Below are 57671 nucleotides of genomic sequence, written 5' to 3'. Positions count from 1 at the left end.
GTGCATCTACCTCATAGCTATCTAAGGCATATTGGCTGTAGGCGGTAGTAAATATCACCAAAGTTTGTTCGGGCAAGGTTCTAGCGAACTCCAAGCCGTTTACCCCTGGCATCTCTATATCCAAAAAGAGCAAATGTACTTCATTTTTCTTCAGAAAGTCCGCGATGCCTACCGTATTTTTAAACGAACCCAAGAGCTTTAGGTGACTATACTGCCTAATAAGGCGCTCCATACCAATGCGTGCCAAAGGTTCATCATCTACTATCAAACAATTCATAATTGCAAAGCTAAAGTTACTATATATTCTTGTGGCAAACGCTCTTGCGACAAGCTAAAACGCTCGCCATAGAGCAATTCCAACCGCCGGTTGAGGTTAGGTAAACCTATTCCGCTACATTTGTGTTTACGATGAGGCTCTAAAGGTACTGAATTGCGCACTGAAAAGTGTAGAAGTCCTTCTTTTTCCTCACATTCCATATAAATATAAGTAGGGGAGAGGCTGTCAACACTGTGTTTTACGGCATTTTCAGCTAAGATAAGCAGAATGTTAGGGGGGATTTGTATGCCTTGTACGTTCTTTTCGCTGTAATTAATCTCGTAAGTAAAATCATCACGACGCATAGCTTCTAATGAAAGGTAGTCAGTTAGGAATCGCAGTTCCGACGAAAGAAAAACCCGCTCCTCGTGCGACTGATAGAGCAAATGTCGCAAGAAATCGGATAGTTTTGTGATGGTATAAGAGGCTTTCTCAGGGTCGATATACAACAAGGTGTTGATGCTGTTGAGCATATTAAACAAAAAGTGTGGTTGTATTTGGCTTCTTAGGGCTTGCAGTTCACTCTCGGCGGCTTGTCGCTCTAATTCCTGCATCTTTTCGTTGTTTTTTATCCACGATTGAAATATTTTTAAGAAAGTAGAGGTCATTATAAAGGGCAACAAGCTCAACAGTGAAAAGATAAATAGGGTAGGGATAGGCAAAGCCATCGCCTTTTTAAGGTCTTCACTAATGATGTACTCTCTCCATATTACGCTGTTTAGGTAGTAGGTAAGCACCTGAAAAACAAAGAGTACGCCCACAAGACTGATAACATAGTTAATGAGCTTGCCTCTAAATAAAAACTGCGGAATGAGTACATACAGGTTTAGGTAAAAAGCGATGGTGATAACTAACCATCTTTCTATCCAGTCCAGATGGTCAAAAATACCCTTATAGGCGCCCCATTCTTTGGTCGTCAGGAAGAACAGAAGCAACAAGCCACAAGCAGTTATATGCCGATAAATGCGGTATCTATCAGCTATAAAAAACTGCAAAAAGAAATTGTTCTTCAAAAATATGTATGGATTCTCAGTACTCATTGTCAATTACTTAATCGTGATTCCCGCTGCAAAATACAACGCAGGCAAAAACACACTCGAGCGCGCACTACCGTCTTCATTTTTAGCTTCACTGGCAAACATTGCACTGAGGGTACGTTCTCTATAACGCCCCGAACGGATAAAACTACCGCCAAAAGTCACCGGAATGCTTATATGCTTACCCAGTTTAAACTCAGGTTCTAATCCTACAAAAAAAGTTTGCGAAGAGAACATTTCTTTTTGTCCGTTGCGTCTTAGGTATGCCGAATAACCTCCTATATTAGCTACTAATTTCAAGCTGAGGTTTTCGCTATAATCATAACCAAAAGCTACTTTTGTACCGTCAAGTAGATTGATATCTATAGTGAATTTATCAGAAAAACCTCCTTTGTATTTCAAATAAAGGGCAGGAAACACCATAGGATAACCAAAACTGTTATTAAGAGCTACGCCACCTCCTATTTCAAGGTTAGGTCTCCAATGCCATATAAACACCAAAGCCCCATTAGCCAAAACATTTTCGTCTATGCGGATAGCCGACAGTCTATTTTCAGGGGTATAGCTTCCTATACCCAGAGCCATCAACATAGACCAACGCTCTTTCAACGGACGTAAGTGAAGCACGGTTGCTCCCAAGTTCATCACTTGCGAAGGCAGTTCTTTCCCTATAGGAAAATTATGATTGTCCATCTTTACAAAAGTACCGCTAAGAGCCACGCCCCAAATGGTAGCACGCTTATAAGGGTCATCTTCAGCGGACGCTTGCATCGATAGGGGCACCATTGCACCTGCCGAATAAATCATAGCCGAACCATTGCCCGTATTAGTATCAGCTACTGCATCGTAGAATTCAGAGTTGCCGATGTATTCTGTTTTTACGCTAATTTGCGCAAAAGAATTCACACCCAAAAGCAAGATTATAAAAGTAAATATTTCTTTCACTATAATAAAGATTTAAGTATTACAGTGGCAAAAGTACAGAAAAACGAATTGTCAGAAGAAAAAGAGTTGTTTTTCTATACCAAAAGCAGAATTTACTATACTAATTGTTTATAAAAAAGGCTGCTTTTTAGCAGCCCTTTATCTTATTGATCTAATGCAACAGCTGCTGCAAACAGACCGAGTACTACTATTAGCAGTATTAATCCTATAAGCGAAATTACAAGTCCTGCAATAGCTAAACCTTTTGGTTTTCTCGTTACCCCTATTCCCGAGAAGATAAGTCCTAGTAACCAGAGTATCCATCCTAATACAGGTATCCAAAATAAGAAAATGGTAACTAAGGCTATGATAAACCCTGCGGTACCCATAGCGTTAGAAGCAGCAGGTGCTTGCTGAATAACAAAGGTAGGTTGTACTTCTTTTTGTGCAGATTGCTGTACAGGTTCTTGTACGTTTTCTGTATTTTCCATAAAAACTAAATAAATATTAATTACTCCCTACTCTATTACAGGCTTTTCGGGCACTGCCTTTTATATTTTTAAAGAGTCGCAAAAATATAAATATTTTTTTAAACAACCAAAAAAATAACAATTATCGTTTTTTCAGTACCTCTATTAGCACCGCCATAATGATGAGCACCACTCCCACCAATAGATTCACCGTTAAAGATTCCTGCCTAAAAACCCAAATACTGATAGCCACTGCCACTATAGGCTCTACTACTCCTACTATGGCAGTAGGGGTCGAACCTATCATCTGTATAGCGTAGATGAGCGTGATGAGCGATAGCAGGGTCGTTACTATCCCAAAACCTACCAATAAGGCTCCCATTTTCACCTCAGGTAGGAGCAAGGTATTGCCAGTAATCGGTATTTTTATCAAGAAGTAAAGAGCCGAAAATAGGGTAGAGTAGAGCGATACTTTTATCCCCGAAGCCGATATTTTCGATTTGTTTACAATAATCATATACAGGGCGTACGACAGGGCTCCTAAAAGCGAAACAAACACCCCCATATAGTTGATAGTAAGGTTATTAACATCTTTTACACTTAACAAGAAAATACCTACTAATACTATCAGAAGAGCTACAATAGTAGGCAGAGTCAGCTTTTCTTTATAGAAGAAAGCCAATGCCAGTGCTACTATAAGCGGATACATAAAAAAGATGGTCGAAGCAATAGCAGGCGAAAGAAGATCGTAGGCTAAGAAAAGAAACTCAGCCGAGAGTGCGTACAACAGTCCTAATACAGCAAAGATAGCTATTTCGCGCGGCGCAATGCGCAAAGGCTCACGCTTGTACAGCAAGTAGCCCGCTATAAAAACAGCCGTGATGATAAACCGGTAAAAGAGAGCGGCATCTACTGAAAATCCCTCCTGCTTGATAGGTATCATAAAGAGCGGAATCATTCCGTAGGTCACAGCCGATATAAGCGCTGCCAAATAACCTTTTACTGTATCTCTCATATTTTTAAAAGAAAAGAGTTAGCACGTAGGGGTAGTAGATGATGCAGAGTACTATGGTAGCAGGAATTACGGCAAAAGCCACGCTTCCTGCCGCTATATCTTTGATAATTCCTATGGTTTTATGGTGTTCAGGGTGTACAAAGTCGCATATTTTCTCTATCGCAGTGTTCAATCCCTCTACCGAGAGCACTATTCCTATGCATAATAGCTGAATGATCCATTCGTTAGTAGTGATTTGAAAATAAAACCCTAAAATCACCCAAGCCAAAGAGGTTAGTATGTGTACTATTACAGGAGGTTCGTTTTTCACTAAGTAGTATACGCCTTGAAATACATATTGTAGGCTTTTGAGTCGGTTTTTTATAAATTCCATCTTTTTATTGCTTTAGTCGCATTCCAATAACGCCAAATATGGCCTCACGGATAATGCTTTTATTCATTTTAGATTTTCCTCTAATTCGGTCTGTGAATATAATAGGTACTTCAGTTATCTTAAATTTCTTCAGATAAGCACGGTATTTCATCTCTATCTGAAAGGCATACCCTACAAATCGTATGCTGCTAAGGTTAATAGCTTCTAGTACTTGTCGTTTATAACATACGAAACCTGCGGTAGGGTCTTTTATTTTCATTCCAGTAATAATTCGTACATAGATAGAGGCCCCGTAAGAGAGCAGTATGCGCGGCAGAGGCCAATTCACTACATTCACGCCTTTCACATACCGCGACCCGATAGCTACATCACTGCCGTTGCTGCAAGCCTCGTATAGGCGCAGTAGGTCATCAGGATTGTGCGAGAAGTCAGCATCCATTTCAAAAATATAGTCATAGTGGTGAGCTAATGCCCATTCAAAGCCGTGTATATAAGCTGTCCCTAAGCCTTTTTTCTCAGTGCGAACCTCCAAAAACAGTCGTGTAGGAAACTCCGTTTGTAGGGCTTTCACCTTAGCCGCCGTCCCGTCAGGCGAGTTGTCATCTACAATAAGGATATGAAACCTTTCATCGCGACTAAATACCGCTCTAATGATGGCTTCTATATTCTCTATTTCATTATATGTAGGAATTATTATTAACAAAATTCAACTTAAAGTTTTTACCACTCCGCATACACAAAAACTTTGCCAAAAGTTTAAATAGCGTATTCTGCTATGACTTTTGGCAAAGTTTTCAGAATTCATAATTCATAATTCATAATTCTTAATTACATATCACCCATTTCTTTGCTTAGTTCAGCATTCATAGCGCGATATACACCCGTTTCAAGTTTCTCACGTATTGCTGAGAAAGCATCTAAGGTGCGCAATATATCTTCTTTGCTGTGCGAAGCCGTAGGGATAATGCGAAGCAGTATCATTCCTTTTGGTATCACTGGGTACACTACTATCGATAAGAAAATACCATAATGCTCGCGTAGGTCATTTACCATAGCCATCGCTTCTGGTATGCTACCGTGTAAGAATACAGGCGTTACACAAGTGTTAGTATTACCAATGTTGAAGCCGCGTTCTTTTAGTCCGTTTTGTAGCATATTCACGTTGTCCCATAGTTTTTGCTGTAGTTCAGGCATAGTTTCCATCATCTCCAAGCGTTTTAGGGCACCTTTTACGTAAATCATCGGTAGCGACTTAGCAAACATTTGCGAGCGTAGGTTGTATTTTAGATAATCTACCACTTTAGCATTTCCTGCTACGAAAGCGCCTATTCCTGCCATCGATTTAGCAAAAGTAGAGAAATACACATCTATTTCGTCTTGTATGCCTTGGTGTACCCCCGTACCTTCACCTCTAGGACCTAAAGTACCAAAACCGTGAGCGTCATCTACCAATAAGCGGAACGGATATTTCTTCTTAAGCGCAACTATTTCTTTTAGCTTGCCTTGCTCGCCTCGCATACCGAAAACACCTTCCGAAATTACCAAGATACCGCCACCAGTAGTTTCTGCCAATTTAGCCGCACGCTCAAGGTTCTTCTCAAAGCTCTCCATATCGTTGTGCTGATAGGTGTAGCGTTTCCCGAAGTGTAGGCGTACCCCGTCAATAATACAAGCGTGCGCATCAACGTCATACACTATCACATCGTTTTTAGTCACTAAAGCATCGATGATAGACACCATTCCTTGGTAACCGAAGTTTAGCAAATAAGCAGCTTCTTTGTGTACGAACTTAGCCAAGCGTTTTTCAAGTTCTTCGTGCATAGTCGTATGCCCGCTCATCATACGTGCCCCCATAGGGTAAGCAGCTCCGTATTCAGCAGCTGCTTCAGCATCTACTTTGCGTACTTCAGGGTGATTAGCAAGCCCTAAATAATCGTTGATACTCCAGTTGAGTATCTCCTTTCCTTGAAATTTCATATGAGGGCCTAATTCTCCTTCCAATTTAGGAAATACGTAATACCCTTCTGCGTGCTCTGACCAGCGTCCTATACTACCTTTATTTGCATAAATATGCTCAAATAAGTCTTTCATTCTTCTTTATTTATATGTTAAATATTAAACGTTTTCTTCATCCACTCATCGCTGTATATCTTGTTCATATAGCGTGAACCGTGGTCGGCAAAAAGCACTACTACTATACTGCTTTCGTCAAATCTTCCCATCTCAGCGTATTGTTTTACAGCTTGCATAGCAGCCCCGCTAGTGTAGCCCATAAAGAGCCCTTCAGTGCGTGCCAATTCTCTGGCAGTTATAGCAGCATCTTTGTCGGTTACCTTTACAAACTCGTCTATTACATCAAAGTCAGTAGCCGTAGGGATAAGATTTTTGCCCATACCCTCTATTTTGTACGGATAAATCTCAGCAGGGTCAAACTCGCGAGTGTCGTGATATTTTTTTATAGCCGACCCGTAGGCATCAACCCCTAGTACTTGTACTTTAGGATTTTGTTCTTTCAGATAACGAGCAATACCCGAAATAGTACCACCCGTACCGCTACATACCACCACGTGAGTAATTTCGCCTTGTGTTTGTTCCCATATCTCACGTCCAGTAGATTGGTAGTGAGCTTCAGGGTTCAACGGATTAAAATACTGATTGATATAAATTGAATTAGGAGTCTCTTGGTGTATGCGTTTAGCCACTTCGTAGTAAGAACGAGGGTCATCAGGGGCTACATTTGCCGGACATAGATGCACTTCAGCACCTAAGGCTTGCAGCATTTCCACCTTATCGTGCGATGACTTATCGCTAATCGCTATAATGCATTTATAGCCGCGCAGGGCACTAATCATCGCTAAGCTATAACCTGTATTGCCAGAGCTGGTTTCTACTATAGTGCTACCTGGTTTCAGCAAACCTTTGCGTTCAGCGTCTTCTATTACGTATTTAGCCACTCTATCTTTAGCCGAGTGCCCTGCATTAAAGGCTTCCAACTTCCCGAAGAAACGCCCTTTCAGTCCTTTAGTAATCTTTTTTAGTTCCAATAGTGGAGTGTTTCCAATCAAATCGAGCAAACTGTCATACACCCCTAATGAGTTATCTATTTTCATTACTTTTTTGTTTTAAGGTGATACTAAATTTAGTAAGAACCTATTCTAACTTTGAAGTCGCAAAGATACGAATAATTTACCAATTAGCAAAATTAGTAAATCAGTAAATCAGAAAAAAAAATCTTTTATACTTTCCCTTTACAAACGATATACACACCCTTTAGGAAGAGCGAAGAATGACCGAACAATCACCGAAGTATAAACATCTAATTACCGTCCCAAACCCAGAAAAATATTCTACCCACAGCTTATCCCTCCCAGCCTTCTCAATCCTCCCAGCTTTCACATTCTTCCCAGCCCTCTCAGCTTTCTCAGCTTTCCCAGCCCTCCCAGCCCTCTCAGCTTTCTCAGCTTTCCAAACTTTCCTAGTCCTCCCAGCCTTCTCAATCCTCCCAGCCCTCCCAGCTTTCACATTCTTCCCAGCCCTCTCAGCTTTCCCAGCCCTCCCAGCCTTCACAGCTCTCCCATTTTATTGCCCCAGCGGCTCCACCTAATTTGCTAATTAGCAAATTATTTGTATCTTTGCCTTTGTATAATATCCATAGGTTATGAATATCCCTGATTTTCAAAAACTAATGCATCCTTTCCTCGAGGTAATCAAGGACGGGCGCGTCTATTCCACCGAGCAAATCGTGGAGATGCTTCGTGTGCATTTTAGTCTTACTATGGATGATATGAAGGTGAAGGTACCCAATGGCAATCAATCTCTTTTTCGCAACCGCATCGATTGGACTTCTAACCACTTATATCGGGCGGGTTTGGTAGCCAGCTTTTTTAAGGGCTACTACCAGATTACCAAGGCTGGCGAACAGGTGCTTACTCAGGTCAGTGTCAAATCTATAGACACTGCCTATCTCCGCAAGTTCGACCAATTTCAGGCGTGGGAAACTATGTTCGATGAGTGTATGGCTCTCCCTGAAAATACTCGTACTGTAGAAGTTGAAATGCAAAACGAGACTCCCGAGGTCATTATAGGCAAAGCTACAGTAGTGCTTTATCAATCATTGAAGTTTGAGTTGTTAAGTGTTATAAAGAGTCGCCCTATTTCTTTTTTCGAGTATTTTATAGTAGAGTTACTCAAGAAAATAGGGTATAAAGGGGTAGATTCTTCTAATTTTGATGTTATAGGGAAGCAAGAAAAAGAAGGAATAGAGGGGGTGATGTATCAAGATGAATTAGGGATTGAGAAGGTATATATGCAAGCTAAGAAGTGGGAAATGCAAGTTACTTCTAAAGACATACGCAATTTTATAGGGGCGTTGAGTTTAAAGGGCACAAATAAAGGGGTTTTTATTACCACTTCTACTTTTTCTCCTGAAGCCAAAGCAGAAGCGGTACAAAACCCCTCTCATAAAATTGTCCTCGTTGATTACGACCGACTAATGCACCTTGCTATTAAGCATAATGTAGCTATACAAACTAAGCGTACTGTCGAAATAAAAGGAATAGATGAAAATTTCTAACTACTGATTAACTTTTTGCTTTCTCAATCCTCTTGCAATCATTATAGCTCCCCCTATAATCACTGCGCCCCAAATAGCTAATAGCACATATCCTACAAGAGCTATTTTGCTGCCTATACTTACTACTTCAGGCTCAAAAGCAAAACGTATCTGGTGGTTACCAGCAGGTACTGATAAGGCTCTCAAAGCATAATCCACCTGATAGATAGGTACTTCCTTGCCATCAATAGTAGCTTTCCAACCGTGTGGGTAGTACATTTCTGAGAAAACAGCCAATCCTGCATTAGAGTTTTTGCTTTCGTACTCTAAAGCATCAGGTTTATAGCTCTTAAGACTTATAATAGCAGTGCTATCTACTGTATATTGCTGTGGAAGGGGAGTTTTAAGGTCTTTAAGGGTTGCTAATGCCTCCTGCTGAGGATTAAAGTCTTCTAAGCGCTGCATCACTTCATTATCACTATTCTCAATGCTAAGTTTACTTACGAACCATGCATTGCCTAATGCCTTATCATTGTGCATAGCTTGTTGTCCTCCCTGCTGATTTCTTAGTATAAGGTATTTTACGTTTAGCATATTCAGCACATTCATATTTCCTTTAGCTATTTGGTAGTCAAAAAGCTCTTGTATACGCCTAGGCTTAGCTGCGTGATATCCTCCTATCGAATGATGAAAATAAGAGGTTCTTGCTCCATTGATACCTATTTCAGGTTCATATACTCTATAATAACTATTATCTTTTAGTATTTGTTGGTCAGAAGGAGTGATTTCAAAAGGATTATTAACCATATAGCGGTCAGCAAAGCTATCTTTATTCACATAACGACGTGCTACACCTCCTAAATCGAAGAAAATAAGTACTAATATAGCTACCTGCATACCCCATTGAGGTATTTTTTTATATTGATATAGCATCAAAGCCAATGCAGTAAGCAGTACTAAGATAATACTTCTTAACACATCTGCACTATATATTGATTTTCTATCTTCTACAATCATTTGTACTACATCATCTCCGTAATACTGTGCATAAAGACTATCTGAGGTGCCAGCAAAGCTGAAGAAACCTTTACCTAATAACAGTAAAACAAGTATCCCTAAAGTGATATATAAAGTGCGAAGTACAGCTTTTTTGCAAACCTCCTCAGTGCTTTGGGTATAATGATAGAGTCCGAGTATTGCTAAAGCAGGAACGCATAACTCTAATAATACTTGTATAGAAGATACAGCTCTAAATTTGTTATACATCGGCACGTAATCAATCATAAAATCAGTGACGAATGAAAGGTTTTTACCCCACGAAAGTACTAAAGCTATGATAGTTCCGGCCAATAACCAAACTTTTAAATGTCCTTTTACGGTGAAAAGAGCCAATACAAAGAAGAAAAATATTACTATTCCTATATAAGCAGGGGCAGCTACTATGGGTTGGTCTCCCCAATAAGTGGGTAGGCTATTTGAAAAGCCAAGTGCTTGTTGCTGTGGAACTCCTTTTTGTACCAAATACTCATAAGTTTTTGAGTTTTCGCCTAATGCTTCGTGGTTTGACCCACCGAAAAGGCGTGGCACTATCAAGTTCATTGATTCTGCTATTCCATAGCTATATTCGGTGATATAATTTTTTGATAATCCCTCAGCCGCTTTTTTTATATTTCCTTCAGTATCTATTGTTAAGGTTGATTTGCTGCGCGTACTCCAGTCTGCGTACTCTTTGGTAGTGAGTAGCAAGGTAGTGTTACAAAGTATACTAATAACTAAAGCTAAAAAAAGTACCCCTATTGACTTGCAAAAATCCTTTATATCCTTCTCTTTGATAGCTTTATAAAGATATATAATTCCAAGCAGCAATACTAAAATAAGTAGATAATAAGTCATCTGAAAGTGGTTTGCTGCTATTTCTAATGAAAGAGCTATAGCGGTAAGCAGTCCTCCCCAAAGGTATTTTCGCTGAAAAACCAATAGTATACCCGCTAATACAGGGGCAAAATAAGCAATAGCATGCGCTTTTGCATTATGTCCCACCCCCAATATAATAATAAGGTAGGTAGAGAGACCAAAAGCAATAGCCCCTAATACAGCGGTTCGCATATCTACTTTTAATACTAATAGTAGAATGTAAAATCCTATAAAATAGAGGAATAAATAATCTGCTGGGCGTGGTAGGAAACGCAAGGTTTGGTCTAATTTCTTTACCAAATCATATGGGTAGTGAGCTCCTAACTGATAGGTAGGCATACCTCCAAAGGCACTATTCGTCCAATACGATTCTTTATTTTCAGTTTCTCTGTAGTCATTGCGTTCCTTAGCCATACCTGAATATTGCACTATGTCACTTTGTAAGATTGCTTTTCCTTGTAACACAGGGTAAAAAAATGCTAAGGATATTAGGGCAAATAACCCTATTACTATAAAATGAGGTATTATCTTTTTCATTTCAAAAATAAAACTTATAACTCTTCGTACTCTATATAATCCCCTACCTGTTTAGTAGCTTGTGGATTTTTTGATGTACTGTTATTATTTATAACAGTCTCTCTAACATTTTGCTTATTACCAGTCCCTTGATATGTATTTTGTTGGTATTGCTGCTGAGCTCTTTGAAATTCTTTCTGCATACGTTCTCCTACCTTATTTAAGAAGAAATGCATAAAGTAAGGGGCTACTATTCTGAAGAGTATTCTAAGCCCTAAGATTATTAGGATTATAATTAAGAGGGTTTGTACGAAACCTGTAAAAGATGCTTCTGCTATCATTGCTGTGTGATTTTTTGCAAAGATACAAAATAAATATGAAACAACAAAAAAAGCTGCCCTTTATAAGGACAGCCTTTTTATTTTTTATAATTCAATCATTATTTTAAGCTGAAAGTAGCTCTACGTGCTATCTGACGAGCTCTAGAAGAACTTTTATCAACTGAAGTATCTTCTCCTTTACCTTCTGTGCTGATACGTGATGCACTAACACCAGCTTTCACTAGGATGTCTTTTACAGCATTAGCACGTTTTTGTGATAAACTACTGTTGTAGTTTGTACCACCTAACTCATCAGCATAACCTGAAATAAGAACATTAGCACCAGAATTTTCTTTCAAATACTTAACAACTATGTCAATAGCCCAAGTAGAAGAAACTTGTGGAACTGAAGAGTTAAAGTCAAAGTAAGCACTGATGTAACCTTTCTTAATAAGATCTGATACTACATCACCGCTGAAATCGCTACTATTTGCAGCAGAACCACCTTTAGCTTGGTAGTTGTTGTTCAAGTAGTTTTCAATTTCATCTGGGATACCATTTCCATTAGCATCATTCATCTTATCTTGTTTGTTAGCTACCTTACCTTTCAAATCAGATACATTATCTTCAAGGGCAGCTATGCGTTTAGCAACATCTTCATTGTCTTTAGCTGAGTTAGTAGCCCAATCAGCATGTTTGTCTTCTTTACCAAGAGCAATATTCAAACCTATAGACGTAGTGAAATGAGCTCCTTGGAAGCCACGACGAGTTGCTCTAGAATTAGTGTCATAAGTAAGGTTTTGTCTTGCATTTAGGTATAATGAAGCATCTAATAGAAGAGCAATTCTGTTAGATAGCCTTACTTGAGGAGTTACACCACCAGTAAGGAAAAGCATTTGGTCTTTTCCAGTGAAGCTATCACTTCTTAGTTGTGAGTAACCACCCCCTGCGTGTACTAATACACCCAAGTCGCTTGTCCAATCTTCAAAACCTAATACACGAGCAAGGTTTGCATAACCTTGTAAGTTAACATTCCAAATTCTAGAGTCAAATTTAGGGGTGTCTTTCTTTTCGCTAAAGCTGTCGTAACCACCGCCTAAACGGATACCAAATTTGTTGTTAAACATATAACGTACACCCAAGTTTGCACCCCATAAGCTAGGTGTGCTTGTAGTGTAGCCACTTGTTAGTGGAGTTATGGGCTTATTTACCCCTCCATTTAAATCTACAGACCATTTATTATAACCGGCTGTTTCCTGTGCTTGAACTCCAATGAAAGCCAATGAAGCCAATACTAAAATACTTTTTTTCATTCCTTATTTAATTAAATAAATTATACAATAAAACGGGGCAAAGATAAGATTATTTTTTGTACCAAAAATAGTTTTAACAAAAGTTTAACGTTTTTCTTTGTGCTTTAAAAGCATTCTTTCTAATGGTGTAATTGCACTATCTATACCCTCTTCAAAGGTTTTAAATTGTTTCTTCACTACCAAACTTTCTCCTGGTATGTGTACTTTTACTTCTACTATTTTGTTTTCTTTTGCAGTTGTATTATCTAATTTTAAATGAACATCTGCCTCTATAATTCGGTCGTAAAAATTATCAAGCTTATCAAGCTTCTTTTGAATAAAATCTACTAATTTTTGGTCAACTGTAAAGTCAACAGGATGTACATGTACTTTCATAATGTTTAATAATTTAAGGTTTAACAATCTAATTATTTTTCTGTTTCTTCCTCATTCTCACTATTATTAGCGCGTGGATGGGCTTTCTTATACTGCCGTTTTAGCTCTACTAGGCTGGTATTCGTATATACTTGTGTAGAGGCTAAGCTAGAGTGTCCTAAAAGCTCTTTCACTGTATTTAGGTCTGCCCCATTGTCTAATAAGTGACTCGCAAATGAGTGTCTTAATATGTGCGGACTTACGTCTTTTTTGCTGGTTACCGCACTAAAGTATGAATTTATAATTCTATATACCAATGTAGGATAGATTTTTTTACCATTTTTTACTAAGAATAAAAAGTCTTCACTCTTTTTGTTAGCTATTTCTTCTCTTAATCTCAGATATTCCTTAAGGGTTGCTTCTAATTCTGGTATTACTGGTATATAGCGTTCTTTATCACCTTTACCGGATATTTTTATTTGCTTTTGCTCTAAATCTAAGTCTTGCAGTTTAAGTCCGGTAAGTTCTGAGCGGCGCATTCCGGTAGCGTATAGAGTTTCTATTATAGCTCTGTCACGCACTTCATCGAATGAACTCTTACTTGAGAAATAAGATAATACTTTTTCTATTTCTGCTTCCGAGAAAGGCAGTTTATTCTTTTTTTCTGTTTTTAGTAAGAATATTCCTCTCTCAAATGGACTCGTTTCTATCTGTTTTGTCTTCTTTAAAAAAGTATAATAGGTTTTTAATGCTGATAATTTCCTGTTTATGCTTCTGAAAGACATTGATTGGTTAGATAGACTGATAATCCATTTCTTGATGTCTTCTTGGTCTGCTCTTTCCAAAGGGCAATCTTCCTCCTCTTTCTCGCATTCACTTTTGATGAATCTTTCAAAAGCTCTAAGATCGTGTTTGTACGCTTCGACCGTGTGGATAGAATATTTCATTTCTATCGACAAATAAATGATAAAGGCATTGATTGACATGGTCTTTAAATTTAGTTGATTAAAAAATGGGTTTATAGAGTTTAAAAAGCTCTCACTTTTTCTCATAGCAAAATAAAGAAAAATAAATGAATTAAACTGTTAATAAAAAGTTAAAGTTTTATCCATTTTTGTTAAAACATCTCCTTACTATAAGTAAATCAGAGAGTTATGCCTTTATTTTACTTCCGCTCCGTTAGCTATTTCTCCGCCATCAGGAGCTATAAAGCGATATTTGCCTTCAGCATTTTCTACCATTAGTATCATTCCTTGGCTTTCAACACCGCGCAACTTACGTGGTGCAAGGTTAGCCAATACGGTTACTCGCTTGCCTATAATCTCTTCAGGATTAAAGCTTTGTGCTATTCCTGATACTATGGTGCGTTGGTCTATGCCGGTATCTACTTTTAGAATGAGTAGCTTATCTGCCTTAGGCATCTTTTCAGCTGATAAAATAGTGCCAATACGAATATCCATTTTAGCAAAATCATCGTAACTGATAAGTTCTTTTTGTGGAGCCACTGTTACTTCGGCAGCTGCTTGGGCTTCTTGTTGGTTAGCTTGCTTGGTCTTTTCTAATCTTTCTAACTGTTTAGCAATTGCAGCGTCTTCTATTTTTTCAAATAATAGGGTTGCCACACCTATCTTATGTCCTGTAGGTAGCAATGCCGTAGGATTTTGTTTTACTTGCTCCCAAGCGGTAGTGCCGAGTTGTAATATGTTTTTTAGCTTTTCTGAGGTAAACGGCAAGAAAGGTTCGCTAGTGATAGCCAAAGCAGTCGCTACTTGTAGAGCTACGTACATTACGGTTTTCACGCGTTCGGCATCGGTCTTAATGAGTTTCCAAGGCTCTTCATCGGCAAGATATTTATTGCCGAGTCGTGCGATGTTCATCAGCTCTTGTTGTGCCTCTCTAAAACGATAGCGCTCTAATGATTGCTCTATTTTTTTGGTGAGCTCACTAAGCTGTTGTAGCGTTTCGCTGTCTGTTGCATTCAGCACTCCTGCGGCAGGCACCTTGCCTTCGTAGTATTTTTGTGTTAGTACGGCTACCCTGTTGATAAAGTTGCCAAAGATAGCCACTAATTCATTGTTATTACGTGCTTGGAAATCCTTCCAAGTGAAGTCGTTATCTTTAGTTTCTGGGGCATTAGCTGTTAGAGCATAGCGCAAAACATCTTGTTGGTTAGGAAAGTCTTGCAGGTATTCGTGTAGCCATACAGCCCAGTTTTTAGAGGTTGATAGCTTGTTGCCCTCTAAGTTTAAAAACTCATTAGCAGGCACGTTGGTAGGCAGTATATAGCTGCCTTCAGCCTTTAGCATAGCAGGGAAAATGATACAGTGGAATACTATGTTGTCTTTCCCTATAAAATGCACTAATTCAGTATCTTTATCTTGCCAAAAAGGTCGCCAGTCTTTGCCCTCGCGCTCTGCCCATTCTTTGGTAGATGATATATAGCCGATAGGGGCATCAAACCAAACGTATAGTACCTTGCCTTCAGCCCCCTCTACTGGTACGGGGATTCCCCAATCGAGGTCGCGGGTAACAGCACGTGGTTTAAGCTCATCGTCTAACCAACTTTTTACTTGTCCGTATACATTGGGCTTCCAGTCGTTTTTATGACCTTCTAATATCCATTTTTCTAAAAACTCTTGGTATCTGTTTAGAGGCAAAAACCAGTGTTTGGTAGCTTTGAGGGTAGGTTTGCTGCCGGTGATAGATGATTTTGGGTCTATTAGGTCGGTAGCGTTTAGCGAACTACCACAGCGCTCGCATTGGTCGCCATAGGCTTCAGGGTTGCCACATTTGGGGCAAGTGCCTATTACGAAGCGGTCTGCTAAAAACTGATGCGCCTCTTCATCGTATAATTGCTCTGATATTTCTTCTATAAAATCACCTTGCTCATATAACTTTCTGAAGAAATCAGAGGCAGTTTGATGGTGAATAGGCAGTGAAGTGCGCGAATAATTATCGAATGAGATACCAAAATCAGCAAATGATTGCTTGATAATAGCGTGATATTTATCAATGATAGCCTGAGGGGTAGTGTGCTCTTTCTTAGCTTTGATAGAGATGGCAACCCCGTGCTCATCACTTCCGCAAATAAAGGCTACTTCATTGTTTTTCAATCGTTGATAACGTGCAAAAATATCAGCAGGCACATATACGCCCGCCAAATGCCCTATATGAATAGGTCCGTTAGTATACGGCAAAGCTGCCGTAATGGTATATCGTTTTGACATTTTTTATTAGTTCTTCTTAATGAAATGCAAAGTTACGAATTAATTATTAAATAGCAAGTCTATTAATTAGTCTTTTCTTTAAAAGGGGTATGCTCGTCAAATATTTCTAAAAGTAGCTTTTCAGTATAGTCTTTGTAAAGGGTAAGTGTATCTGAGTCTATACTTCTATTTTCTTGTTTGTCTATATAGGTATGAAAAGGCTGTAAGCCTAATTGCATTCGTTTGAATGAAAAGTTAGCTACGGTCATTGTTTTTTCTTGATATTTAGGGTCTTGCTGTGCTAGCATATAAGCATAGGTAAGCAGCTGAAAGGCTTTCCCGTACTTGATGTCTTGGGTCAGGTTTTCCCACTCTTTTAGCCGTACATCGGTACGCTCTACCACGCCTGTTTTGTAGTCTATAACGTAATACTCATCATCGCGCAGGTCTACACGGTCAATAATTCCTTTGAAATAGACAGGGAAAGGTAGTTTATCGCTACAGAAAGGTACTTTTGTTATCTTTTCTTCTAAAAGAAGTACTTTTATTTGGCAGTTATTCTTTATTTCTGATAGCTCAAACGACAAAAAGCTGCGTATATACTTCTCTATAACATTAAAAATCAGCCAGTTTTTACCACTCTTGAAGTCTGTATTCTTGTATTCTTTCTCAAAACGGACTTCTATAGCGTGTTTTAGCTTATTTTGCATCTCTTTAATGTCCTCTTCTGTCAGTATTTTATTTTTACTTCTCGGTATTTCGTACAAATCTTCTAAGGTGCCATGCACTATCTCGCCAAAAGTGCGCGCTTCTACTGTTTCTTCCACCTCTCTTTCTTCGCGTATTTGCAGCACATATTGCTCGTAGAAAGTCAGCGGATTGCGTATGTAGGTAGTTAGGGCTGAAGGCGAAAGTCCTTTTTCTGCCATCTCTTTGAGTCGTGTCATCACTTCAGGAGTTTTCTCAATGCTTAAAGGTGACTGTGTAGTAGCATATACCTCGGGGGCTTTGATTTGGTGGGTGACCTTATGGGTGGGGACTTTCTCTGTTAGCAATTGCAGTATAAATCTGCTTTTCTCCCTGCTTTTTAGGCTGTTCATCTCGGTATCGTAAAACAGATACGCCTTTTTGGTACGTTGCAAGATGTGGTAGAAGTTATGGCTGTACACAGCATCGCGCTCTCTGTAAGTAGGTAGATTTAACTCGCACTTCACATCGTAGGGTATTAGCGAATTGTCGCTTTTTCCTAAGGGTAAAACGCCCTCATTTACCGAGGTGATAATCACATTTTCAAAATCTAAACTTCTGCTTTCTAGTACCCCCATTACTTGCAGTCCTTCTAAAGGTTCACCGCGAAAGTTGAGGGTGCTTTTTTGCAGTACATCTAAGTAGAAGTGGTACAGCGTTTTCACCGAATCAATATGCCCATAACGTTTCTGTAGCAGGCTTAACTGATTGAAAAGTTCGTAGAAACGATAGGCGTACTCTTGTATGAGTACGTGCTGAGCGTTTTCGGGGTCAAGAGTGCTTTTAAGCTGGTAAATCAGCTTTATAGCATTGTCTATTAGGGTAGTGATAAAGGCTTTGTCTTTTCCTTTAGGGAATAATAAGTTTAGTATCTCTTGTTGGTCTTTTGGCGTATTTTCAAGTAGCTTTTCGCGCGATAGGTAGGTAAGATTATTGTCTTTGATGTAGGTGGCAATGGTCGTTACTGCCTCTGCTGAAAGTAGGCTGTGCAAAAATGGTTGACTCAGTAGGTTGAGAACATCTTTGTAATAGAAACTTTTGGAGAGGTGCAAGCGGAAATACGTTGTAAAAAGGTCGTTTAGGGGCGTTTGCTGTAGGGGGTAACCCATAGTGATATTAACAGCGGTGCCGGTTTGTACCGATTGTAGCATCGGTATTAGCAAATTTTCATCGGCTATGATAAGAGCTGTCTTCTCTAACTCGGCCGAGGGGAGCTCTTTTAGCAGAGTTGCCACACTATGCGCCTGATTTACGTTTTTGGGTACGCCTGTCAGGTGAAACTCTTTTTCCTCTTCGTAATGACTGCCTATAAATTTGGGCGTATGGTTGAGGGTGTTGTAATACCGCCAATTTTTAAGGTATTTGCGGAGGAAGTAACCCGCCTCGTGTGTCTCATTTTTAAAGAAATACGTGTCGCCGTCCCAATAGATTTCGCCTCCTATATCTATCAAAATAGATTGTATAACTTTCTGTTCAGCCTCCGATAGCGCGTTAAACCCTACAAAAATATGTATGGTATCCGTATGAGTTTGCAGGTACTGAGGTAGTTTTTCTACTGCTTTTTTGGCTATATAACCCCCATAGCCCTTGCCGAGCTCTTCAAGGCGTTTGTTTAGAGCAAAATAATAGTCGCCTAATCTGCGCCAGAAAGCCAAATACTTCTCTTGCATTTCGGTACGCTCGTCCATACCCGACCAGTGCTCTACTTCTTTGAGGGCGTGAATGTAAGGGAATATCTTCTCGGGGTTTACTAAGTATTGGTCTATCTCGCTAAAATCTTTCAGAGCGGTTTGCCCCCAAGAAAGGAACTCCTCAAAAGTGTCGGGCGTGTCTTTATGCTGCTCTTGATGCACTTTTGTATAACAATCATAAAACTCAAAGAGCAGGGGTAAGGTACTGATAGGTTGTACCCCCGAAATGCGCGTGAAAAGGTCGGCTATCCCTATAAATTCGGGTGCAATAGTAGCGTGCTTTACCTGTTCGGCAAAGTGTTTTTTTAGAAAGAGGGCAGGGCGTTTACCTGTAGTTACAAATACGAGGCGGTCTATCTTATTAGGATAGTTTTCTAAAACATCAGCAATAACTTCTTTTAAATACGGCATATCAATTAACAATTAACGTGTGATAGGGATTATCTTCTGAAAACTAAGAAAGGAGGGCGAGAGCGGCGGTTGCCTCTATGGCTCTTTTTACTTTTAGATATAAAATTTTTTACATAGCCCATAAAAACCAATAAAAGGAGTACTCCAAAAACAATACAAGCTATTTTAGCAGGCAAAGGCAAGTCGTCCTCTTCATAAGCGGCGAGCAAAAGGACTATAGCAAAACCAAGTATTATCATCGGAATGACAATGCAAAAAAAGGCAATACCCAATATTTGCTTATAAGGTATCATATCTTTATTCAATATGTAAAGCACAATTCCTACAAGGAGAAAATCAAAAAGCAGGGCAAAGAAGACCATTACGGATAGTATGGTATAGAAGCCTCTATCTGCTATGAAAATATTTCCTGTATGCGGGTTGTAGTTTACCTTGTAAATTATTGACTTTGAATTATAAGTGTGTGAACTATAGTAGTGTGAGGCTTGCTTTGTAATGGTATCACCTTGAGTGGTTATTAGCTGAAATACAGGTACTTTTACGGTAACTTCTTTAGTATAACCATATTCATCGGTTTTCTCTCTCTTTTCATATGCAAAATCTACTATTTTAGCGTTGTAAGTTTCATTTTGGTATAGGTCTTCAATATAACTAAAAACAGCTATAGGGAGCAAGCCTCCAGCTAAAGTAATGGTGGGTACTGTAGCAAAAGTGATGAGGTAAATAAAAATACCTGATTCAGAGCGAAAACGCTTTACCACGCAATAAGTAAGGATTATTGCTATTAAAAAGAGTATGTAAATAATAGAAGAACCCATCATTTTCTTATTTTTTAGTCTATTGATTGAAATAGATACTTCAAAAAAACAGTTTAAAACAACTTCTTATTATAGATAAAGAGTACTGTATATAAAAGAACAACCAAAAAGGCAATAAGAATATGAATAAACATCTCTTTGTTTTTAATAGCTCTTTTAAGATTTAGGAACAATATTCCTAAAATGTATAAAAAGCACAATAATATAATATATTCCATAGATTACTAATATTTTAAAAAGTGAATTAATAATAATTACCAGTAGCTTGGCTATCTATTGGTTATTAAAAGCAAGCATATTAGCACTACTGCAAAGATAAGCACTAACGGCATACAGAAGCGCAACCACTGTCGGTAATTTACATTCACCATTGCCAAAGACGGCAAGATAAGTCCGGTGGGGGTAATGAGCGCCATTACGCCCATACCAAATAGGTAAGCACTTACTACGCTATGCCCCTCAACGCCTACAACTGAGGCTAACGAACCAATAATAGGCATAGTCAGTACTGCCATTCCTGAAGAAGAGGCAATAAATAAGCTCAATACCCCAAAAATAAGCATCAGCATAGGCAAGAATAGTATAGGCGACATTCCTTGTACTAAGTCGGTAGCGTAATGCAGTATAGTGCCCGATATTTGTCCGTCATTTAAGATGAACGATACCCCTCTGGCAATACCGATGATAAAAGCTACCCCCAGCAAGTCGCGTGCTCCTGCTATAAAATGCTGTACAAAAGCCTCTTCGCCACAGCGTTGTAGCACAGCTATGGCAATGGCAGCTACTAAAAAGAGAGCCGTCATTTCGCCAAACCACCATTCCCATTGCGATACCCCCACAATCATCACTATAAACGAAAGGGCAAAGACCAAAAGCTCTATCTTGGTAGATAGCTTTAGTGTGGTAGTCTTTTCAGGCGTATTAGAGGCGTATATTTCGGGTAAGGCAACCCCATAGACGATAGACTTCTCGGGGTGTTTTTTTACCTTTTCGGCATACCTAATGATGTAAATGATGCTGATAAGCACGCACAGCACTAAGGCTGTTAGGCGCACATAGAGTCCTGAAGTCCAGTCTACCCCTGCGGCATCCGAGGCGATAATCACCGCAAACGGATTGGTAGTCGATGCCATAGAGCCTACATTCGAACCTATGTAAATCACCGCTAAGGGCACTATAAGGTCGTAACCAGCGGCTAAGAAAATGGGTACCAGCATAGGGTAGAAAGCCAAAGTTTCTTCAGCCAGCCCAAACGAAGTACCCCCCAGCGCTAAGAGAGTGGTGAGCAAGATGATAAGGATACCCTCACGCCCTTTTAGCAAGTGCGCCAGATAGCCCACCCCCATATTCAGAGCTCCCGAACTGTTGAATACCCCTATAAAGCCCCCCAATACTAATACGAAGAGAATTACCTCTATACTGTCGTAAATTCCTTTGATAGGGGCGAAGAGCACCGCCTGCACCCCTTGCGGATGTCCCTGCTGTGGTACGTAGGTGTTGGGGATAGAAATAGCTTTTTTGATTTTGTTTTCTTTGAATTTGCTCAGCTGAATACTGATGCCCCTACTGTCTAAAGCCTCTTGGGTAGCCGGTACTGTATAAGAACTGTCGGCTGTCTGTATCACAAAAACATCTTGCGACTTGTCGTACAACAAAGAACTATAAGCCCCTGAAGGCAGTAAGAAAGTAAGTCCTGCTGCTAAAATAATTACCAGCATCAATACGGTATAAGGGGTTGGGAACTTGAGTTTTTTCATTAATTATTTTAGTTTTTAGTCAGTTTATAAGCGATAGAGAAGGAGAGCATTGTCACAGAAAGACTGCGTGCTTTGCTAAAATTAACATCGTATACACGCCCAGCGATAGGGGTAAGGTTAGGCGAGATACGCACATCGCCCATCAGCACCACTCGGTCGAGGTTCCACATCACCCCTCCGCCAATATGGGCAGCGAGTACTATCTTGTTAAATTTTGAATATACATCAGAGGTGCGGTCGAAAAATAGGTTGTCAGCACTATGAGTGGCAGTGAGCAAAAATTTAGGCGAGAGCCCTATCTGAAAGAACCCTCTGAACAAACGTTTGCCCTCTAATTGCAGCAAAACAGGCATATCGATATAAGTATAGGTAAAACGACCAGAATAATAAGAACTTTGCAGAGAGCTGTAGTGGTAACCAGCCCCTTCGTTTTTATAGAGCAGTTCGGTATGTAGGGCTAAATGCTTTTTTAGGGGGATACGCACAAAAGCCCCTGCATTGATAATGCCCCAATTGCCCGAACGACTAATTTCCAGTCCGCTATTCGACTCGAAACCTCCTGGACTACTGCCGTAAAGCAGCGGATTATTGACTTTTATTCCCACCGCTACTTGTGCTAAGCTAGTACCAACAAGCAAAAAGAGAAGAAAGGTGATATATGTTTTCTGTGTTTTCATAGGGCAAAGGTAGGTTATTTTTCCTAATTAGGCAAACAAAAAACACTACCTACCAATTTCTGATATTAATGAAGAATATCTTATAGGTTTAATACTTCTATTAGCTATTACATCATCTAATAAATTTAGATATACGGCAGAACCTGCATATGCCTTGCTAAGCCCTAAGAGTTTCTTGCTGTAGAGGGGGCGCTTTGCAAAAACAGTATAACCACTATCAATCACACTCATCACAGTATTTTTAGATGTTTCATAAAAGTTGTTTTTGCCCACAATATTGAAGCTTTTCTCAGCAAAAACACCAAAATCAATACTATTTATTAAGGGGTAGCTAAGCAAACTCATCGAAGTTGTAACCAATTGTCGCTCATTGGCGTAATATTTGGCATTAAGCTGAGGAATATAAACCAAAGTAAGGTTGGGAAAATTCAAAAAATACTCCAGCCCACTCCCTCTAAAACCAAAAGTATTATTATTATCCTTATATTTATCAAAAGCTATAATAATATGCAGTTTAGGGTTGTTTAAATGCTGTTTAAACACATTTTCTCTCAAATAACCACTTATCTGAATATAAGGAGATATAATAATAAGCTCCTTTTCAGCCTTAAAAAGGGTGTCATAAATAGTATCCGATAGGGGTTTTGCGGTTAAAAAATCCATAAGTATATTGTTGTTTTAAAAAGAAAATCGTAATTACTCTCCTAAAAAGTTTGTGTTGTCCTCAATAGTTTTTATAATATGCGCTAATAGCTGCAAAAATACTTTTTTATCAAAATTATTGTTTAGAATAGTGCTGCCTACAGTGTTGTACCACCATTGTTCTTCAATGGCAGTTTGCATTGCTTTAAGTTGTGTTACAATACTTTCAGAAGAGAGTCCTACAAGCGCCTTGTGGATATTCTCAGGCATAAACGAAAACGCCTCAATACCACAACACTCCCTAACACATTCTACCTCCAACTTATCAAAAAAGGCATTTAGCGGTGCAATATAAGGGTCGAGATCTAACAGCTTCCCATTGTAATCTATTGGGAGCTCTTCGATAAATAGGTTATTGCCAATGAGGATAGACATAGAGGGGATTAACAATCTTTATATAGTTTTATGAATTTTCTATTTAGGCGGAAATATCAACCCCAATCTTATTAACTCATTTGCATCTTCTTTAGAAAGATCATTCATATCTATGATTCCTAAAAAACAAGAGGGAAGAAATTCTATTATTTCAAAATGTGATTTTTTAGATTTTGAATTGATTTCAGCAATTAAATCTATCACTTTCTCTTCTTTAGCGTGACGAAAATAAAAATTTGAAGGTACTAAATCAGCTATATGCTTTTCTTTTCTTGTTAAGTATTCAATAAATGTTTTGTTAGAAAAATCTTCATAATGTGAAAGAAAATACGAATGTTTTTCACTTAAATAAGTCCGTAAATCAATATTAGGAACTACACATTTGGGTACGTATTCAATAATATTATACGAATGAAAATTTTCTTCTACCCACAAGTAATAGTCGTCATCATCCCTTGTTACCAATATTTCATTGATATTAATTTCTCCAAATAACTCATTTAAAGAATTAGCAATTTTTACAAGCCTATAATCAGCTTTCATAAATGATTTATAAAACACCTCACCAGTATCTTTGGTATAGTAAATACATCCCCTTTCTTCCCAATCAGCATTAACATTGTCTAAGGCAAAACAGTTCATATCCTTATAATAGGCAGACTCTTTTTCATCACAGATATAGAAAAAGCCAAAATTAGCATAATGAAAACATCTTTTCCCTTCTCTAAATTCTTTACTCTTTCGGATAGAGTTCACTATAGCATCATTACTTTTATTTGATTTCTTGCCTTTACTAAATAAATTTTTAAATAAATTCACAGCTTTTTGATAATTATTGGTTTATTGGCAGATTCAAGCCATAAAGATTACTTCCTTTCTCGTTCTAAAAGATATTTAGCGATTTCCTCTTTGAAGTTGGCTATTTTTATCAGAGTTGTAGAAAGAGCTAAATACATATCTTTCCCTTTAATAGATATAACATCTACATCAAAATCTACATCATTATACCCCAGTCCGCTTTTAGGAGTTTTCAATTCAATGTATTTTCCCGATAAGTAGTCTTCTAATTTGTTAGTTGTTGGGTTAAATTTCAAAATGCCTTGATTACGAGCAACTACATAAATTACTCCATCATCATCAATAGCTAAATCGTTTATGGTTCCAGAGTAGTTTTTGAGTAAAGTAGTAACTTTAAAAGATGTGCCTTCTGGTTCTATTTTACGAATGCTTTTTTTTCCATCAATAACATATATATCTTTTCCAAACACAGCCATTTGGAAAATACCTCGAAAGCTTGCGTTTATGCCAGTCCCATCAGAAATTTCATCTCTTCCTGACCCCATTACATCAACAATAGTTCCTAAATTATGAAAATATCTTTTGATTGTTTTTGAATAGAAATCAAAAAACATAAATTCATTGCTATTGTAACGAGTTAACGCAAGGATACCCTCACTTCCTCCAAAATATGAGGGAGTGTATTTTACTTCAATTTCTGTAGTTTGTTGAGTGCTTGGTGTGTATTTAAAAATCTTATGAGCACGTAAACGACCTTCTGTATAATAAATATCTCCACTGTCAGAGAAAGCAACGCTTGAACCATCATTGTTAATATTAAAATTATCAGATTTTGTAACTGTTACAGAAGAAGTATTTCCTTTTGAATCTATTTTTCCAATAAAAGGGTCTTGCCTTATGAAATAAAGGTCTTCATTATGCAGTGCTATATTCTTTACCCAACCCTTTGCTTCTTCCATATATGTAACTTTTAATTTACCTTTGTAAGGGTCTTCTAAGTAACTATCTTCTTTCTTTTGGCAAGAAAAAAATGTTCCAATCAATAAAAATAATAATCCTAATTTTTTCATTTGTATATTGTATATATTAAAAATGTTATTTGCCTAAAGTATATAAAAAATGCCTACAGTATTGTGTTTTCTAGTCATTCAACTTCAACACCGCCATAAAGGCGCTTTGTGGTATCTCTACGTTGCCGACTTGGCGCATACGTTTCTTACCGGCTTTCTGTTTCTCCAATAGCTTACGCTTACGCGAGATGTCCCCTCCATAACACTTGGCAGTAACGTCCTTACGCAAGGCTTTAATAGTCTCGCGCGAGATGATTTTAGCTCCAATAGCCGCCTGTATAGGTATGTCGAACTGCTGGCGCGGTATGAGCTCACGCAGCTTCTCGCACATCTTCTTACCTATATTATAAGCATTATCAGCGTGGATAAGAGCCGAAAGCGCATCTACCGACTGCGAGTTGATAAGAATATCGACCTTCACAAGGTTAGAAGCACGCATTCCGATAGGGGAGTAGTCAAACGAAGCATAGCCCTTGCTCACCGTTTTGAGGCGGTCGTAGAAGTCAAACACTATCTCGGCCAAAGGCATATCAAAGTTTAGCTCTACACGCTCAGGGGTGAGGTAGTGCTGATTGGTTATCTGTCCGCGTTTTTCTATACAGAGCGACATTACTTGCCCTACAAAGTCCGATTTGGTAATGATGCTCGCCTTGATATAAGGCTCTTCTACACGGTCTAATTTCGAAGGGTCTGGCAGGTCAGAAGGGTTATTAACGATAATCGCTTTTTCAGGTTCTTTCTTGGTAAAGGCGTGGTAACTAACGTTAGGCACGGTGGTAATCACCGTCATACCAAACTCGCGCTCTAAGCGCTCTTGCACAATCTCTAAGTGTAGCATACCCAAGAAACCACAACGGAAACCAAAGCCCAAAGCCGCCGAACTCTCTGGGGTAAACACTAGTGAAGCATCGTTTAGCTGTAGCTTTTCCATTGAGGCGCGTAGCTCTTCGTAATCTTCAGTATCTACCGGATAGATACCCGCAAATACCATCGGTTTTACGTTCTCAAAGCCATCGATAGCCTCCTTACAGCCATCGACTGCCGAGGTAATGGTATCGCCCACTTTCACCTCGCGCGCATCTTTGATACCGGTGATAAGATAACCTACATCGCCCGCACTAATCACTTGCTTAGGCACTTGGTTGAGCTTAAGGGTACCCACCTCGTCGGCATCGTAGGTCTTGCCGTTAGACATAAATTTGATTTTCTGCCCTTTGCGTATCTCGCCATTCATCACGCGGAAGTAAGTTTCGACCCCGCGGAAAGAGTTGTACACCGAGTCGAAGATAAGCGCTTGCAGCGGTGCTTTAGGGTCGCCTTTAGGGGCAGGGATACGCTCGATAATCGCCTCTAAAATAGCCTCTACGCCCAAGCCGGTCTTACCACTGGCAGGGATAATATCATCAGGCGAGCAGCCCAGTAGGTCTACTATATCGTCTTTCACCTCCTCAGGGTTAGCGCTGGGTAGGTCTATTTTGTTGAGTATGGGTATGATTTCAAGGTCGTTTTCAAGAGCCAAGTACAGGTTAGAAATCGTCTGAGCCTGAATGCTTTGGGCTGCATCTACTATCAGCAGCGCCCCCTCACAAGCCGCTATAGAGCGCGATACTTCGTAAGAGAAATCCACGTGACCGGGGGTATCGATAAGGTTAAGGATATAAGTTTCGCCTTTATACACGTACTCCATCTGTATAGCGTGGCTTTTGATAGTGATGCCGCGCTCGCGCTCTAAGTCCATATTATCTAGCAATTGGTCTTGTTTTTCGCGTTCGGTTACGGTTTGGGTAAAGTCGAGTAGGCGGTCAGCAAGGGTACTCTTGCCGTGGTCAATATGTGCAATAATGCAGAAATTACGGATGTTTTTCATCGGGTATTACGATTTCGCTATTAACTATTATAATTAAAGGGGCAAATATACGAATAATTAGCAAATTAGCAAAATTAGCAAATTAGCAGATTAGCAAACTTTAATCACCGAACGAGATATGAGTGTAAGATCAGTGTAGGATCAGTGTAAGATGAGTGTAAGATCAATATACTTTGAATGAATTATTTTTATTACTTTTGCCTCCTAAAAATTAAGAAAAACTAATGAACACTAACAATTGGAAAAAAAGTCTTAACGACTTCGGACAGCAAGGCACACCCTGTCTGTTTATTATTGATTACAAAGGAGAAAACGGACACGTATTTCCGCTCTCTGAGCTTCCGAGCGATATACAATTCTCTTTTTCAGAAGAGAAAAAGGCAAATGCTGTCCCTATCCCTATAGAAAAACACCCTGTTGCTTACCCAGAGTTTGAAAAAGCCTTTAATAAAGTGCATTCTCATCTGAAAAATGGCGATACTGAGCTTGTAAATCTCACTTTTGCTACCGAAATATCGCCAGTTTCACTGCCTGAAGTGTATCAGAATGCTTCTGCTAAGTATAAAATGCTATACAAAGACGATTGGGTGTGCTTTTCGCCCGAGATTTTTGTGAAAATAGAAGATAATTTGATAAAAACCTATCCGATGAAAGGGACTATCAGTGCCACTATCCCCGATGCCGAGGCTACTTTATTGCATAATGAAAAGGAGATTGACGAGCATCATAAGGTGGTGCGGCTCTTGTCTGACGATTTGCAAAAAGTAGCTACCAATGTGCATACCACTCGCTTTAGGTATGTAGATGTTATCAAAAAATCTACTGGCGACCTCCTTCAGACCAGCTCTGAAATAGTAGGGGAGTTGCCTGCCAATTGGCAAGAACATTTAGGCGACTTGTTAGCGGCTATGCTTCCGGCAGGCTCTATAGCAGGAGCGCCTAAAGAGAAATCGGTAGTGGTGATTGATGAGGCAGAGACCTATGAGCGCGGTTTTTATACCGGCATTGCAGGCGTTTTTGACGGCAAGACGGTAGATAGTTTTGTGTTGATACGCTTTATAGAGCGCATAGGCGACCGCTATTTCTACAAGAGTGGCGCAGGGATTACTGCCCAAAGCCAGCCGCTAAACGAGTATAACGAGATTATTGAGAAAATATATATACCTATCTGATGCTTCACCAATTTATTGAAACGATAAAGCTCTCTGACGGACGTGTTTTTCATTTGGAATATCACCAAGAGCGCGTGTGCAATACTTTTTCGCATTTCTTTGCTAACAAAAAGGTACTTTCGCTGTCCGATATTATCGAAAAAGTCACTTTGCCTACCCAAGGGAAGCACAAAATCCGCATAGTATACGGCAGTGAGTGTCCCACGATAGAGGTGCTACCTTATCAGATACGCCCTATTGCTACTATTAAATGCGTAGAAGCCGACTTTTTGGACTATAGCTATAAGTTTTTAGACCGCACTTTCCTCAATACACTAAAGGAAAGTGCGGGTACTGATGAGGTTATCTTTGTTAAAAACGGCAAGGTAACCGATAGTAGCTATGCTAATATCATCTTTTTTGACGGACGACAATGGGTTACGCCCTCTACTTATCTTCTTAATGGCACCTGTCGTCAGCGATTGCTTAAAGAAGGTAAAATAAAGGAAGCCCCGATACACTACACCGATATTCATCACTTTGAACAAATAGGCTTTATCAATGCTATGCTCGATATGGGAGAGCTTAGTTTGCCAATTAGCCAATTAGTTAATTAGTTAATTGAAATATTGATAATAATTAAAATTTTTATTATTTACCCCCTTTTTCTTTGGAAAACTTGGGGGTTTTATTTTCGTTTTTAGTGTAATTACCCCTTTTTTAGGGTAAAAATAAATGCGTTTTTATCAGAAATGCGAAAAAGTACGAAATATTTTATAAATAGCTATTTTGTATATTTAACTGATAATCTGTATTTTATATTTTATACTGACTAAAAAATGGCTATTTAAATAAAAATATTTAATAAAATGCTTGCATTTTTTTTTTTTTGTTTTTACTTTGCACCGTCAATAAAAATAATTAGAAAATTAACAACTAAAAAAAAGGAACTATGCGAGACAAAGCAATGATGAAAAGACATTGGGCAGCATTACTGTTGCTATGTCTGTGTACTTTTTCGGCGTGGGCACAGTCGCTTAACGTAAAAGGAAAGGTAACCGATGCTAACAAAGAACCTCTTATGGGGGTAAGTGTAGTGGTAAAAGGCACTACTAAAGGAGTCAGTACCGATATGAATGGTAATTACGCACTCGATAATGTAGCCAAAGGGGCTACTTTGGAGTTTTCGTATATCGGTATGGTAACGCAAAATATTGCAATAAATGGTCGTGGCACTATCAATGTGCAAATGAAAGACGAAAACCAACAGTTAGAAGAAGTAGTGGTAGTAGGCTACGGAGTTCAGAAAAAGTCGAGTATGACGGCAGCAGTATCTTCGGTATCGGCTAAAGAGGTGCAAAAGCAAGTTACTGCCAATGTGGCTTCAGCCCTACAAGGGCGTACCCCAGGGGTAGAAATCTTGCAACGTGGCGGTATCGCAGGGGCTGAGGTAAATATAGTAGTACGTGGTGCAGGTTCGTTTGGCGCTACCGCACCGTTATACATCATCGATGGGGCAATAGCCGATGGGCTTGATGCGCTTAACCCTTCGGATATTGAGTCGATAGAGATACTTAAAGACGGTTCGGCAGCCGCTATCTACGGTTCGCGCGCTGCTAATGGGGTAGTACTCGTTACTACTAAAGACGGTAAGAGCGGTAAGACTATAGTGCAAGTAGATGCTTCGTACTCTTACCAAACCCCTTCAAAAATGCTCGATATGATGAACGCAGAGCAATGGCGTACTTTTGCTAACCAAGTGGCAGACAACAGTCCGGCTTACGACCGCGCTCCTCAGAACGTAAACCCCACTGACCCTAATCGCAGTACTGATTGGCAAGATTTGTACTACCGCAATGCGCCAATGAGTAGCTTTAACGCCAGCGTATCAGGAGGAAGTGAAAACTCTACTTTTAATACCAGTTTGGGCTATGTAAGACAAGAGGGTATCATCATTAAATCAGAATACGATAAGTATATGGCGCGTATTAATGCTACTTTTAAAAAAGGTAGATTTTCTTTGAGTGAAAAGCTGTCTATCACTAATACTAAAAAAGTATCGCCTCCGGGGGGTCGCACTCTTGAGATGCCTACTATACCGGTAACAGACGAACACGGGCGTTATGTATCAACCGCTGCATCAAAAGGTTATTCTATCACTAATACCAATATTTCTAACCCTTTGGCAGCTATCTATAAGCAAGACGCTTTTACTCGCAATACTAGTGCTACAGGTAGTTTGGCAGGTACTTTTAAACTGATGAAAGGTTTGCAGTACAAGCTAAACGTAGCAGGAACTTATGTAAATACTAATACCTATAAGCACGTACCAGCTTATGATACCTTCTTTAACGCTGATGGTACTGCTGATAACAAACTTAACCAAACCGCACGCACTTCGCTATCTGAAGGAAGAGCTGAAAACTTCAATTATACTATTGATAACCTACTTACACTCAACCGTACTTTCCAAAAGAAACACCATATTGATGCCCTATTGGGTACGAGCTGGATGCGCGAGTTTTACCGCAAAAACTCAATTAGCTCAGGCGTACACGATTTAGGAGCCCCTACGGTAAAAACGTATAACGGCGAAGGGGTAGTGGGGTCTAATCAGGAAAATGCTGCACTGCTTTCTTTCTTTGGTAGGCTTAATTACGATTATAGCAATAAATATTTGCTATCGCTTAGTTTGCGCCGTGATGAGTCGTCTAAATTTGCTAAAGGGCATCGCGTGGGTTACTTCCCTTCAGTATCAGTAGGTTGGAATTTGCATTCAGAGCATTGGTTTAACCCTGAACTGCTTAGCAAACTGAAACTACGCGCCAGCTATGGCGAGTTGGGGGCTAACTTTATCGACCCTTATACGTTCTTAAACTTGGCATATGGCCCTGTACCTGCTGCTTTTGGCAACTCGCGCCAATATGGTTATGTTACTCGTTTTGCGCAACAAGACCTTACTTGGGAAACTTCCATTTCATCTAACGCGGCTATTGAGGTAGGAGTACTCAACAATATGCTTACCCTTACTGCTGAATACTTTATCAAGCGCAATAACAATCTGTTAGCACCGCTCGAATCACTTCCTTCTTCAGGACAAACTATCACTATCAACAAAGGAGCTGTGCCTAACTACAACACCGCTTCTGTAGAAAACAAAGGGTTAGAGTTTTCATTAGAATTTAGAAAGAAATGGGACGATTTCACTCTTAACTTCCAAACCAACTTAACCTATATGCAAAACAAGGTATTGTCATTGGGCGAAGGGGTACAACCTATTCGCGGAGAGCTGATGAGTGGTAAGTTTAACGACCGTCCTACTATCACTAAAGAAGGTTTGCCAATAGGCTCTTTCTTAGGCTACAAAGTAGTAGGCACTAATGACCAAGGCGACTTCCTTTTTGAAGGCAAAGACGGTACTGCTAAAGTGGCTAAACAGCTAAAAGAAGAAGACAAACAAGTAATAGGTAATCCTACCCCAGACTTTACTTTTGGTTATAACCTTAACTTAAACTACCGCAATTGGGATTTTACCGCTTTCTTCCAAGGGGTAGCAGGCAATGAGATTTTCTCAGCAGCTAAGTATGATTTGTACTTCAATTACGACACTAACGCTCCTGTAGATGCTTTGAACTCTTGGACACCTACCAATCGGAATACTAAGTTGCCTATCGCTAAGACTGACAACTACAGCGGCGGCAACGCATTGCCAAGTACCTTTTATATAGAAGACGGTTCTTATTTGCGCCTTAAAAACGTACAAATAGGTTATACCTTCCCGCTAACTATTCTGAAAAAGATAGGAGGCTTGCGCTCGCTACGCATCTACGGTAGCGCTCAAAACCTCTTTACGCTTACTAAGTATTCGCTATACGACCCTGAAGTGGGTAGCAATGCCTTGTTCAACAAGGGGATTGACGGTTTAGGCACTTCGCCTGCTATCAACGCCCGCGTGTATAATATGGGATTGAAATTAACATTCTAAACTGAAAACGAAATGAAAAAGATAATATATAAAGCCATATGTATAGCCTCACTTATAGGGCTAACCGCTTGCGAAAAGACTTTTGACGAATTGGCTAGCAACCCTAACCAACAAGACGTAAATGGGTTTTACAACACGCCGCAAAACATTAACAAAGGGGTGATAGGTATTTATGCCTACATCACTACTCCGAGAGCGATGGGTACAGCAGGACGCTTGCAAATTAACCGAGGCGATGAGAGTAGCGATGCTTCGGACTATGGAGTGCCAGGACAGTATTCTGCGAACCTTTCTAGCTCTTGGTATACCATAGTACAGCCTTATTCGCTTTTCTATACAGCAGCTTCGCAAGCCTGCCAAATGATAGAGGAGATACCTAAAGTGAATTTTAGCAACCAACAACTAAAGAATGCCTATTTGGGCGAGGCTTATTTTTTAAGAGCCTATACGCATTGGTTTTTGTTTTTGAACTTCCGCAATATACCACTGATGAAAGAGTTACCTTCGTCAGCCAAAGACTACAAACCACAGGCTACCCCTGAAGAGGCTTGGGACTTTATTATATCAGACCTTAAACGCGCTAAAGAACTCTTGCCAGAAAAAGGTTTTTGGACAGGCGAATCAGTAGGGCGTGTGACCAAAGGTTCGGCTATTGCCCTGCTTGGTAAAGCCTATTTGTACCGCTCAGGCATTGAGCACTACTACGGCCATAGCAACACTACTTATTATAACGAAGCCGCAGCCGAGTTTAACGAGCTAATACTCAGTGGTAAATATCGCTTAGTAGCCGATTATAACGACAACTTTAAGGTGGCTACTGAAAACAACGATGAGTCTATATTTGAGTTGCAATTCTTGGGCGATGTAACCAATACCGGATTTAACCCAGGGCTATCTAATAGTGGGGTATGGCGCGACCCACGTGGTTATTTGCCACCTACCAATAAAAATGCGAATAGCAGTGTGATACACGATTGGGTGTATAACACCTTTGTAAATTCTAAAGACGCTTCGGGGCACACCGACCCACGTATGTTCGGCACTTTGATTTTTGACGATACCAAATCAGAAATTAACGCTCGTACAGGTGATGAAGTCCGTATTTTTGATAATAAAACATTCAGAGAGTATTACGGAGCTAAAGGTTTTGGGGTAGCTAAAGCACAAGCAAAGAAGTACAAAGCGGCTTGCCGTAAAGGTATTGACTGGACGCTTGCTACTCGCAACCCTGGTGATAACTTCTATATGTGGAATGGTAGAGCCAATGGTCTTAACCAAACAGAAATCCGTTATGCTGATGTGTTGCTAATGTATGCCGAAGCTGTGGTAAAAGGCGGTACACAAGGCTCACTAACGGCGTTAGACGCTGTAAACCAAGTGCGTGCCCGCGTAGGTATGCCAGCAGTAAGCACTGTAGATATGGATGTGATAGAGCACGAACGCATCTTAGAGCTTACCCAAGAAGGGCATCGCTTTTTCGACCTATTGCGTTGGGGCAAGGTAGCACAACGTTTCCACGAATTAGAGCGCACAGACCCTAATTTTAAAAAGTATAGCAACTCTGCTTATCTTGGTTTCCAAGAAAACAAAAATGAGTGGCTACCCCTACCAGTAGATGAGGTAGAAGGCAACCCACACATCACTCGTAACAACCCAGGTTGGTAATTATTAAATTAATATAATGAAAAGAATAATCATTTTACTTTCAATTACTTTATGTATAAAGTCTTTTGGTCAGGAACTTCATAACGGTATAGTGTTGCCAGCAGAATGGCCACCACGTTATGAAGAGCCTACCGAGAGGAAAGAAATGCCGGTACCGTACTTGCAGCAAAAACCAGCCGTAATACCTATCAACACCGGTAGACAGCTATTCGTAGATGACTTTTTGCTTAGCGAAAATAAGCTACAGAAGGTATATCACACCCCTACTTATTATGCAGGCAACCCTGTGTTAGAGCCTGATAAAGAATGGGAGAAAACTACCCAAGGTGCCGTTTACGCTTCTCCTTTTAGCGATGGTATATGGTATGACGAGCGCGATGGCAAGTACAAAATGTGGTACCTAACAGGGGCAGGTACCCTACACAAAGGAGACCCCCAAACTTTCTACACCGGTTATGCCGAATCGGCTGACGGTAAGCATTGGGTGAAACCTGCCGCAGGCGTGTATAGCAATACAAACATAGTAGAAACCTCTAACCGCGATGCTGCTACTGTATGGCTCGACCGCAATGAGAAAGACCCTGCTAAGCGTTGGAAACTTTTTAATGTAGAACGCCGTCCTTCAGACCGCCGTTGGCAGATAGTGCTTAAATACTCTGCTGATGGTATTCATTGGAGCAAAGGGGTAGCACAATCGGGTGATATATACGACCGTTCATCAGCTTTCTACAATCCATTTACTAAAAAATGGGTGATTAGTATGCGTTATGGTACCCCTGTATCTAGCCGCTCGCGTGCTTATGTAGAGCACTCTGACCCTGAGGAGCTGGTATCGGTAACCCACCGCATACGCAAAGACGACCGCGATAAGCACGTGCACTACTGGTTTGCTCCTGATGACAAAGAGCTACGCCACGAAAAATACCCTGAAGTAGAACCCGGTATCTATAACTTTGATGCTATTGCGTACGAGAGTATCATACTCGGTTTCTACAGTGCGTGGGCAGGGCCTGAAAACAAGGTGTGTGAGCAAGATAAGATACAGAAGCGCAATGTGATTTCGCTCGGCTATAGTCGCGATGGTTTTCACTTTGCACGCCCTACCCACCAACCTTTTATGAATGTAAATGAGACCAAAGGCGCGTGGAACTGGGGAAATATGCAGTCAGTGAATGGAGTGCCTATCATCGTAGGCGATTCGCTTTACTTCTATGCCAGCGGGCGTAGGCTTAGCGATGTGTTTTGGGATAGTCATACTTCAACAGGCTTGGCTACCTTGCGCCGCGATGGGTTTGTATCGCTGAAAGCAGACAAAAAAGAGGCTTTTGCCACTACTGAAAAAGTAAGTTTTGACGGCGACTATTTATTTGTAAATGCGGCTCTTCCTAAAGGAAAATTGTTAGTGGAAGTATTAGATGAAAGCGGTACCCCTATTAGTGGTTTTAGCAAAAAAGACTGTATAGGGCTACAAAAAACTGATAGTACTAAAGCACGCGTACAATGGAAAGGCAACGCTACCCTTGCCATCCTTAAAGGCAAACCGGTGCGCTTTAGGTTCTACCTTACTAATGGCGACTTATACGCTTTCTGGGTATCGCCTTGGGAAACAGGCGAAAGCCGAGGCTATACCGCTGGCGGTGGTAAAGGACTGAACCCTTCGGGGATTGACTTACCCAATAATAGTCGTTAGTCTTTAGACTTTAGTCGTTAGCACAGTGTCGCTTTTTAACGACTAACACCTAAAACCAAATCAAATGAAGAAAGTATATTTAATTTTCAATATGGTATTGGCAAATACCGCTTTCGGTCAGGTACTTCATAACGGTATAACGCTACCCGCACAGTGGCCACCCCGTTATGAAGAGCCTACTGAGAGAAAAGAAATGCCAGTGCCCTACCTACAACACAAGCCAGCAGTGATACCTATCAATACTGGCAGGCAGCTATTTGTAGATGACTTTTTGCTCAGCGAGAATCATTTGCAGAAAGTTTATCATACCCCCAATTTCTATGCGCAAAATCCTGTGCTAAAAGCTGATAAGCCTTGGGAAAACACTAAAGAGGGCTATCCGTATGCAGCTCCGTTTAGCGATGGGGTGTGGTATGACGAAGCTGATCAGAAATTTAAGATGTGGTATTTGGCAGGAGCTTCGCAGGCAAATGAAGCTAAACACGGTTTGGCTACCTGCTATGCCGAATCGGTAGACGGTAAACATTGGACGAAACCCTCGTTAGATATAGTGCCCGGTACTAACTACGTAGATATAAACAACCGCGATGCCGCTACGGTATGGCTTGACCGCAATGAAAAAGACCCTGCTAAGCGCTGGAAATTCTTCAATGTAGAGTATAAAGTGATGAATAATAATGAGCATAAAAGCGATAAAGCGCAATATCAGTTTGTGCTAAAATATTCATCTGATGGTATTCATTGGACGGATAAAGGCGTAGCGCACTCAGGTAGTATAACCGATAGAGCTTCAGTGTTTTACAATCCTTTTACGCATCGCTGGGTTATTAGTATGCGCTATTCAGTGCCAGCGGTCTCTAACCGTTCGCGGGCTTATTTAGAGCACCCTAACGCTGAAGATGCCGTAAGCCTTGCCCATATGAAGAGCCGACAAATTAACGATAAGTATAATGTTTTTTGGTTTACGCCTGACGACAAAGAGAAACACCACCCTGATTATCCTGAAGTAGCCCCTGGTATTTACAATTTTGATGCTATTGCCTACGAGAGTATTATTTTAGGTTTTTACAGTCAGTGGCAAGGCCCTGAAAATGGTATTGCTAAAAAAGCGATGATGCCCAAGCGCAATGAGGTGCAGTTAGGCTACAGCCGTGATGGGTTTCACTTTGCGCGCCCTACACACCAGTCGTTTATGGGAGTAAATCCTACTGAAGGGGCGTGGAATTACGGCAATATGCAGTCAGTAAATGGGGTGCCTATTATAGTAGGCGATTCGCTTTATTTTTACAGCAGCGGTCGCTCTAAAAATGGTATTTGGTGGGATGCTGGTATGAGCACCGGCTTAGCTACCTTGCGCCGTGATGGGTTTGTATCGCTAAAAGCTGACAAGAAAGAAGCGTTTGCCACTACCGAGAAAGTGAGCTTTGACGGTGAATATCTGTTTGTAAATGCCGCTGTAGCCAAAGGTAAGTTATTAGTAGAAGTATTAGACGAAAACGGTACTCCTATCAGTGGTTTTACTAAAAAAGACTGTATAGGGCTACAGAAAACTGACAGCACCAAAGCTCGCGTACAGTGGAAAGGCAATGCTACCCTTGCGGCACTCAGAGATAAACCTTTGCGTTTTAGGTTCTACCTTACTAATGGCGATTTATACGCTTTCTGGGTATCGCCTTGGGAAACAGGAGAAAGTAGAGGCTATACTGCAGGCGGTGGTAAAGGGCTGAACCCTTCGGGGATTGATTTACCTAATTAGTCGTTAGTCGTTAGTCGTTAGTCGCTAGTCGCTAGTCGCTAGTCGCTAGTCGTTAGCATAGTGTCGCTTTCTAACGACTAAACTAAAATATTTTAAAATACTAATTTTCTTTATTTTAGTGTTTTGTCTTTTTAAAACTTTCGTTTTTTACTTTTTATAATGGAGTAAAGATAGGTTTTGTACGGAAAGTGAGAGCTAATAGAAAGAATAAGAAAAAATAAAAGAAAATTTTACTATCTAAACTACTGATAGTGAGTGTTTTTTGATTGTTAAAGTAAGGTGTTAGTTCGTTTGTAATTAAAAAACTTTAAAAAATATTTGTCAGTTTTAAATTATTGACGTACATTTGCCGTGCTATTTTAAAAATATAATGAGGTTAATGAGGTAGCTCTTAGCTTCGAGGTAAAAAAATAAATAAAACAATGGATTTTAAACAATTAGAAAAACAATATCGCGATGAGCTTCTACAAAAGGTGGTTCCTTTTTGGTTAGAAAAATCGCAAGACAAACAGTATGGAGGCTATTTTACTTGCCTCGACCGAAAAGGTAACGTATTTGATACTGATAAGTTTATATGGCTACAAGCCCGTGAGGTATGGCTCTTTAGTATGCTATACAACCGCGTAGAAAAACGCCAAGAATGGTTAGACTGCGCTATACAAGGGGCTGAGTTCCTCAAAAAATACGGACACGATGGGCAGCTAAACTGGTACTTTTCGTTAGACCAACAAGGTAACCCTTTAGTAGAACCTTATAACATCTTCTCTTATACCTTTGCCACTATGGCTTTCGGTCAGCTAAGCATCGCTACAGGCAATAAAGAATACGCTGATATCGCTAAAAAAACTTTCGATATAATCCTCTCTAAACAAGACAATCCTAAAGGCAAATGGAGCAAAGCCCACCCTGGTACCCGCTCGCTCAAAAACTTTGCCCTACCGATGATATTGTGCAACTTAGCCCTTGAAATAGAGCCGCTTTTAGAGCCTTCATTTATAGAAGAGGCTATGGAAGCCTGCATTCATGAGGTGATGGAAGTATTTTTGCGTCCGGAGTTGGGGGGCATAGTAGTAGAAAATGTGAATACTGACGGTAGCTTGTCCGATACTTTTGAAGGTAGACACCTCAACCCAGGGCACGCTATAGAGGCAATGTGGTTTATAATGGATTTAGGCAAGCGCCTCAACCGCCCTGCTCTGATAGAAAAAGCGGTGCAAACTACCCTAACAATGCTTGAGTATGGTTGGGATAAACAGTACGGAGGTATCTACTACTTTATGGACAGAAAAGGCTGTCCGCCTCAGCAATTAGAATGGGATCAGAAACTGTGGTGGGTACATATCGAAACGCTTATTTCGCTGATAAAAGGTTACCAACTAACGGGCAATAAAGACTGCCTACAGTGGTTTGAAAAAGTGCATAACTATACTTGGCAACACTTTAGAGACCCTGAATATGCTGAATGGTGGGGGTATCTCAACCGCCAAGGAGAGGTACTTCTCGACCTGAAAGGCGGTAAGTGGAAAGGCTGTTTCCACGTGCCAAGGGGCTTGTACCAAGTTTGGAAAACAATTGAAATGATCAATGGTTAATGAATAATGATAAAGAACATATAATATACAAAACTTTGTCAAGGTTTTTAATGCCTGCCGTGCTACGGTCTTTCACGACAAAGTCTACTCAGTCGCTTTTGCATCACTGCATTCCCCCCTTGGGGGGGGTAAGGGGGAGGTTATCATTAATTTTCCTCCTTGCCTTAATATCTTGTACAGAAACCCAAAAAGAACGAACTATGAAGATTAATATTACAACACTTGCAACCCAAGGCTTAGAGGGCGACCTTCAGAAAGGCGTTTCGGCTGCCTATGCCGCACTTATAGGCGAAGACCTATTGGTGGCAGGCGGTTGCAATTTCCCTGATAAACTCGGTTTTGAAGGGGGCAAAAAAGTGTTTTACGAGGCAATACTTCACTTTGATAAAAATCAAAATCAATGGCAGGCGATAGGCAAACTACCTGAAGCCGCTGCTTATGGCGTATCGGTAGCTATTCCTGATGGCTATCTGTGGATAGGCGGACAAACAGCTACTAATTCGTTAGCTACCTGCCATAAAGTGCAATATTCAAAAGAAAAAGGCTTTACCCTTACTGACTTTCCTACCTTACCCGAACCTCTTGACAACTTTGCAGGGGCAAGCGTAGGCAGCAAGGTGTTTGTAGCAGGCGGCAATGCTTCGGGCAAAGCCTCTAACAAAGTATTTTATATAGATACGGCTACAGATAAACAGTGGAAGCTGTTAGCTGATTTCCCTGGTGAGGCGAGAGTACAGCCTGTATTGGCTGCTATCGAAAAAGAAAACGATACCCTTTTGTATGTGTTAGGAGGCTTTTTTGGAGGTGATGCCACTAAAGCACCTACTATGGGCGAAAAGGTATTGGCTTTTAGTTTGAAGCAACAGCAGTGGCAGGAAGTAGGGGTACAAGAAAGCCCTAATAAAGAAATCTTTTCGCTTACAGGGGCTACCGCTTTGGCTATTGACAATCGTTATATAGCTTGTTTTGGAGGGGTGAACCACCGTCTGTTTATCAATACTATTACAGACCTTTATCACTTGGGTAAAGATACAACCCTTACTGATGAGCAACGCAAGCAGAAGAATTACGACTATATGTCGCATTATATGACACAACCTATTGAATATTACCAATTCAATAAGGAATGCTATCTGTTTGACACGCACTCGCAGCAGTGGTCAGTACTCGATACGCAAGCTGACTTTGCACGGGCAGGCGCTACTTTAGTAGGCACCCCAGCTGAGTTTTACCTTGTGCAAGGGGAACTCAAACCCGGTGTTCGCAGCCCTAAAACCTATCGATTGAAAATTAACTAACCGCGAACCACTAACGACTAAAAACTAATGATTCATATGAAAAACAGTAAAATATACCCTTGGATAGTAGTTGCCCTGCTATGGGTGGTGGCACTACTGAACTATTTAGACCGACAAATGCTCTCTACGATGCAAGAGTCGATGAAAATGGACATTACAGAGCTTGCAGTAGGCGAGAATTTTGGTCGCCTAATGGGCATCTTCCTCCTTATTTACGGATTGATGAGTCCGGTAGCGGGTATTTTGGCAGACCGTCTTAACCGCAAGTGGATGATAGTAGGCAGCCTCTTTGTATGGTCAGCCGTAACCTACGGAATGGGTTATGCTACTACCTTTGACCAAGTGTATTGGCTACGCGCCTTAATGGGAGTGAGTGAAGCGCTTTACTTAGCTACAGCCCTTTCGATGATAGCTGACTATCACACCTCTAAATCGCGTTCGTTGGCAGTAGGTATCCATATGTCGGGGCTCTATGCGGGGCAGGCTTTAGGCGGTTTTGGGGCTACCATAGCCTCAAACTACACTTGGCACACGGTGTTTCATTGGTTTGGTATAGCAGGTATAGTGTATGCTGTGTTCTTAGTCTTTACCCTTTTCGATATAGAGCGCAAACCACGCGTAGTAGTAAAAACAGCTGTTCCGACAGAAAAGAGCGGACTATGGCAGTCGCTTACGCTGGTATTTGGCACTTTCTCTTTCTGGATATTGCTCTTCTACTTTATGGCATCGAGTTTCCCAGGTTGGGGTACTAAGAACTGGTTGCCTACCCTTTTTGCTACCAATTTGGGGGTAGATATGGCTACCGCAGGACCTATGGCTACTATTTCTATCGCTATATCTTCATTCTTAGGAGTGCTTATAGGAGGTACCTTGTCCGACCGCTGGGTACAGACCAATATCAAAGCGCGTATTTATACCAGTACCATAGGGTTAGGGCTCACCATACCTGCCCTAATATTGATAGGCTTTGGGCACTCGTACATAGCAATGATAGGAGCAACTTTGCTCTTTGGTATCGGCTATGGGATGTTCGACACCAACAATATGCCTATCTTATGCCAAATCATACCGCAACAACAGCGCGCTACTGCGTATGGCATTATGAATATGGGTGGTGTATTTGCAGGTTATGCCGTTACCCGAATGCTCGGTAGCTCTACCGATGCGGGCAACTTAGGTGCTGATTTTAGCAAATTATCGGTAATCATCTTGATAGCTATCGTGCTGATGCTGGTATTCTTAAAACCTAAAAGAGAAATATGTGGCAATTAATTTGTCAATTTGTCGATTTGCCAATGAACTAACAATTAAAAATTAATAACTAAATAATATGACATTTGAAAAAATTAATGGGCTGATAGTAGCGCCCTTTACCCCTTTCGATAAGAAAGGTGAGGTAAATTTAGACCCTATAGATGAGTATGCAAAACTTTTGCAAAGAAATGGACTAATAGGAGTGTTTATCAACGGTTCATCAGGCGAAGGCTATATGATGACGGTTGAAGAACGTATGAAGATAGCAGAGAAATGGGTGTCAGTAGCCCCTAAAGGCTTCAAAGTGATAGTACACTGCGGGGCTACCTGTATAAAAGATAGCTATAAAATGGCACAACACGCCCAACAAATAGGGGCTTTTGGTATCGGAGCTATGGCATCGCCTTTCCCTAAAGCGGGTAGGGTAGAGGAGTTAGTGAAATACTGCGAAGAAATAGCTTGTGGGGCACCTAATTTGCCTTTCTACTTCTACCATATACCGGTGCTTAACGGAGTGTATTTGCCAATGTTGCCTTTCTTAAAAGCTGCTGACGGTCGTATTCCTAACTTAGCGGGTATCAAATACACCTATGAGCCGCTATATGAGTACAACCAATGTATGCTCTATAACAATGGTAAATACGATATGCTCTATGGCTTAGATGAGACTATCCTTAACGCCTTAGTGATGGGAGGAGCTCGCGGAGGTATCAGTGGTACAGGTAGTTATATAGGCAAGGTGTTAGTGGGTATTATAGACGAATATCACAAAGGCAATATAGCTAAAGCTGCCGAACTGCAAAACTACGCCCAAGATGTGATAAATGTAATTGCTAAATACCGTGGTAATATAGTATGTGGCAAACGCATAATGAAGCTGCTTGGCTTAGACTTGGGTATCAACCGCACACCTTTCCAAAACATCACCGATGAAGAGGAAGCTGTGATAAAGAAAGAGTTAGAAAGCATAGACTTTTTTAATAAATGCAATAAATAGTTGTTAGTCGTTAGCGATTAGTCGTTAGCAAGCGACAACATTCTAACTACTAAAGACTAACGACTAAAAACTAACAACTAAATCATAACTAATTGGAAATTAAATATACTTGATTATGAAACAAAAGATTTTATTTTGTTCGTTCTTCTTGATGCTCTTTACCGCTATAGGTTGGGCACAAGAAAAAATAGTGAAAGGGACGGTATCGTCAGACGAGTTGCCGTTGCCAGGCGCTGCTGTGGTTGTGAAGGGTACCACTCACGGTACTCAGACCGACTTTGATGGGAATTATACCCTAACTGTAAAAGAGGGTGATATTCTTGTGTTTAGCTTTGTAGGCTATACCACTCAGGAGAAAAAAGTCACTGGAGGAGGTAAAAATCTAACCCTTAATATCAAGCTAAAAGAAGAGACTAATACGCTTGATGAGGTGGTAGTGACTGGTTATAGTGTACAGACTCGTAAGACTTTGGCAACTTCAGTTTCAAAGTTAGACACTAAAGTGTTAGAAAGTGCACCGCGCTCTAATGCGGCTACAGCTTTGCAAGGTAGTATAGCAGGGCTTAGAGTAACGCAAGTAACTGGTAAACCAGGTACTACCCCCGAAATACAATTGCGTGGAGGTACAGGGTTTGATGGTAGCGGTTCTCCTTTGGTGTTAATTGATGGAGTACCAGGTTCTTTTTACGCTTTAAACTCTGATGATATAGAGTCTATGGAAGTGCTAAAAGACGCGGCTTCTACCGCTATCTATGGAGCTCGTGCTGCTAATGGGGTAATCTTGGTAACCACTAAAAAAGGTAAAACAGGTCGTTCTAATATTACCTTACGTACTAAGTATACAATGAATCAGAAGCGTTCCCTACCTGATTACTTAAATGCGCGCGACTTTATCTATTGGAACAGACGTGCTATTAAGAACGTGCAAGACTATGGGGTGCACAACTTCGACCAATTCCTTACTGGCACACACGCTATGGCAACAGGTAATAATACTACTGATTCGCCATATACCACAATGGAACTTACAAATGCCAATCGTTATTTGCTAAACAATCCTGAATGGCAAACAATGACTGACCCTTTAGACCCTAATAAAACACTTATTTTCCAAAATAATAATGTAGGTGAACTCATTTACCAATACAGTGATGCTAAAGATTATAGTGTATCATTTGAAGGAGGTAATGATAAAGGCTCTTACTATTTAGGATTAGGGTATTTAGATGATACTGGTTTAGTATTAGGCTCTAATTTCAAACGTTATTCAGGTACTTTTAATGGCTCTTATAAGATTACAGATGATTTTAAAGTATCTTCTAATATTCTTTACGCTCAATCTAATAGAGTAGGTTCTTTTAGAGATGCTTTGAGTGGCTATGCCAATGAAGATGACTATTTTATTTTCCAACGTTTTGCAGGACAAGCGCCTACTTCGCGTATTTACAACACTAACCCTGATGGTAGTTCGTCTAAAAATTATAACCCTGGTAGTAACTCAGGATTTGGTAACCCTGCTTACTACAAAGATAAATTCTTAATGGACAATATAGAACACCGCATTACGGCTTCAATACAATTTGATTGGAAATTGCTTAAAAATCTTTCTTTGATGGCTCGTGCTAGCCACTTTGCAATACACGATACATCAGAAAAATTTTATAAATCTTATTTGAATAGTGGTGCTTTGGTGTCTTCTCGCTATGCTAGTACAGCTTATGGTCGCACTATGAATAATCAAGGAACTCTTACTTTGAACTACAAAAATACTTTTGCTGAAAAGCATAATCTAAGCGCACTATTAGGAGGTGAGTATTTCAAACAACAACAGTTTTCTTCGAGTGCTGCAACTGAAGGCTCTCCTACTGACCTTATCCGTACCCTTAATGCAGGTTCAAAAGCCAGTGGTATTCCTTCTTCTTATAAACGCGATTACAGTATAGTGTCTACTTTTGGACAGCTTAATTACGATTATGATGACCGTTACCTTTTAGGACTTACTTTCCGCTATGACGGTACTTCAAAACTACGTGATAATAAGTTTGGTTTCTTCCCAGGAGCTTCTATAGGTTGGAATGCTCATAATGAAGAGTTCTTCAAAGAAGGAAAAGTAAGTCAAGTGGTGACCAGATTAAAACCACGTGTAAGCTATGGGGTAAACGGAAATATTGATGCTTTGACCATAGATAATGACTACTATTGGTTATTAGGTAAATATAGTGTACAATCTCCTTATAATGGTAAAAAAGGTTATGTGAATACTTCGGTACCTTTGTACTATTTGAAATGGGAAAAAGCTACTACGCTAAACTTTGGTTTAGACCTTGGGCTTCTTAACAATCGTGTGAATTTCTTAGTAGACTATTTTATTCGTGATATCTATGATAAATTGGCAGACCAAAGAATTCCTATCTCTACAGGGTTCTCTTCAGTAAAAATCAATAATGGTACACTACAAAATAGAGGTATTGAAATAGAGGCTAACTTCAAAGTTATCAATACTGATAATATAAAATGGAATATAGGAGCTAACTTCACTCGTATTCGTAGCTTTGTGAAGAAACTTCCTAATAACGGTAATGATAAGAATCGTATAGGAGGACAAGAAATATGGGATCCTTCAAATCCTACCCAAACTATGTATGTAGGTGGTCGCCAAGAAGGTGAACGCGTAGGTGATGACTTAGTAGTAGGTTATCAGGATGAAGGAGTATATCATAATCAAGCAGAATTAGAAGCTGATAAAGATAGAAAAATTCAGTTTTATGCGGGTACTATCCCTGCTGCTAATAGAAAACCTATAGTAGGTGACACTCGTTGGAAAGATGTAAATGGCGATGGTATTATTGATAGCCGCGATAGAGTAGTGTTAGGTAGAACGACCCCTGATTTTATAGGAGGTTTTACTACTGATTTTACCTATAAAAACATTAATCTTTTTGTAAAAACAGATTATGCAGTAGGGCATTTAATAAATAATGCTGTGCGCACTAGAGGTATTTCGCAAGTACAAGGTAATATGAACTGGACATCTGAGATAAGAGATACTTGGACACCTGAGAATCCTAATGCTAATATTCCACGTTATGACTTTACCGACCCTCGTGGTAACCATAAGGCTGGAGGTGAAGGACAATATTCAGCAAGCTCTCGTTATTGGGAGAAAGGAGATTATTTAGCTTTGCGCGAAATTACTCTTAGCTATAACCTACCAGGAGCTGCGGTGAATAATGCTTTCAAAGATATTCGTCTTTTTGTTTCAGGTACTAACTTGGCTTACTTTACTAAGTATACTGGTTATTCTCCTGAAAAAGGAGGTTGGGACAATGGACGTTTCCCTCTACCACGTAGCTTTACCTTTGGTATCAACGCTACTTTTTAAATAACTTTTAAATATTGAATAAAGATGAAAAGAAATATATTATTAGGACTCTCATTGCTTTTATTGGGAGCCTGTGAATTAGAAACACCTCCAGAAAGTGATCTTACTTATACAGGTTTTTGGAATAAAGAAGAGGCTGCTAAGTCAGTACACTCAGGCGTATATTCACGTTTTAGAGCTTATGGCTATACAATGTGGTTAATGGGAGAGCTTCGCTCTGATATATGGGGAGGTAAAGGTATTGAAAATGCGCATAACCAAGACCTATTTACTAATGATATCAACATTACCAAAGTGGCATTTAATAGCTGGGGAGGTTGGTATACTATGTTGCATTATATTAATGACTTTATTAAAAATGCGCCTCAGACTTCTTTCAGCAATGAAAATGAAAAGAAGAATATGCTTGCACAGATGTACGGACTCAGAGCCTATATCTATTATACTATGCTAAAGAGTTGGGGTGATGTGCCTATCGTTACAGAACCTTTGCAAAATGTTGATAACTTAGCCGCGCTTAGAAAAGCTCGTGCTCCTAAAGCAGAAGTATTAGCTTTTATCAAGCAAGATATTCAAAGATCTTTAGATTTATTTAACGGCAATGAAAATTTCTACCGCGATAATGTATATTGGTCTAAACGCGCTACCCTTATTCTAAAAGGCGATGTGTTCTTGTGGTCAGGAAAAGTGTTAGGTGGTGGTACTGCTGATTTTACAGAAGCTAAAAATGCTCTTAGTCAAGTGTCAGGTTCATTAGTGTCTTATGATAAATTATGGGGTATTGATAATGAAAAGAATGCCGAATTTATCTTTGCTTTAGACTATAAGAAAGATGAAGCTGAGCACTTCTATAAAGTAACAACAGCACGTAATACTGACGTTAAAGATATGTATGACGATAGTGGTAGAAAAATTTCATCATTCTTGTACGTAGAAGGTGGCAACTATCATTCTCCTTCAGAAAAGACATTACGTCTGTTAGATGATATAAAAGACCAACGCCGTGCTACATTCGTACGTGTTTACTCTGATAATGCAGGACATATACCTTTCAATACTACTAATTATTTGGGCTCTATACTATCAAAATTTGTAGGTAAGAATAACTCAGGTGATATAGTAAACGAAAATAATGTGCCTATCTATCGTTATGCTGATGTATTATTGCTATTAGCAGAGGCTAAAAATAACTTAGGTGAAGACCCTTCTGCAGAGATAAACCAAGTGCGTGCAAGAGCCTATGGTAGTAACTACAATGCTGCTACTTATGGTTATACCAATAGCACTAAAGCTATTAATGCTAAAGCCATTCTTGATGAACGTTACAAGGAGTTTATAGGAGAAGGCAAACGCTGGTGGGATTTACTACGTGCAGGAGATAACTTTGTTTATGACGAAGTAGCTTCAATGACTTCAGGAGGTGCTAAAAAGAATATTTATTTGCCTATTTCGCCATCTATGATAGCTGATGATAAAACACTTGTTCAAACAGAAGGTTATAATTAATCTTATACAAAGATAAAGATTTTAGCTTTATTGAAATGAAAACAGAGCTCCTTAGTACTAAGGGCTCTGTTTTCTGTTTTTATGAAAAAATAACGCCTCTGCGCTAAAGCGCAGAGGCGTTATTTATTTGCGATAATATGCTATTGTAGTTTCAATTCTTCTACTATCTTCTTAATTTTAGCGTCTAATACCTTTTGGGTTTCTTCAAAAGCTGCTAAACCGCTGAGGGTAGTGTTTACGCTGAAGTAGAACTTGATTTTAGGTTCTGTACCGCTAGGGCGTGCTGCTATACGCGTACCTTTATCGGTGTGGTATATCAGTACATTCGATTTTGGTACATCAATTTCTTCTACTTTGCCAGTAAGAGGGTGGAATGCCTTAGATGACTGATAATCGCAGATAAGGGTGACCTTTTCACCATTAATTTCCTTAAGCGGATTTTCGCGCAAGTCTATCATCATTTGGGCTATCTCTTGAGAGCCTGAAATACCTTTCTTCACTAACGAAATGAGGTATTCCTTATAGAAACCATACTTAGTATAAGCGTGTAGCAACTCTTTGTAGAAAGTACTGCCTTTGGCTTTGGCATCGGCAGCTATCTCGCAAGCTAATAGGGTAGCGGTTACAGCGTCTTTATCGCGTACAAAATCGCCTACCATATAGCCAAAACTTTCTTCACCACCACCTATAAAAGTAAGCTCAGGGAAGTCTTTTATCATTTTAGCAATCCATTTGAAGCCTGTCAGACCTTCTTTATATTCTACTTTGTAAGCATCGGCAATTGCTTTTACCATAGGAGTAGAAACAATAGTAGAAGCTACAAATTCATTACCTTTGAAGCCTTTTTTGCTTTGATGAGCCAAAAGGAAGTCGGTCATCATTACCATTGTTTGGTTTCCGTTTAATAGTACCATTTTGCCATTGAGGTCGCGTACTGCTATACCTATACGGTCGCAGTCAGGGTCAGTACCGATAACAATGTCGGCATTGAGCTCATCAGCTTTTTTAAGGGCTATAGTCAATGCTTCAGGTTCTTCAGGGTTAGGCGATTTCACAGTAGGGAAATTGCCGTCTGGCACTGCTTGTTCTTCTACAATATGCACATTGGTATAGCCCGCGCGTTTGAGCACTTCAGGTACCATAGTGATAGAAGTACCGTGCAATGAAGTAAATACAATCTTAAGGTTTTCTTTATGGGCTACTTTAAAGTCGGCGTGTTTAATAGAAGCTTCGGCAAAAGCATTGTCAAGCTCTTTATCGATGTAGTGTATAAGGCTCTCATCAGCATTGAATTTAATGTCTTTGAAGTCGATAGCATCGATAGCTTTCATTATCTCGCCGTCTTGTGGGGGCACTGTTTGTCCGCCGTCTTCCCAATATACTTTATAGCCGTTGTATTCTGGGGGGTTGTGCGAAGCAGTAAGTACTATACCCGCTTGGCAACCTAAGTAACGCACAGAGAATGAAAGCTCTGGAGTAGGACGTAGGTCAGAGAAGAGGAATACTTTGATGCCGTTAGCCGCAAATACATCGGCTACTATTTTGGCAAATTTCTTAGAGTTGTTGCGACAGTCGTGAGCGATAGCTACTTTTATTTCTTTATTAGGGAACGACTGGTGGAGGTAGTTGCTCAATCCTTGAGTATTTTTGCCGAGCGTATATTTATTGATACGATTCGTACCGATGCCCATAATACCGCGCATTCCTCCGGTACCAAATTCTAAGTTTTTGTGGAAAGCCTCATTTAGTTCATCAGGATTACCATCGATGAGGGCTTGTACCGTAGCTCTGGTTTCTGCATCAAAAGTGTCAGAAAGCCACGTTTTAGCTGTTTCAATACTTTTCATAAAATCAAATTTATTTATAAGCTAGTAGTTGCTGCTACTAGCGTTGTTTCTAAAATATTTAGTAGCTTTAATTCAAATTAAGGACTGAAATTCTTCTTTCTAACTTATTAGGGTTGTCTTTCTGATTTATAACTCCTATAATCCAAATTTTAAAAAGGTCTTCAACAACTACGAAATAAATAGCAAAATGAAATCTTTTTGTAAAACAAACTCGTATTTGTTCTGTTTCTTTTCGGAAAGAAAAAGGGCGACTTTTTATCTCTTGAATATAGTCATAAACTTCCTCATATACTTCAAAGCCTAAGTTATCTTTGATATTATTGTAAAAAATAAGTATTTCTTCTAAATCTATTTCAGCTTGACGATGAATCATTAATTCAAAATCCATATTTAGCTCTCATTTTTTTGTCGAAGTCATTAAAACTACTTCCTGCACTCTCAGGATTACACTTAATTTCATCAATTCTATTTTCAAGCAACTTTAGATACTCATTAGGTGTTGCTCTTGGCTCTTCATAATCAAAATCAATGTCTCTCTCCTCTAAAAAAGAGGTTAAAGCTGATTTTTGAGCTTCATTTTTTGGATATACTAATACACACATAATTTTCTCTTCTATTTTCTTCAGCAAAGATACAAATAATATTTGAATTAGCAAATTTGTTAAGTAGCAAATTTTTAATTTTCTAACTCATTAATTGACGTGTTGGCTAATTTCTTGTACTCGCTCCACGCCTCAATAAGTAGGAACTCCATTGGCTTATTGTCTTTTTTTCGTACTAAATCGTGAAAATCAGGGCGCTCCATTACAAAATAGGCCAAAACATTTATCTCTTCTTCATTCAGTTTGAGGTCTTTTTTCATAAAATCGCTTAGGTGCGCTACTATGTACTCGGCTACTATCAAATTCTTTTCGTTAGCGACTACTTTTTTGAGTATTTTAGTTTTTCCTGTGATAGCATTCACAACCAAATCAATACTCAATACTCCGCTTCCGCTATGGGTAGCGCTGTAAAGGCGTTTCTCGGCAAAGGTGCGTTCTATGGGTTTGTGCTGCAATATACCCAAATCTTGCGCGGTAATCTTGCGGTATTTTGATACTTCTACCCCCTCTAACTGATTGATATCCTCTTTCATAGCGATGAGTATCCCCGAAAAACCAAAATCGGCTTTTACTACTTTGTGAAAGGTAGTTTGCATCCCTACGTAGCTAATTTTTAGTGTGCTGTTTTCGCGGGCACTAAGGCTAAAATAGCCATTAGCATCGGTGGTGGTTATCGCATTGTTATGCATATTGAGCACGTGCGCCCCTACCAGCGGAATGGTGTCGTGCATAACCCTACCGCGTATAGTCGCCTGCCCCTGAGCCGTTAGCCCCCAGCAACTTGCTATGATTAAGAAATACAAAAAACGCATAGTAATTATGAATTTTCAATTAATTAAAGCTTCTTTTTCGCCAAAAGAGCATTATCAGGAATCCTACAAGGGCACCCCCTACGTGAGCAAAGTGAGCGATATTACCTCCGAAAATAGGGGTGCCGGTAACCCCTGAAAAGAGGTCTAAAGCCACAATGATTGGTATGAAATAGCGCGCTGCAATAGGGTAGGGCACAAAGAAAAGCATTAGCTTAGCATCGGGGAAAAACATTGCGAAAGCTACTAAAATACCATAGATAGCCCCTGAAGCCCCCACAGTATATGACCTGAGAGTATCGTACATACTTTGGTAGGTGCTGTAGTTGATGATGTTACCCCATTCAGGCGAGTATTTGCCTTGGCGTATGAGGCTAATTGTCTCTTCAGCTGGAATGCCTACTTCGGCTAAAGCATTTACCGCTTGGTGTACGTAGTAATAATTAACTCCTGTTTGTAGCAAGGCCGCCCCTATACCACAAGAAAAGTAGAAAAACAAAAACTTATTACGCCCCCATATATTTTCGAGTGGTGTGCCGAATGCCCACAGCGCATACATATTAAAAAGCAAATGGAAGATACCCCCGTGCATAAACATATAGCTGAGGTACTGCCACCAATGGAAGGAAGGCATTTCGTAATAATGCAGCGAAAACAAGTACGTCAGATTCGTCTGCGGCAAAAATAACCCCTTTTCATTCAATACCATAAGGACTAAAACCAAAGTATTGATGATAATGAGGTGCAAAACTGTTTTTGATATTCGTTCCATATTTTTCTTGATAAGTTAATTAACCAAACGGTCTATTTCATTTATCGATAAGTTGTAATAAATACGTTTTCCAAAAGGCGAAATTAATACTTCTTGACAACTAAACAAATTATTTATCAAACTTTCTTGTTCCTCTTCACTGAGTACCTGTCCTGTTTTGATGGCTAAACTCTTGCTGAGGGTCTTTGCAAAGGCTTCTTTCTGAGTGTTTTCGGTAGTAGGTAATAGCTCGATGTGCTGCTGAATGAGTTCGTTGAAAATATTAGGTATCTGACTGTCTGTCAGGTGCAAAGGAATGCCGCTAAGCACTATTTTGTCATCTTCGATAGTAAACATAAAACCTATGCTCTCAAAGAGAGTTTGCAGCTGTGCTATCACCTGCAATTCGTGTGCCGAAAAGGAAAGCTCGTAAGGGAACATCAGCTGCTGACTGGCAGTGTGCGCCCTCTCCAAACTCTTCATAAATCCCTCGTACAGCACGCGCTGGTGAGCCCTGTTGCTGTTGATGATAATCAGTTCGCCCCCCAAAGTAGTGATGAGGTATTTTTTAGCCAAACTGATGATTTTCTTACCCTGAGGCTTAGCAGGTTCAGCCTCGAACAGCGTGCTTTCTACCGCCTCAGCAGTCGTATTGATAGCCGACTCGATACCGGTATACAGGCTTTCCCATTGGGCGGTTTTCTTCTGAAAACTGAAGCTATTGCCGCCCCCACCACTGCCACTTTTTACTGCAGGTGTTTCCATCTTAAAAGGATTGAAGTCGGGGTCTACTTCTATTTTTGGGAAAGACGGCTCTTTATCCTTGTACTGATAAGGAATATCGAAAGTGGGGTCTTTAGTAAAATCGAGGGTAGGAGCAATGCTAAACTGCCCCAAACTGTGCTTTATTGCCGACTTTAGCAGGGCGTAGATGCTGTGCTCTTCTTCAAATTTTATTTCAGTTTTAGTAGGGTGTATGTTGATGTCGATAGTAGCAGGGTCTACCTCTAAACAAATAAAAAACTCAGGTTTTTGGTCAGGGCGTATCAACCCCTCGTAGGCAGCGGTGATAGCGTGGTTGAGGTATTGGTTCTTCACGAAACGGTGATTAACCATTAAGAATTGCAGTTGCTTGCTCTTAGGCAGATACTCAGGTTTTACTATAAAACCGCTGATTTTTACCACAGGCGTATCCTCGCTGATGATAGGTACTAATTTTTCGTTAGTACGTCCGCCAAAGAGATGCACGATACGCTGACGGAAGTTAGCAGGGGGCAGGTTATACAGCTCATTGCCGTTGTTGTATAGATAAAAGTGAATAGAGGGGTGTGCCAAAGCTACTCGGTGAAACTCATCGAGTATATGGCGCATCTCTACACTATCGCTTTTTAGGAAGTTGCGGCGAGCAGGTATGTTGAAAAATAGGTTTTTCATCGCTATACTTGTGCCGTTGTTGCACACACAAGGCTCTTGTCGGGTTATTTTGCTGCCTTCTATATGTATTTCGGTGCCTAATTCGTCTTCTTGGCGCTTGGTTTGCATCTCAATATGGGCAATAGCTGCTATTGAGGCAAGGGCTTCGCCTCTGAACCCCTTAGTTTGTAGCTGAAAAAGGTCTTCGGCGCGCTGTATTTTGGAGGTAGCGTGCCTTTCAAACGACAAACGCGCATCGGTAGTACTCATACCTATACCATTATCAATAACCTGCACGAGGGTTTTGCCTGCTTCTTTTATAAGCAGTTTGATGACGGTAGCCTTAGCGTCGATAGCGTTTTCCATCAGCTCTTTTACTGCCGATGCCGGACGCTGTATCACCTCGCCAGCCGCTATCTGGTTTGCTACGTGGTCGGGGAGTAATTTTATTATATCTGACATATTTTTTTGATTAGCAAATTAGTAAATTAGCAAATTAGAAAAGCAGAAAAAATCCTTTATATCTTACCTTTACTTTGGATATACTTACACTATAGGATCACCGAAGGATCACCGAAGGATGAGCCTCTAATCTTAGTACATCTAACCAGCTAATTCTTATAAAAATTTGTGCAAATATAAAAAAAGTCTTACTTTCGCAGAAAAATATTTTGAAAATGAAGCATTTATTTATCTGTATATTAGTCGCTATTAGTTTGATTTCTTGTGTTAAAGAAGTTGAAGAACAAATAGTTACGGGCTCTGACTACACAGGCCCTGACACTGATTTGCGCATACGCGACTTTATATGGAAAGGGCTTAATCAATACTATTTATGGCAAGAAGAGGTTAGCAATCTGCAAGATAACCGTTTCGGAAAACTCTCGACTACCAAAGCAGAAAAGAACACTGATTATACTAAATTCCTTAAGAGTTTCGGCAGTCCTGAGGCTCTTTTCTACAGAGGTTTGCTCAATAAATACAAGCAAATAGACCGCTTTAGCTATATCACCGATGATTATGTGAAGTTAGAAAACCAGTTCAAAGGTATTTCGGCAAGTACGGGTATGGACTCTCAGTATGTATTGATGAGGAACGGGGTTAATGCTGCGGGCTTTGTGAATTATGTGATACCTAATTCCGATGCCGATAAACAAGGTCTGAAAAGAGGTGATATTTTTCTCACTATCAACGGGCAGCGCATCACGAAAACTAATATAAACGAACTGCTGAAGAACAAAACCTACACTATTGATATTTATCGTATCGACCAGCAAGGCATATTGCAGCCTACAGGGCATACCGTTACGCTACACAACACCGAAACGCCAGAGAACCCTGTGCTGATAAAAAAGGTTATCACACTTGGGCAGCATAAGATTGCCTACCTGATGTACAACGCTTTTATCGCTAATTATAACAAGGAACTGAATGAGGCTTTTGCCGAGTTTAAGGCGGCAGGAACTACTGACTTAGTACTCGACTTGCGCTACAATGGCGGGGGGAGTATAGATACAGCGGTATATTTGGCATCGATGATAGCAGGGCAACACCAAGGGCAGCTTTTTGTTAAAGAGAAATGGAATACTAAGATGCAAGCTGCAGCCAACTTGCAAGGGGCTACGGTGCAGTATTTAACCGATAAGATGAAAGACGGCACCCCCATACACAGCTTGCAGCTTTCTAAGCTATACGTGCTGACTACCGAGCGCACCGCTTCCGCCAGCGAATTAGTAATTAACGGCTTGAAGCCCTATATGCCTATAACACAAATAGGACAGACTACGGTAGGCAAAAACCAAGGGTCTATCACTATTTATGATTATATAGACAAAGCTGGAAAAGTAAAGAACCCTAAGCACAAATGGGCTATGCAGCCTATAGTGCTCAGTATAGAGAACGCCAAAGGCTTTAGCGATTATACTAAGGGGTTAGTGCCCGACATACCTATGGAAGAAGATTTAGCTAACATAGGCATACTCGGCGACCCTACCGAACCTTTCTTAGCCGAAGCTATAGCGCAAATAACCGGTAGCCGTAGCGCAGCCCAGAGCCGCAGACCCAGCGTTACTCCTTTCTCTTATGAGGTTTTGACAACCTCTAAAGACGCCTATTTCGGGTATAACGAAATGTATAAGTAAAGACAAAAGACAAAAAACGAAATGAATAAACTTTACGAACTTAAAGTTGCTAAAATAACACACCTTACTACTTCATCGGTGATGATTACCTTTGAAGTGCCTGACCTCTTGCGCAAAGTTTTTAGTTTTGAGGCAGGCGAGTACCTCACCCTACAGCAAACTATCAATGGAGAGAAAGTGCGACGCGCTTACTCTATCTGTTCTGGCGTTAATGAAGGCGAACTGAGTGTGGCGGTGAAGCGCGTGCCCAATGGGGTGTTTTCTACCTACGCTACCCAAGAACTCAAAGAGGGTGATACTATAGAGGTGATGCCCCCAATGGGTTCATTTGTGTTCTTCTACGATATTTTTGGTAATAGGGATATTATGCTCTTTTCGGCTGGTAGTGGGGTAACCCCTATGATGAGCATTGCTAAGACGGCTTTGGCGATGACACAAATAAAAGTAGTGTTCGTCTACGGCAATAAATCTAAAGAAGAAACTTTGTTTTTTGATGAGATTGAAGCCCTAAAGGCGCAATACCCTGAGCGTTTCAAGGTGCATTACGCCTTTAGTCAAGAGCCTTGGGGCGACCACTATAAGGGGCGTATCAATGATAAGATAGTAAATGAACTATTTGATAAATATAAAGACTTCAACTGGGGGCGCTATTACGCTTGCGGTCCTACTCAATTAGTGAAAGACCTACGAGAGATGCTTTTGCTAAGAGGTATAGATAAAGACCGTATTTTTACTGAGCTCTTCGAGGCATCGCCTGCTGATACCGACTACAGTCAGCTACAGGGTAATGTAGAAATCACACTGCGATTGGGCGGACAAACGCATACTTTTGGGAGTGCTAAAAACCAGACGCTGCTGAGTTCGGCACTGATGCGAGGTTATGATGCGCCTTATTCTTGCCTAAATGGTGTGTGCAGCAGCTGTGTAGCCAAAGTAGAGGAGGGGGAAGCCAAAATGGCGAAGAATGAAACCCTAAGCGAAAAAGAGGTTGCCGATGGCTATATACTAAGCTGCCAAGCGTATGCTACTACCGATAAGATAAAGATAAAATTTGAGAACTAGCATTTGTTATTAGAGAGTTTTATTAACTTGTAAGACAGGTTGTTTCTTCTGTATTGGTGATATTTTACCCATTAGAGAAGGATAGAGGTCATTTGTGTATTTTTTTTCATTCATTTTTTGTGGTTTTAAAAAATATTGTATCTTTGCCCCCTAGAGTCACTAATTATATCTCAATGTTATCACGAATTTATAAACAATTACAGACACTATTAGTATTATTTACACTTACTCAAACCACCTATTCGTATGCTTATACAGTGGCAGGTAAGTGTGAGTCGGCTATACGCCATATTACTATCAGCCGTGTAGCAACGCCTACCGTAACCCAAACTGCTCACACTTTATGTGGAGGAGGTAGCCAAACCATAGCCTCTTTGCAACCGCAAGACGCTAACATTGTATGGTATAACAGTGCCACAGGAGGAAGTCCGTTGGCAAGCACTACCCCATTGGTAGCAGGCACCACTTATTATGTAGCACAGAGAAATGGTACTTATGAAAGTGATAAAATAGCAGTAACTGTAACACAACGAGCTTCAGGAAATGAAACGCTTAACTTTCAAGCTACCAATAATTCACTCAACTGTATACCAACAGGTCAGTTGCGCTTCCAGATACAAAGTCCTGTAGCAGGTAAGACTTATGTAGTAGAGCTTGTTGAGATGCCAGCAACCTATACAGGTACTCGTACTTTTACTATTACAGAAACTGATAAGGATAAGACAATTTCCTTTGTGAAATTTACAGGCTATAATATGCCAGCAGGTAACTACAAGGCTAAGCTACATACTTATAATATAGCCAATGGACAGCCTGTACCTGCAACGATTGCTCTTATGCAACGCGATTTCCCTGCGCCTAACAGGTCTAATAATGACTTTGGTAGTGACCAAGTGTATCAAGATATTCAAAGAGGAGGACAAACCAGTTGTGATTATTTAGATATTCGTTATGGTTATAATACCAATTCACCATTCTATAAGTATTTCAATACACCTGAGTTGTTAGCTCTCTATGAATATACAGCTTATTCTGATGATGATTTGGCTAATAAGTATGGAGGTAATCCTAATGACACACGTATAGTGTGGCGTGATCTTTTCACTTTGCCAGAAGGTACGTCCTCAGTTGTAGGAAAAAAGATTATATACTACGATTTGGCTGCTCACAATCGTACCTATAAAGATCTGAAAGAAGATCCAAAACGTCCTAAGTTCTACTTCCGTATCAAAGGGCAAAATTGTAATAACAACAGTGACCCAATGCTTGCAGGCGATATGCGTTTTATGAATGCAAGTATTGTATATGGAGGCTCTTGTAAAGCTCCTGAGATGTCTGTAACGAATGAAAACCCAATGGTATGCTATCCTATAACATATGTTATTAAACATAATGGGGTGAAAGTAGGGGAAGGACAAATAAATAGTGTCACGTCCTAAAAACGGTTTACATTTATTTTGTCAGTTTAATTTATGTTTTTCATTTTTTAAGTTAAGTATTGTAAGCAAGAACTCCTTTACTACATCAGTATAGATGAGTATCCACTA

47 protein-coding genes (1 of these 47 running past the window's edge) are annotated in these 57671 nt (G+C 40.1%); 16 read left to right on the top strand and 31 right to left on the bottom strand.

What is annotated here, in order from left to right:
- From C8P65_RS06775 to C8P65_RS06730, 10 genes are all read right to left on the bottom strand, one after another.
- Positions 1–277, bottom strand: the 5' portion of a protein-coding gene (locus tag C8P65_RS06775; protein ID WP_107782156.1) for a LytR/AlgR family response regulator transcription factor. 416 nt of this gene lie to the left of the window's left edge; the window shows 277 of its 693 coding nt (coding positions 1–277); it begins with the start codon at positions 275–277; the stop codon falls past the left edge of the window.
- On the bottom strand, positions 274–1356 hold the full coding sequence (locus C8P65_RS06770) for a sensor histidine kinase (RefSeq protein ID WP_107782155.1): 1083 nt from the start codon (positions 1354–1356) through the stop codon (positions 274–276). Before C8P65_RS06770 ends, C8P65_RS06775 begins: the two co-directional genes overlap by 4 nt.
- A 6-nt stretch (positions 1357–1362) precedes the next feature.
- A complete protein-coding gene (locus tag C8P65_RS06765; protein ID WP_009392683.1) occupies positions 1363–2298 on the bottom strand; it encodes a DUF6268 family outer membrane beta-barrel protein in 936 nt (311 codons plus the stop codon).
- A 143-nt stretch (positions 2299–2441) separates the two neighbouring features.
- The gene (locus C8P65_RS06760; protein WP_107782154.1) at positions 2442–2768 is read right to left on the bottom strand and encodes a hypothetical protein; all 327 of its coding nucleotides are present in this window, start codon (positions 2766–2768) and stop codon (positions 2442–2444) included.
- 121 nt (positions 2769–2889) lie between these two features.
- Positions 2890–3762: a DMT family transporter gene (locus C8P65_RS06755; protein ID WP_107782153.1), complete on the bottom strand. Its 873-nt coding sequence runs from the start codon at positions 3760–3762 to the stop codon at positions 2890–2892.
- Between the two features lie 4 nt (positions 3763–3766).
- Entirely contained in the window at positions 3767–4135 is a 369-nt protein-coding gene (locus C8P65_RS06750) for a diacylglycerol kinase family protein (RefSeq protein ID WP_009392675.1), read from the bottom strand.
- Between the two features lie 4 nt (positions 4136–4139).
- Positions 4140–4838 (bottom strand): polyprenol monophosphomannose synthase, encoded by a 699-nt coding sequence (locus tag C8P65_RS06745; RefSeq protein WP_107782152.1) that lies wholly within the window; start codon positions 4836–4838, stop codon positions 4140–4142.
- 125 nt (positions 4839–4963) lie between these two features.
- Positions 4964–6226: a cysteate-C-fatty acyltransferase gene (gene capB, locus C8P65_RS06740; RefSeq protein ID WP_009392668.1), complete on the bottom strand. Its 1263-nt coding sequence runs from the start codon at positions 6224–6226 to the stop codon at positions 4964–4966.
- A gap of 17 nt (positions 6227–6243) precedes the next feature.
- Positions 6244–7245 carry a cysteate synthase gene (gene capA, locus C8P65_RS06735; RefSeq protein WP_107782151.1) on the bottom strand — a complete coding sequence of 334 codons (1002 nt, stop codon included), beginning with the start codon at positions 7243–7245 and terminating at the stop codon, positions 6244–6246.
- A 160-nt stretch (positions 7246–7405) separates the two neighbouring features.
- On the bottom strand, positions 7406–7702 hold the full coding sequence (locus C8P65_RS06730) for a hypothetical protein (protein WP_107782150.1): 297 nt from the start codon (positions 7700–7702) through the stop codon (positions 7406–7408).
- A gap of 91 nt (positions 7703–7793) precedes the next feature.
- On the opposite strand from C8P65_RS06730, the gene C8P65_RS06725 reads away from it, so the two are divergent.
- Positions 7794–8708: a restriction endonuclease gene (locus tag C8P65_RS06725; RefSeq protein WP_107782149.1), complete on the top strand. Its 915-nt coding sequence runs from the start codon at positions 7794–7796 to the stop codon at positions 8706–8708.
- Here C8P65_RS06725 and C8P65_RS06720 read toward each other — a convergent pair whose 3' ends face one another.
- From C8P65_RS06720 to lepA, 15 genes are all read right to left on the bottom strand, one after another.
- The gene (locus C8P65_RS06720) at positions 8709–11138 is read right to left on the bottom strand and encodes a YfhO family protein (RefSeq protein ID WP_107782148.1); all 2430 of its coding nucleotides are present in this window, start codon (positions 11136–11138) and stop codon (positions 8709–8711) included.
- 14 nt (positions 11139–11152) lie between these two features.
- A complete protein-coding gene (locus C8P65_RS06715; protein ID WP_107782147.1) occupies positions 11153–11458 on the bottom strand; it encodes a DUF4834 family protein in 306 nt (101 codons plus the stop codon).
- Positions 11459–11556: 98 nt separating this feature from the next.
- Positions 11557–12750: an OmpA family protein gene (locus tag C8P65_RS06710; RefSeq protein WP_107782146.1), complete on the bottom strand. Its 1194-nt coding sequence runs from the start codon at positions 12748–12750 to the stop codon at positions 11557–11559.
- An 84-nt stretch (positions 12751–12834) separates the two neighbouring features.
- Positions 12835–13125, bottom strand: a complete 291-nt coding sequence (gene hpf / locus C8P65_RS06705; protein ID WP_009392658.1) for a ribosome hibernation-promoting factor, HPF/YfiA family — start codon at positions 13123–13125, stop codon at positions 12835–12837.
- 32 nt (positions 13126–13157) lie between these two features.
- Positions 13158–14090, bottom strand: a complete 933-nt coding sequence (locus C8P65_RS06700; RefSeq protein WP_034540492.1) for a tyrosine-type recombinase/integrase — start codon at positions 14088–14090, stop codon at positions 13158–13160.
- Between the two features lie 174 nt (positions 14091–14264).
- Positions 14265–16331 (bottom strand): methionine--tRNA ligase, encoded by a 2067-nt coding sequence (gene metG / locus C8P65_RS06695; protein WP_107782145.1) that lies wholly within the window; start codon positions 16329–16331, stop codon positions 14265–14267.
- Positions 16332–16393: 62 nt separating this feature from the next.
- A complete protein-coding gene (locus C8P65_RS06690; protein ID WP_107782213.1) occupies positions 16394–19159 on the bottom strand; it encodes a PD-(D/E)XK nuclease family protein in 2766 nt (921 codons plus the stop codon).
- A 29-nt stretch (positions 19160–19188) separates the two neighbouring features.
- Positions 19189–19980, bottom strand: a complete 792-nt coding sequence (locus C8P65_RS06685; RefSeq protein WP_107782144.1) for a hypothetical protein — start codon at positions 19978–19980, stop codon at positions 19189–19191.
- Positions 19981–20246: 266 nt separating this feature from the next.
- Complete coding sequence (locus C8P65_RS06680; protein ID WP_107782143.1) at positions 20247–21734, bottom strand: YfcC family protein; 1488 nt, start codon at positions 21732–21734, stop codon at positions 20247–20249.
- 8 nt (positions 21735–21742) lie between these two features.
- Positions 21743–22411, bottom strand: a complete 669-nt coding sequence (locus tag C8P65_RS06675) for a porin family protein (protein WP_107782142.1) — start codon at positions 22409–22411, stop codon at positions 21743–21745.
- Positions 22412–22456: 45 nt separating this feature from the next.
- On the bottom strand, positions 22457–23074 hold the full coding sequence (locus tag C8P65_RS06670; protein ID WP_107782141.1) for a hypothetical protein: 618 nt from the start codon (positions 23072–23074) through the stop codon (positions 22457–22459).
- Positions 23075–23107: 33 nt separating this feature from the next.
- Positions 23108–23488 carry a DUF6331 family protein gene (locus C8P65_RS06665; protein ID WP_107782140.1) on the bottom strand — a complete coding sequence of 127 codons (381 nt, stop codon included), beginning with the start codon at positions 23486–23488 and terminating at the stop codon, positions 23108–23110.
- Between the two features lie 39 nt (positions 23489–23527).
- Positions 23528–24307, bottom strand: a complete 780-nt coding sequence (locus C8P65_RS06660) for a hypothetical protein (RefSeq protein ID WP_107782139.1) — start codon at positions 24305–24307, stop codon at positions 23528–23530.
- A gap of 47 nt (positions 24308–24354) precedes the next feature.
- Entirely contained in the window at positions 24355–25356 is a 1002-nt protein-coding gene (locus tag C8P65_RS06655; protein WP_107782138.1) for an NHL repeat-containing protein, read from the bottom strand.
- A 70-nt stretch (positions 25357–25426) separates the two neighbouring features.
- Positions 25427–27223, bottom strand: coding sequence for a translation elongation factor 4 (lepA, locus tag C8P65_RS06650; protein ID WP_107782137.1), 1797 nt, complete (start codon positions 27221–27223; stop codon positions 25427–25429).
- Positions 27224–27447: 224 nt separating this feature from the next.
- Between lepA and C8P65_RS06645 the strand changes: the two genes are divergently transcribed.
- The 12 genes from C8P65_RS06645 to C8P65_RS06590 all read left to right on the top strand — a co-directional run bounded on the left by C8P65_RS06645 (position 27448) and on the right by C8P65_RS06590 (position 47499).
- On the top strand, positions 27448–28395 hold the full coding sequence (locus tag C8P65_RS06645; protein WP_107782136.1) for an aminodeoxychorismate synthase component I: 948 nt from the start codon (positions 27448–27450) through the stop codon (positions 28393–28395).
- Complete coding sequence (locus C8P65_RS06640) at positions 28395–28991, top strand: aminotransferase class IV (RefSeq protein WP_107782135.1); 597 nt, start codon at positions 28395–28397, stop codon at positions 28989–28991. The genes C8P65_RS06645 and C8P65_RS06640 overlap by 1 nt, the downstream gene beginning before the upstream one ends.
- A 350-nt stretch (positions 28992–29341) precedes the next feature.
- Positions 29342–32359, top strand: coding sequence for a SusC/RagA family TonB-linked outer membrane protein (locus C8P65_RS06635; RefSeq protein WP_245887357.1), 3018 nt, complete (start codon positions 29342–29344; stop codon positions 32357–32359).
- A gap of 12 nt (positions 32360–32371) precedes the next feature.
- Positions 32372–34024, top strand: coding sequence for a RagB/SusD family nutrient uptake outer membrane protein (locus C8P65_RS06630; RefSeq protein ID WP_095914554.1), 1653 nt, complete (start codon positions 32372–32374; stop codon positions 34022–34024).
- 16 nt (positions 34025–34040) lie between these two features.
- Positions 34041–35714 (top strand): hypothetical protein, encoded by a 1674-nt coding sequence (locus C8P65_RS06625; protein ID WP_107782133.1) that lies wholly within the window; start codon positions 34041–34043, stop codon positions 35712–35714.
- A gap of 64 nt (positions 35715–35778) precedes the next feature.
- Positions 35779–37470 carry a hypothetical protein gene (locus C8P65_RS06620; RefSeq protein ID WP_107782132.1) on the top strand — a complete coding sequence of 564 codons (1692 nt, stop codon included), beginning with the start codon at positions 35779–35781 and terminating at the stop codon, positions 37468–37470.
- Positions 37471–37892: 422 nt separating this feature from the next.
- Entirely contained in the window at positions 37893–39062 is a 1170-nt protein-coding gene (locus tag C8P65_RS06615) for a n-acyl-d-glucosamine 2-epimerase (protein ID WP_107782131.1), read from the top strand.
- A complete protein-coding gene (locus C8P65_RS06610) occupies positions 39062–40360 on the top strand; it encodes a cyclically-permuted mutarotase family protein (protein WP_211305890.1) in 1299 nt (432 codons plus the stop codon). The genes C8P65_RS06615 and C8P65_RS06610 overlap by 1 nt, the downstream gene beginning before the upstream one ends.
- A 36-nt stretch (positions 40361–40396) precedes the next feature.
- Positions 40397–41632 (top strand): MFS transporter, encoded by a 1236-nt coding sequence (locus C8P65_RS06605; protein WP_107782129.1) that lies wholly within the window; start codon positions 40397–40399, stop codon positions 41630–41632.
- A 58-nt stretch (positions 41633–41690) separates the two neighbouring features.
- A complete protein-coding gene (locus C8P65_RS06600; RefSeq protein ID WP_009392623.1) occupies positions 41691–42611 on the top strand; it encodes a dihydrodipicolinate synthase family protein in 921 nt (306 codons plus the stop codon).
- Positions 42612–42726: 115 nt separating this feature from the next.
- On the top strand, positions 42727–45993 hold the full coding sequence (locus tag C8P65_RS06595; RefSeq protein ID WP_107782128.1) for a SusC/RagA family TonB-linked outer membrane protein: 3267 nt from the start codon (positions 42727–42729) through the stop codon (positions 45991–45993).
- A 24-nt stretch (positions 45994–46017) separates the two neighbouring features.
- The gene (locus C8P65_RS06590) at positions 46018–47499 is read left to right on the top strand and encodes a RagB/SusD family nutrient uptake outer membrane protein (protein WP_107782127.1); all 1482 of its coding nucleotides are present in this window, start codon (positions 46018–46020) and stop codon (positions 47497–47499) included.
- A gap of 140 nt (positions 47500–47639) precedes the next feature.
- On the opposite strand, the gene C8P65_RS06585 is transcribed toward C8P65_RS06590, so the two are convergent.
- The 6 genes from C8P65_RS06585 to mutL all read right to left on the bottom strand — a co-directional run bounded on the left by C8P65_RS06585 (position 47640) and on the right by mutL (position 53383).
- Positions 47640–49346 carry a phospho-sugar mutase gene (locus C8P65_RS06585; protein ID WP_095914563.1) on the bottom strand — a complete coding sequence of 569 codons (1707 nt, stop codon included), beginning with the start codon at positions 49344–49346 and terminating at the stop codon, positions 47640–47642.
- A gap of 67 nt (positions 49347–49413) precedes the next feature.
- Positions 49414–49734 carry a plasmid stabilization protein gene (locus C8P65_RS06580; RefSeq protein ID WP_107782126.1) on the bottom strand — a complete coding sequence of 107 codons (321 nt, stop codon included), beginning with the start codon at positions 49732–49734 and terminating at the stop codon, positions 49414–49416.
- Entirely contained in the window at positions 49724–49948 is a 225-nt protein-coding gene (locus C8P65_RS06575) for a hypothetical protein (protein WP_034540657.1), read from the bottom strand. The genes C8P65_RS06580 and C8P65_RS06575 overlap by 11 nt, the downstream gene beginning before the upstream one ends.
- 74 nt (positions 49949–50022) lie before the next feature.
- A complete protein-coding gene (locus C8P65_RS06570) occupies positions 50023–50760 on the bottom strand; it encodes a carboxypeptidase-like regulatory domain-containing protein (RefSeq protein ID WP_245887355.1) in 738 nt (245 codons plus the stop codon).
- Positions 50761–50779: 19 nt separating this feature from the next.
- On the bottom strand, positions 50780–51529 hold the full coding sequence (locus C8P65_RS06565; RefSeq protein ID WP_107782125.1) for a rhomboid family intramembrane serine protease: 750 nt from the start codon (positions 51527–51529) through the stop codon (positions 50780–50782).
- A 15-nt stretch (positions 51530–51544) separates the two neighbouring features.
- Positions 51545–53383, bottom strand: a complete 1839-nt coding sequence (mutL, locus tag C8P65_RS06560; RefSeq protein ID WP_107782124.1) for a DNA mismatch repair endonuclease MutL — start codon at positions 53381–53383, stop codon at positions 51545–51547.
- Positions 53384–53598: 215 nt separating this feature from the next.
- Here mutL and C8P65_RS06555 point away from each other — a divergent pair, with 215 nt between their 5' ends.
- The 3 genes from C8P65_RS06555 (at position 53599) to C8P65_RS06545 (ending at position 57563) form a co-directional block, all read left to right on the top strand.
- Entirely contained in the window at positions 53599–55062 is a 1464-nt protein-coding gene (locus C8P65_RS06555) for a S41 family peptidase (protein ID WP_107782123.1), read from the top strand.
- Positions 55063–55083: 21 nt separating this feature from the next.
- Positions 55084–56124, top strand: a complete 1041-nt coding sequence (locus C8P65_RS06550; RefSeq protein ID WP_107782122.1) for a ferredoxin--NADP reductase — start codon at positions 55084–55086, stop codon at positions 56122–56124.
- 173 nt (positions 56125–56297) lie between these two features.
- Positions 56298–57563, top strand: coding sequence for an immunoglobulin domain-containing protein (locus C8P65_RS06545; RefSeq protein WP_107782121.1), 1266 nt, complete (start codon positions 56298–56300; stop codon positions 57561–57563).
- The last annotated feature ends 108 nt before the right edge of the window (positions 57564–57671 follow it).

The organism is Capnocytophaga leadbetteri (assembly GCF_003054025.1).
Lineage (GTDB): Bacteria > Bacteroidota > Bacteroidia > Flavobacteriales > Flavobacteriaceae > Capnocytophaga > Capnocytophaga leadbetteri.
Note: the sequence above shows the minus strand (reverse complement) of the source record. Positions and strands in the feature narration are given on the sequence as shown.

Bases quoted from the DNA above. Each gene is read 5' to 3' on its own strand.
- C8P65_RS06770 (WP_107782155.1), bottom strand. From the start codon at position 1,356: ATGAGTACTGAGAATCCATACATATTTTTGAAGAACAATTTCTTTTTG.
- C8P65_RS06760 (WP_107782154.1), bottom strand. From the start codon at position 2,768: ATGGAAAATACAGAAAACGTACAAGAACCTGTACAGCAATCTGCACAA.
- C8P65_RS06755 (WP_107782153.1), bottom strand. From the start codon at position 3,762: ATGAGAGATACAGTAAAAGGTTATTTGGCAGCGCTTATATCGGCTGTG.
- C8P65_RS06750 (WP_009392675.1), bottom strand. From the start codon at position 4,135: ATGGAATTTATAAAAAACCGACTCAAAAGCCTACAATATGTATTTCAA.
- capB (WP_009392668.1), bottom strand. From the start codon at position 6,226: ATGAAAGACTTATTTGAGCATATTTATGCAAATAAAGGTAGTATAGGA.
- capA (WP_107782151.1), bottom strand. From the start codon at position 7,245: ATGAAAATAGATAACTCATTAGGGGTGTATGACAGTTTGCTCGATTTG.
- C8P65_RS06725 (WP_107782149.1), top strand. From the start codon at position 7,794: ATGAATATCCCTGATTTTCAAAAACTAATGCATCCTTTCCTCGAGGTA.
- C8P65_RS06720 (WP_107782148.1), bottom strand. From the start codon at position 11,138: ATGAAAAAGATAATACCTCATTTTATAGTAATAGGGTTATTTGCCCTA.
- C8P65_RS06715 (WP_107782147.1), bottom strand. From the start codon at position 11,458: ATGATAGCAGAAGCATCTTTTACAGGTTTCGTACAAACCCTCTTAATT.
- C8P65_RS06710 (WP_107782146.1), bottom strand. From the start codon at position 12,750: ATGAAAAAAAGTATTTTAGTATTGGCTTCATTGGCTTTCATTGGAGTT.
- hpf (WP_009392658.1), bottom strand. From the start codon at position 13,125: ATGAAAGTACATGTACATCCTGTTGACTTTACAGTTGACCAAAAATTA.
- C8P65_RS06700 (WP_034540492.1), bottom strand. From the start codon at position 14,090: ATGTCAATCAATGCCTTTATCATTTATTTGTCGATAGAAATGAAATAT.
- metG (WP_107782145.1), bottom strand. From the start codon at position 16,331: ATGTCAAAACGATATACCATTACGGCAGCTTTGCCGTATACTAACGGA.
- C8P65_RS06690 (WP_107782213.1), bottom strand. From the start codon at position 19,159: ATGCCGTATTTAAAAGAAGTTATTGCTGATGTTTTAGAAAACTATCCT.
- C8P65_RS06685 (WP_107782144.1), bottom strand. From the start codon at position 19,980: ATGATGGGTTCTTCTATTATTTACATACTCTTTTTAATAGCAATAATC.
- C8P65_RS06680 (WP_107782143.1), bottom strand. From the start codon at position 21,734: ATGAAAAAACTCAAGTTCCCAACCCCTTATACCGTATTGATGCTGGTA.
- C8P65_RS06675 (WP_107782142.1), bottom strand. From the start codon at position 22,411: ATGAAAACACAGAAAACATATATCACCTTTCTTCTCTTTTTGCTTGTT.
- C8P65_RS06670 (WP_107782141.1), bottom strand. From the start codon at position 23,074: ATGGATTTTTTAACCGCAAAACCCCTATCGGATACTATTTATGACACC.
- C8P65_RS06665 (WP_107782140.1), bottom strand. From the start codon at position 23,488: ATGTCTATCCTCATTGGCAATAACCTATTTATCGAAGAGCTCCCAATA.
- C8P65_RS06655 (WP_107782138.1), bottom strand. From the start codon at position 25,356: ATGAAAAAATTAGGATTATTATTTTTATTGATTGGAACATTTTTTTCT.
- lepA (WP_107782137.1), bottom strand. From the start codon at position 27,223: ATGAAAAACATCCGTAATTTCTGCATTATTGCACATATTGACCACGGC.
- C8P65_RS06645 (WP_107782136.1), top strand. From the start codon at position 27,448: ATGAACACTAACAATTGGAAAAAAAGTCTTAACGACTTCGGACAGCAA.
- C8P65_RS06640 (WP_107782135.1), top strand. From the start codon at position 28,395: ATGCTTCACCAATTTATTGAAACGATAAAGCTCTCTGACGGACGTGTT.
- C8P65_RS06635 (WP_245887357.1), top strand. From the start codon at position 29,342: ATGATGAAAAGACATTGGGCAGCATTACTGTTGCTATGTCTGTGTACT.
- C8P65_RS06630 (WP_095914554.1), top strand. From the start codon at position 32,372: ATGAAAAAGATAATATATAAAGCCATATGTATAGCCTCACTTATAGGG.
- C8P65_RS06625 (WP_107782133.1), top strand. From the start codon at position 34,041: ATGAAAAGAATAATCATTTTACTTTCAATTACTTTATGTATAAAGTCT.
- C8P65_RS06620 (WP_107782132.1), top strand. From the start codon at position 35,779: ATGAAGAAAGTATATTTAATTTTCAATATGGTATTGGCAAATACCGCT.
- C8P65_RS06615 (WP_107782131.1), top strand. From the start codon at position 37,893: ATGGATTTTAAACAATTAGAAAAACAATATCGCGATGAGCTTCTACAA.
- C8P65_RS06610 (WP_211305890.1), top strand. From the start codon at position 39,062: ATGAATAATGATAAAGAACATATAATATACAAAACTTTGTCAAGGTTT.
- C8P65_RS06605 (WP_107782129.1), top strand. From the start codon at position 40,397: ATGAAAAACAGTAAAATATACCCTTGGATAGTAGTTGCCCTGCTATGG.
- C8P65_RS06600 (WP_009392623.1), top strand. From the start codon at position 41,691: ATGACATTTGAAAAAATTAATGGGCTGATAGTAGCGCCCTTTACCCCT.
- C8P65_RS06595 (WP_107782128.1), top strand. From the start codon at position 42,727: ATGAAACAAAAGATTTTATTTTGTTCGTTCTTCTTGATGCTCTTTACC.
- C8P65_RS06590 (WP_107782127.1), top strand. From the start codon at position 46,018: ATGAAAAGAAATATATTATTAGGACTCTCATTGCTTTTATTGGGAGCC.
- C8P65_RS06585 (WP_095914563.1), bottom strand. From the start codon at position 49,346: ATGAAAAGTATTGAAACAGCTAAAACGTGGCTTTCTGACACTTTTGAT.
- C8P65_RS06580 (WP_107782126.1), bottom strand. From the start codon at position 49,734: ATGGATTTTGAATTAATGATTCATCGTCAAGCTGAAATAGATTTAGAA.
- C8P65_RS06575 (WP_034540657.1), bottom strand. From the start codon at position 49,948: ATGTGTGTATTAGTATATCCAAAAAATGAAGCTCAAAAATCAGCTTTA.
- C8P65_RS06570 (WP_245887355.1), bottom strand. From the start codon at position 50,760: ATGCGTTTTTTGTATTTCTTAATCATAGCAAGTTGCTGGGGGCTAACG.
- C8P65_RS06565 (WP_107782125.1), bottom strand. From the start codon at position 51,529: ATGGAACGAATATCAAAAACAGTTTTGCACCTCATTATCATCAATACT.
- mutL (WP_107782124.1), bottom strand. From the start codon at position 53,383: ATGTCAGATATAATAAAATTACTCCCCGACCACGTAGCAAACCAGATA.
- C8P65_RS06555 (WP_107782123.1), top strand. From the start codon at position 53,599: ATGAAGCATTTATTTATCTGTATATTAGTCGCTATTAGTTTGATTTCT.
- C8P65_RS06550 (WP_107782122.1), top strand. From the start codon at position 55,084: ATGAATAAACTTTACGAACTTAAAGTTGCTAAAATAACACACCTTACT.
- C8P65_RS06545 (WP_107782121.1), top strand. From the start codon at position 56,298: ATGTTATCACGAATTTATAAACAATTACAGACACTATTAGTATTATTT.